The organism is Kitasatospora purpeofusca, from assembly GCF_000718025.1.
GTDB classification, from domain to species: domain Bacteria; phylum Actinomycetota; class Actinomycetes; order Streptomycetales; family Streptomycetaceae; genus Kitasatospora; species Kitasatospora purpeofusca.
Map to the genome: position 1 here is coordinate 57,672 of NZ_JODS01000032.1, position 57,298 is coordinate 114,969.

Annotated in this window: 50 protein-coding genes and 3 tRNA genes (1 of these 53 running past the window's edge); 45 read left to right on the top strand and 8 right to left on the bottom strand. The window is 72.7% G+C overall.

Annotated elements, in window-relative coordinates:
- Window positions 1–121: 121 nt before the first annotated feature.
- The 6 genes from ndk to rodA all read left to right on the top strand — a co-directional run bounded on the left by ndk (window position 122) and on the right by rodA (window position 7,157).
- Window positions 122–535 carry a nucleoside-diphosphate kinase gene (gene ndk / locus IF01_RS0133640; RefSeq protein ID WP_030397400.1) on the top strand — a complete coding sequence of 138 codons (414 nt, stop codon included), beginning with the start codon at window positions 122–124 and terminating at the stop codon, window positions 533–535.
- Between the two features lie 307 nt (window positions 536–842).
- A complete protein-coding gene (locus tag IF01_RS0133645; RefSeq protein WP_030309693.1) occupies window positions 843–1,868 on the top strand; it encodes a rod shape-determining protein in 1,026 nt (341 codons plus the stop codon).
- Window positions 1,869–1,961: 93 nt separating this feature from the next.
- The gene (gene mreC, locus IF01_RS0133650; protein ID WP_030397401.1) at window positions 1,962–2,921 is read left to right on the top strand and encodes a rod shape-determining protein MreC; all 960 of its coding nucleotides are present in this window, start codon (window positions 1,962–1,964) and stop codon (window positions 2,919–2,921) included.
- Window positions 2,922–2,924: 3 nt separating this feature from the next.
- Entirely contained in the window at window positions 2,925–3,563 is a 639-nt protein-coding gene (gene mreD / locus IF01_RS0133655) for a rod shape-determining protein MreD (protein ID WP_037782164.1), read from the top strand.
- Between the two features lie 52 nt (window positions 3,564–3,615).
- Window positions 3,616–5,961, top strand: coding sequence for a penicillin-binding protein 2 (mrdA, locus tag IF01_RS0133660; RefSeq protein WP_037782166.1), 2,346 nt, complete (start codon window positions 3,616–3,618; stop codon window positions 5,959–5,961).
- Window positions 5,958–7,157: a rod shape-determining protein RodA gene (gene rodA, locus IF01_RS0133665; protein WP_030397404.1), complete on the top strand. Its 1,200-nt coding sequence runs from the start codon at window positions 5,958–5,960 to the stop codon at window positions 7,155–7,157. Before mrdA ends, rodA begins: the two co-directional genes overlap by 4 nt.
- A gap of 70 nt (window positions 7,158–7,227) precedes the next feature.
- Here the strand turns inward: rodA and IF01_RS0133670 are convergent, their stop codons facing one another.
- A complete protein-coding gene (locus tag IF01_RS0133670) occupies window positions 7,228–8,514 on the bottom strand; it encodes a M14 family zinc carboxypeptidase (RefSeq protein ID WP_051756729.1) in 1,287 nt (428 codons plus the stop codon).
- 402 nt (window positions 8,515–8,916) lie between these two features.
- Between IF01_RS0133670 and IF01_RS0133675 the strand changes: the two genes are divergently transcribed.
- Both IF01_RS0133675 and IF01_RS51215 read left to right on the top strand, forming a co-directional pair.
- On the top strand, window positions 8,917–10,860 hold the full coding sequence (locus IF01_RS0133675; RefSeq protein ID WP_030397406.1) for a TIGR03960 family B12-binding radical SAM protein: 1,944 nt from the start codon (window positions 8,917–8,919) through the stop codon (window positions 10,858–10,860).
- A 92-nt stretch (window positions 10,861–10,952) separates the two neighbouring features.
- A complete protein-coding gene (locus IF01_RS51215) occupies window positions 10,953–11,075 on the top strand; it encodes a hypothetical protein (protein ID WP_279617286.1) in 123 nt (40 codons plus the stop codon).
- A gap of 96 nt (window positions 11,076–11,171) precedes the next feature.
- On the opposite strand, the gene IF01_RS0133685 is transcribed toward IF01_RS51215, so the two are convergent.
- The 3 genes from IF01_RS0133685 to IF01_RS0133700 all read right to left on the bottom strand — a co-directional run bounded on the left by IF01_RS0133685 (window position 11,172) and on the right by IF01_RS0133700 (window position 13,815).
- Complete coding sequence (locus tag IF01_RS0133685; protein WP_157855418.1) at window positions 11,172–11,711, bottom strand: hypothetical protein; 540 nt, start codon at window positions 11,709–11,711, stop codon at window positions 11,172–11,174.
- A 93-nt stretch (window positions 11,712–11,804) separates the two neighbouring features.
- A complete protein-coding gene (locus IF01_RS0133695; protein ID WP_030397409.1) occupies window positions 11,805–12,518 on the bottom strand; it encodes a creatininase family protein in 714 nt (237 codons plus the stop codon).
- Window positions 12,519–12,543: 25 nt separating this feature from the next.
- Window positions 12,544–13,815, bottom strand: a complete 1,272-nt coding sequence (locus tag IF01_RS0133700) for an NsdA family TPR-like regulatory protein (RefSeq protein WP_157855419.1) — start codon at window positions 13,813–13,815, stop codon at window positions 12,544–12,546.
- Window positions 13,816–13,989: 174 nt separating this feature from the next.
- Between IF01_RS0133700 and IF01_RS0133705 the strand changes: the two genes are divergently transcribed.
- The 5 genes from IF01_RS0133705 to IF01_RS44555 all read left to right on the top strand — a co-directional run bounded on the left by IF01_RS0133705 (window position 13,990) and on the right by IF01_RS44555 (window position 17,213).
- Window positions 13,990–14,454: an ATP-binding protein gene (locus tag IF01_RS0133705; RefSeq protein WP_157855420.1), complete on the top strand. Its 465-nt coding sequence runs from the start codon at window positions 13,990–13,992 to the stop codon at window positions 14,452–14,454.
- Window positions 14,455–14,596: 142 nt separating this feature from the next.
- Window positions 14,597–14,923, top strand: coding sequence for a hypothetical protein (locus tag IF01_RS0133710; protein ID WP_157855421.1), 327 nt, complete (start codon window positions 14,597–14,599; stop codon window positions 14,921–14,923).
- Between the two features lie 116 nt (window positions 14,924–15,039).
- Window positions 15,040–15,207, top strand: coding sequence for a hypothetical protein (locus IF01_RS48650; RefSeq protein WP_157855422.1), 168 nt, complete (start codon window positions 15,040–15,042; stop codon window positions 15,205–15,207).
- Window positions 15,208–15,369: 162 nt separating this feature from the next.
- A complete protein-coding gene (locus IF01_RS46270; RefSeq protein ID WP_208624386.1) occupies window positions 15,370–15,663 on the top strand; it encodes a hypothetical protein in 294 nt (97 codons plus the stop codon).
- A gap of 704 nt (window positions 15,664–16,367) precedes the next feature.
- Window positions 16,368–17,213, top strand: coding sequence for a TIR domain-containing protein (locus tag IF01_RS44555; RefSeq protein ID WP_051756733.1), 846 nt, complete (start codon window positions 16,368–16,370; stop codon window positions 17,211–17,213).
- Window positions 17,214–17,552: 339 nt separating this feature from the next.
- Here IF01_RS44555 and IF01_RS0133725 read toward each other — a convergent pair whose 3' ends face one another.
- The gene (locus tag IF01_RS0133725; RefSeq protein ID WP_030397415.1) at window positions 17,553–18,320 is read right to left on the bottom strand and encodes a GntR family transcriptional regulator; all 768 of its coding nucleotides are present in this window, start codon (window positions 18,318–18,320) and stop codon (window positions 17,553–17,555) included.
- Between the two features lie 250 nt (window positions 18,321–18,570).
- Here IF01_RS0133725 and IF01_RS0133730 point away from each other — a divergent pair, with 250 nt between their 5' ends.
- The 6 genes from IF01_RS0133730 (at window position 18,571) to IF01_RS48655 (ending at window position 22,365) form a co-directional block, all read left to right on the top strand.
- Window positions 18,571–18,924, top strand: coding sequence for an SCO3933 family regulatory protein (locus IF01_RS0133730; protein ID WP_030397416.1), 354 nt, complete (start codon window positions 18,571–18,573; stop codon window positions 18,922–18,924).
- Entirely contained in the window at window positions 18,924–19,130 is a 207-nt protein-coding gene (locus IF01_RS0133735; protein WP_030397417.1) for a hypothetical protein, read from the top strand. The genes IF01_RS0133730 and IF01_RS0133735 overlap by 1 nt, the downstream gene beginning before the upstream one ends.
- Window positions 19,127–20,434: an FtsK/SpoIIIE domain-containing protein gene (locus tag IF01_RS0133740; protein ID WP_341845517.1), complete on the top strand. Its 1,308-nt coding sequence runs from the start codon at window positions 19,127–19,129 to the stop codon at window positions 20,432–20,434. The genes IF01_RS0133735 and IF01_RS0133740 overlap by 4 nt, the downstream gene beginning before the upstream one ends.
- Complete coding sequence (locus IF01_RS0133745; RefSeq protein WP_157855423.1) at window positions 20,431–20,625, top strand: hypothetical protein; 195 nt, start codon at window positions 20,431–20,433, stop codon at window positions 20,623–20,625. Before IF01_RS0133740 ends, IF01_RS0133745 begins: the two co-directional genes overlap by 4 nt.
- Before the next feature lie 157 nt (window positions 20,626–20,782).
- Complete coding sequence (locus IF01_RS0133750) at window positions 20,783–22,225, top strand: replication initiator (RefSeq protein WP_030397420.1); 1,443 nt, start codon at window positions 20,783–20,785, stop codon at window positions 22,223–22,225.
- Entirely contained in the window at window positions 22,219–22,365 is a 147-nt protein-coding gene (locus IF01_RS48655; protein ID WP_157855424.1) for a hypothetical protein, read from the top strand. Before IF01_RS0133750 ends, IF01_RS48655 begins: the two co-directional genes overlap by 7 nt.
- Window positions 22,366–22,421: 56 nt before the next feature.
- On the opposite strand, the gene IF01_RS0133760 is transcribed toward IF01_RS48655, so the two are convergent.
- Complete coding sequence (locus IF01_RS0133760) at window positions 22,422–24,035, bottom strand: recombinase family protein (protein WP_051756735.1); 1,614 nt, start codon at window positions 24,033–24,035, stop codon at window positions 22,422–22,424.
- 344 nt (window positions 24,036–24,379) lie between these two features.
- Between IF01_RS0133760 and IF01_RS0133765 the strand changes: the two genes are divergently transcribed.
- The 10 genes from IF01_RS0133765 to IF01_RS0133810 all read left to right on the top strand — a co-directional run bounded on the left by IF01_RS0133765 (window position 24,380) and on the right by IF01_RS0133810 (window position 37,010).
- Entirely contained in the window at window positions 24,380–25,180 is an 801-nt protein-coding gene (locus IF01_RS0133765; protein WP_030397422.1) for a TIGR03936 family radical SAM-associated protein, read from the top strand.
- A gap of 396 nt (window positions 25,181–25,576) precedes the next feature.
- Window positions 25,577–29,272, top strand: a complete 3,696-nt coding sequence (locus IF01_RS0133770; RefSeq protein ID WP_030397423.1) for an Rne/Rng family ribonuclease — start codon at window positions 25,577–25,579, stop codon at window positions 29,270–29,272.
- 236 nt (window positions 29,273–29,508) lie between these two features.
- Entirely contained in the window at window positions 29,509–29,826 is a 318-nt protein-coding gene (gene rplU, locus IF01_RS0133775; RefSeq protein WP_030397424.1) for a 50S ribosomal protein L21, read from the top strand.
- A gap of 14 nt (window positions 29,827–29,840) precedes the next feature.
- Window positions 29,841–30,098, top strand: coding sequence for a 50S ribosomal protein L27 (gene rpmA / locus IF01_RS0133780; RefSeq protein WP_030397425.1), 258 nt, complete (start codon window positions 29,841–29,843; stop codon window positions 30,096–30,098).
- 102 nt (window positions 30,099–30,200) lie between these two features.
- On the top strand, window positions 30,201–31,679 hold the full coding sequence (obgE, locus tag IF01_RS0133785) for a GTPase ObgE (RefSeq protein ID WP_030397426.1): 1,479 nt from the start codon (window positions 30,201–30,203) through the stop codon (window positions 31,677–31,679).
- Window positions 31,680–31,905: 226 nt separating this feature from the next.
- A complete protein-coding gene (gene proB / locus IF01_RS0133790; protein ID WP_051741438.1) occupies window positions 31,906–33,042 on the top strand; it encodes a glutamate 5-kinase in 1,137 nt (378 codons plus the stop codon).
- A gap of 141 nt (window positions 33,043–33,183) precedes the next feature.
- Window positions 33,184–33,705 carry a DUF8830 family protein gene (locus IF01_RS0133795; RefSeq protein ID WP_030397428.1) on the top strand — a complete coding sequence of 174 codons (522 nt, stop codon included), beginning with the start codon at window positions 33,184–33,186 and terminating at the stop codon, window positions 33,703–33,705.
- A gap of 103 nt (window positions 33,706–33,808) precedes the next feature.
- Complete coding sequence (locus tag IF01_RS0133800; protein WP_030397429.1) at window positions 33,809–35,131, top strand: glutamate-5-semialdehyde dehydrogenase; 1,323 nt, start codon at window positions 33,809–33,811, stop codon at window positions 35,129–35,131.
- A gap of 101 nt (window positions 35,132–35,232) precedes the next feature.
- On the top strand, window positions 35,233–35,820 hold the full coding sequence (locus IF01_RS0133805) for an SCO2584 family spore wall biosynthesis protein (RefSeq protein ID WP_063764367.1): 588 nt from the start codon (window positions 35,233–35,235) through the stop codon (window positions 35,818–35,820).
- A 125-nt stretch (window positions 35,821–35,945) separates the two neighbouring features.
- Window positions 35,946–37,010, top strand: a complete 1,065-nt coding sequence (locus tag IF01_RS0133810) for an SCO2583 family membrane protein (protein ID WP_030397431.1) — start codon at window positions 35,946–35,948, stop codon at window positions 37,008–37,010.
- A gap of 152 nt (window positions 37,011–37,162) precedes the next feature.
- On the opposite strand, the gene IF01_RS0133815 is transcribed toward IF01_RS0133810, so the two are convergent.
- Window positions 37,163–38,266: a M48 family metallopeptidase gene (locus IF01_RS0133815; RefSeq protein ID WP_030397432.1), complete on the bottom strand. Its 1,104-nt coding sequence runs from the start codon at window positions 38,264–38,266 to the stop codon at window positions 37,163–37,165.
- Window positions 38,267–38,592: 326 nt separating this feature from the next.
- Between IF01_RS0133815 and IF01_RS49105 the strand changes: the two genes are divergently transcribed.
- From IF01_RS49105 to IF01_RS0133860, 8 genes are all read left to right on the top strand, one after another.
- Window positions 38,593–38,739 (top strand): hypothetical protein, encoded by a 147-nt coding sequence (locus IF01_RS49105; RefSeq protein WP_167349790.1) that lies wholly within the window; start codon window positions 38,593–38,595, stop codon window positions 38,737–38,739.
- A gap of 162 nt (window positions 38,740–38,901) precedes the next feature.
- The gene (locus IF01_RS49110) at window positions 38,902–39,060 is read left to right on the top strand and encodes a hypothetical protein (protein WP_167349791.1); all 159 of its coding nucleotides are present in this window, start codon (window positions 38,902–38,904) and stop codon (window positions 39,058–39,060) included.
- Between the two features lie 112 nt (window positions 39,061–39,172).
- Entirely contained in the window at window positions 39,173–39,805 is a 633-nt protein-coding gene (nadD, locus tag IF01_RS0133830; protein WP_030397433.1) for a nicotinate-nucleotide adenylyltransferase, read from the top strand.
- 18 nt (window positions 39,806–39,823) lie between these two features.
- On the top strand, window positions 39,824–41,806 hold the full coding sequence (locus IF01_RS42740) for an LCP family protein (protein ID WP_051756739.1): 1,983 nt from the start codon (window positions 39,824–39,826) through the stop codon (window positions 41,804–41,806).
- Window positions 41,807–41,980: 174 nt separating this feature from the next.
- Window positions 41,981–42,451: a ribosome silencing factor gene (gene rsfS / locus IF01_RS0133845; RefSeq protein WP_030397436.1), complete on the top strand. Its 471-nt coding sequence runs from the start codon at window positions 41,981–41,983 to the stop codon at window positions 42,449–42,451.
- Window positions 42,448–43,095 carry a histidine phosphatase family protein gene (locus IF01_RS0133850; RefSeq protein ID WP_030397437.1) on the top strand — a complete coding sequence of 216 codons (648 nt, stop codon included), beginning with the start codon at window positions 42,448–42,450 and terminating at the stop codon, window positions 43,093–43,095. Before rsfS ends, IF01_RS0133850 begins: the two co-directional genes overlap by 4 nt.
- A 223-nt stretch (window positions 43,096–43,318) precedes the next feature.
- Window positions 43,319–43,391 (top strand) — tRNA-Ala (locus IF01_RS0133855).
- Between the two features lie 42 nt (window positions 43,392–43,433).
- Window positions 43,434–43,506: transfer RNA gene (locus IF01_RS0133860), tRNA-Ala, on the top strand.
- Between the two features lie 130 nt (window positions 43,507–43,636).
- Here the strand turns inward: IF01_RS0133860 and IF01_RS42745 are convergent.
- Window positions 43,637–44,611 (bottom strand): helix-turn-helix transcriptional regulator, encoded by a 975-nt coding sequence (locus IF01_RS42745; RefSeq protein ID WP_063764368.1) that lies wholly within the window; start codon window positions 44,609–44,611, stop codon window positions 43,637–43,639.
- Between the two features lie 102 nt (window positions 44,612–44,713).
- On the opposite strand from IF01_RS42745, the gene IF01_RS0133870 reads away from it, so the two are divergent.
- From IF01_RS0133870 to IF01_RS0133905, 8 genes are all read left to right on the top strand, one after another.
- Window positions 44,714–46,219 carry an MFS transporter gene (locus tag IF01_RS0133870; RefSeq protein WP_051741446.1) on the top strand — a complete coding sequence of 502 codons (1,506 nt, stop codon included), beginning with the start codon at window positions 44,714–44,716 and terminating at the stop codon, window positions 46,217–46,219.
- Window positions 46,220–46,371: 152 nt separating this feature from the next.
- Window positions 46,372–46,444: transfer RNA gene (locus tag IF01_RS0133875), tRNA-Ala, on the top strand.
- 239 nt (window positions 46,445–46,683) lie between these two features.
- Window positions 46,684–48,162, top strand: a complete 1,479-nt coding sequence (locus tag IF01_RS0133880; protein ID WP_030397440.1) for an NsdA family TPR-like regulatory protein — start codon at window positions 46,684–46,686, stop codon at window positions 48,160–48,162.
- A gap of 280 nt (window positions 48,163–48,442) precedes the next feature.
- The gene (gene leuS / locus IF01_RS0133885) at window positions 48,443–51,337 is read left to right on the top strand and encodes a leucine--tRNA ligase (protein ID WP_030397441.1); all 2,895 of its coding nucleotides are present in this window, start codon (window positions 48,443–48,445) and stop codon (window positions 51,335–51,337) included.
- 299 nt (window positions 51,338–51,636) lie between these two features.
- Entirely contained in the window at window positions 51,637–52,437 is an 801-nt protein-coding gene (locus tag IF01_RS0133890; protein WP_030397442.1) for a hypothetical protein, read from the top strand.
- A 51-nt stretch (window positions 52,438–52,488) separates the two neighbouring features.
- Window positions 52,489–53,334 (top strand): DegV family protein, encoded by an 846-nt coding sequence (locus IF01_RS0133895; protein WP_030397443.1) that lies wholly within the window; start codon window positions 52,489–52,491, stop codon window positions 53,332–53,334.
- A gap of 209 nt (window positions 53,335–53,543) precedes the next feature.
- Window positions 53,544–54,572 carry a ComEA family DNA-binding protein gene (locus tag IF01_RS50455; protein ID WP_244215714.1) on the top strand — a complete coding sequence of 343 codons (1,029 nt, stop codon included), beginning with the start codon at window positions 53,544–53,546 and terminating at the stop codon, window positions 54,570–54,572.
- A 67-nt stretch (window positions 54,573–54,639) separates the two neighbouring features.
- A protein-coding gene (locus tag IF01_RS0133905) for a ComEC/Rec2 family competence protein (protein WP_063764369.1) crosses the window boundary here: on the top strand, window positions 54,640–57,298 show its 5' portion. The gene runs 20 nt beyond the window's last position; the window shows 2,659 of its 2,679 coding nt (coding positions 1–2,659); its start codon is at window positions 54,640–54,642; the stop codon falls past the right edge of the window.

Sequence of the window (57,298 nt, forward strand, 5' to 3'; positions counted from 1 at the left end):
CTCACGCAAGGTAACCTCTGCGGTAGTCGCACGGCGCACGCGGAATCGCGCGTGCGTGCCGATCCGTGTGCGCGCCGATTCCCGCGTGCGCGCCGAACCCGATTTCCCCAGGAGACGCCCCGTGTCCCAGCGCACTCTCGTCCTGCTCAAGCCCGACGCCGTCAAGCGCGGCCTGGCCGGCGAGATCATCAGCCGGATCGAGCGCAAGGCCGGCTGGCGGCTCGCCGCCGCCGAGCTGCGCACCTTCGAGCGGGCGACGCTGGAGCAGCACTACGCGGAGCACGTCGGCCGCCCGTTCTACGAGCCGCTGCTGGAGTTCATGACCTCCGGCCCGTCGATCGCCCTGATCGTCGAGGGCGAGGAGGTCGTCGCCGGCATCCGCATGCTGGCCGGCGCCACCAACCCGCTGGAGGCCGGGGCCGGCACCATCCGCGGCGACTACGCGACCATCACCCGCGAGAACCTGATCCACGCCTCCGACTCGGTGGAGTCCGCCGAGCGCGAGATCAAGATCTTCTTCCCCGCCCACGCCTGACCGCGCGCGCACCGGGACCTTCGGGACGCCCCGGTCGGGACCATTGGCCCGGCCGGGGCATTCTTATCGGGAAATAGGGAACCAGGCCCTCCGACACGGCGTCCCAATGCCCTGAGAAGCGATCACGCCCCGGACAATGGACGGCGTGCCCCGGGTCGACGTCCGTGCCGAACGGCGTGACTACGATGGACGCGACTCAAGGGCCCGGTTAGGCAGCTCAGCTGGTCGCCGCCCCTCTGCGGGCGCACACCGTCCACCCCACATGACTCCGAGCCCGGGAAGGCACCCACACCCCATGGCGAGCAACCTGTCGTTCATCGGCCGCGACCTGGCGATCGACCTCGGAACTGCCAACACGCTGGTGTACGTCAGGGGCAAGGGGATCGTTCTCAACGAGCCGTCCGTCGTCGCGGTCAACACCAACACCGGCGGCATCCTCGCGGTCGGCTCCGAGGCCAAGAAGATGATCGGGCGCACCCCCGGCAACATCGTGGCCATCCGCCCCCTCAAGGACGGCGTCATCGCCGACTTCGAGATCACCGAGCGGATGCTGCGCTACTTCATCCTCAAGGTGCACCGCCGCCGCTTCCTCGCCCGCCCCCGGGTCGTCGTCTGCGTCCCCTCCGGCATCACCGGCGTCGAGCGCCGCGCGGTCATCGAGGCCTCCCTCCAGGCCGGCTGCCGCCAGGTGCACATCATCGAGGAGCCGATGGCCGCCGCGATCGGCGCCGGACTCCCGGTCCACGAGCCCACCGGCAACATGGTCGTCGACATCGGCGGCGGCACCACCGAGGTCGCCGTCATCTCGCTCGGCGGCATCGTCACCGCGCAGTCCATCCGGGTCGCCGGCGACGAACTCGACAACGCGATCGTCCAGCACATCAAGAAGGAGTACTCGCTGCTCCTCGGCGAGCGCAGCGCCGAACAGATCAAGATGAGCATCGGCTCCGCCTTCGGCCTGGAGGGCGAGAAGGACGAGCACGCCGAGATCCGCGGCCGCGACCTCGTCAGCGGCCTGCCCAAGACCGTCGTCATCTCCGCCGCCGAGGTCCGCGAGGCCATCGACGAGCCGGTCAACTCGATCATCGACGCGGTCAAGACCACCCTCGACCAGTGCCCGCCCGAGCTGGCCGGCGACGTCATGGACCGGGGCATCGTGCTCACCGGCGGCGGCGCCCTGCTCCGCGGCCTGGACGAGCGGCTGCGCCGGGAGACCGGCATGCCGATCCACATCGCCGAGAACCCGCTCGACTCCGTCGCACTCGGCTCCGGCAAGTGCGTCGAGGAGTTCGAGGCGCTCCAGCAGGTACTCGACGCCGCGCCGCGCCGTTAGCAGAACCGACACACCAGCCGAACCGACGGGTCCCCGCCCGGGTCCACAGCCCGGGCCGGCGGACCAGGGGCACGAAGGGGCAGTACCAGCACCGTGAGGGACACACGAGAGAGCCGGCTGCTGCTCATCCTGCTGGTGGCCGTCGCGTTCGCACTGATCACCGTCGACATCAAGGGCGGCGAGAGCTCCCCGCTCGGCGGCGCCCGGCGCGCCGCCGCCACCGTCCTCGGCCCGGTCGAACGCGGTGCCGCCAGCGCGGTCGACCCGGTCGCCGACACCGTCCGCGCCTTCCGCGACGCCGCCTCCAACAGCGGCCGCACCGACCAGCTCGCCCGCGAGAACACCGAACTGCGGCAGAAGCTGGCCTCCTCCGACATGGCCGGCGGGCGCACCAAGCAGCTCGACGACCTGCTGCGCACCGCCGGCGCCGGCGGCTACACCGTCAAGGCCGCCCAGACCATCGCGATCGGCCCGGCCCAGGGCTTCTCCTGGACCATCACCATCGACGCCGGCAGCGACGACGGCCTCACCCGCGACATGACCGTCGTCAACGGCCAGGGCCTGGTCGGCCGGATCACCACCGTCGCCCCCACCACCTCCACCGTGCTGCTCGCCTCCGACCCCGGCTTCACCGCCGGCACCCGGCTGGAGGGCACCGGGGAGATCGGCTTCGCCGCCGGCGGCGGCACCAGCGCCATGAAGGTCTCCCTGCTCAACGGCAAGGCCCAGGTCAAGGAGGGCGACCGACTGGTCACCTTCGGCTCGCAGAGCGGCCGCCCGTTCGTCCCCGGCGTCCCGGTCGGCCGGGTCGTCCAGGTCGAGGCCACCCCCGGACAGCTCACCAAGACCGTCCTGGTCGAGCCCTTCGTCCAGTTCACCCGGCTGGACCTGGTCGGCGTCGTCGTCGTCCCGCCCCGCACCGACCCGCGCGACGCCGTGCTGCCGCCCGCCCCCGCACCGGCCGCCCAGGGCCAGGCCGCCCCGGCCGCGCCCGCCGCGCCCGCCGTGCCGGCCGCCGCCGCCCCGCCCGCCAAGCCCACTGGGGGGAACTGAGCCATGCGCCTCGCCCGCATCCCCGTCTCCGCGATCCTGATCCTGCTCGGGCTGCTGCTCCAGGTCAGCGTCTTCGGCCGACTGCAACTGCCCGGTGCGACCCCGGACATACTGCTGCTCGTGGTCGTCGGCCTCGCCCTCGTCTACGGACCCACCGGCGGCTGCCTGGTCGGCTTCGCGGCCGGCCTGCTCGCCGACCTCGCCCCGCCCTCGGACCACGCCATCGGCCGCTACGCGCTGGTGCTCTGCCTGATGGGCTACGCCGCCGGGCTGCTGCGCCCCGAGCACGGCCGCCAGCGCTCGGTCTCCAGCGCGCTGCTCGTGGTCGCCGGCGCCGCGGTCGCCTCCACCCTGCTGTACGCCATGGTCGGCGCCCTCGTCGGCGACACCGCCGCCCGCCACGTCGGACTCGGCCAGCTCGTCGTCACCGCCCTGCTCTACGACCTGCTGCTCGCACCCTTCGTGGTGCCCGCCGTGATGCTGGTCGCCCGCCGCTTCGGCAAGGACCCGCTGTCGGTCGCCGAGGACGACGAGGGCGGCCCCGGCCTCGGCAGCCTGACCCGCTACCGCACCACCCGCGAGGCCACGGCCGGACCGGGGTACCGCAAGAAGCGCCTGCTCGGCGCGGGAAAGCGCCCGTAACCCGGCCCCGACCAAGCCTGCCCGCCCTGTTCAGTTTTGGAGCGCACGAGACGTGAGCAACATCCCCGAGACCGGCCGAACCCGGCGGGTGACGATCCGTCTGGTGGTGCTGCAGATCCTGGTGGTCTCGCTGCTCGCCACCCTCGGCGGACGGCTCTGGTACCTGCAGATCCGCAACGCCAGCGTCTACACCGCCAAGGCGACCGGCAACCACATCCGCGAGGTCGTCGAACCGGCCGTCCGCGGCGAGATCCTGGACGCCTCCGGCCGCATCCTCGCCGGGAACGAGACCAAGCTGGTGGTCTCGGTCAGCCGCACCTCGCTGCTCCAGCAGAAGGACGCCGGCAAGGCGGTGCTGACCCGGCTCGCCGACGTGCTCGGGATGCCCGCCAAGGACGTCCAGGAGAAGGTCCGGCTCTGCGACGCCAAGACGCAGCAGCCCTGCTGGAACGGTTCTCCGTACCAGCCGATCCCGGTCACCAAGGAGGCGACCACCCAGCAGGCGATGCAGATAATGGAACGCCGCGAGGACTTCCCCGGGGTCACCGCCCAGCCGACCGCCGTGCGCCACTACACCGGCGCCGAGGGGGCCAACCTCGCCCAGGTGCTCGGCTACCTCTCCCCGGTCACCGACGACGAGGTCTCCAAGACCGCCGACAAGGCGGGGCTCGACCGCTACCTGCCGGCCGACCAGATCGGCCGGGCCGGACTGGAGTCCGTCTACGACCGCGACCTGCGCGGCACCGCCGGCATCACCAAGCTGGAGGTCGACAACCTCGGCCGGGTCATCGGCACCGCCGACCAGGCCGCCCCGCAGACCGGCAACAACCTGGTGACCAGCATCGACGCCAAGGTGCAGAAGGTCGTCGAGGACAACCTGGCGCAGGCCATGAGCGACGCCCGCAAGACCTTCGACAAGGTCACCAACCGCAACTACGAGGCCGACTCCGGCGCCGCCGTCGTGATGGACGTGCACACCGGGCGGATCGTCGCGATGGCCAGCGCCCCCACCTACGACCCCAACCTGTGGCAGGGCGGCATCAGCGGCAAGGACTACCAGGCGCTGACCAGCAAGGAGTCCAACTTCCCGCTGCTCAACCGGGCCATACAGGGTCAGTCCGCCCCCGGCTCGACCTTCAAGGTCATCTCCACCACCGCCGCCGTCCAGGCCGGCTACTCGCTCGACGGCCGCTACGACTGCCCGAAGGCCATGACCATCGGGGGCCGCGAGTTCAAGAACTTCGAGAGCGAGAGCTTCGGGGCGATCTCCCTGGAGCGCGCCCTGGAGGTCTCCTGCGACACCGTCTTCTACGGCCTGGCGTACGACCAGTGGATGAAGGACGGCGGCATCAAGCCGAAGAAGGACCCGGGCGACTGGTTCTTCAAGACCGCCCACCAGTTCGGCCTCGGCGCCAAGACCGGCATCGACCTGCCCAGCGAGGTCCCCGGCCGGGTCCCCGACCGGCAGTGGAAGCAGTCCTTCTACGACAACAACAAGGACGCCTGGTGCAAGCAGGCGGAGAAGGGCGGCAACTCCTTCTCCGACCAGATCGCCCGGGAGAACTGCGTCGACGGCTACCAGATGCGCGCCGGTGACGCCGTCAACTTCGCGATCGGCCAGGGTGACACCCTCGTCACCCCGGTCCAGATGGCCCGGATCTACTCGGCGCTCGCCAACGGCGGCACCTTCTACCGGCCCACCGTCGCCAAGGCCGTGATAAGCCCGGGCGGGGATCTCGTCCGCGAGATCGCCCCGCACGAGGACGGCCGGCTGCCCGGCGACCAGAAGCTGCTCGGCTACATCGACCAGGCCACCGCGGGCGTCATCACCAGCGGTACCGCCGCCTGGAAGTTCACCGGCGCGGGCTGGCCGCAGGGCAAGATCGAGCTGCACGCCAAGACCGGCACCGCCGAGGTCGAGGGCAAGCAGACCACCTCGTGGCTGACCACCTACAGCCGCGACTACGCGGTCGTGATGACGATAAGCCAGGGCGGCACCGGCTCCGGCGGCTCCGGCGACGCGATCCGGCGGATCTACCAGTCCCTGTACGGCGTGGACGACAAGGGCAACATCGACCAGGGCAAGGCGCTGCTGCCGAAGCCGCAGGCCGAGCTGCCGAAGTTCAACCCGGACGGCACCGCGATCATCAAGCCGGCGTCCTTCGACGCCTCGGCGGGCCCGTCCGGCGCGGTGGGCCCGGCGGACTCGGTCGGCTCGGTGGGCCCGGTCGCTGCGGCCTCCTCGGTCGTCCCGGTCGGCGACCCCGGGGTGGCCGGCGGCTCGCCGCGGGTCTTCCTGGACCCGGACCGGCCCGGCGGCGGCACCCCCGTGCCGGGCGTCTCCGCCGCCGTCGCCGTCGAACCCACCCGCTCCACCACCGGAAGGGGCCGGGCATGACCTCCTACGGTTCGTACCGCCAGCTCCGGCTCGCCCCGCAGCGCGGCGGGGTGCCCAAGGCGCTGGCCAAGGACTCCCCGCTGTGGCGGATCGACTGGATACTGCTGCTGGCCGCGGCCGTCCTGTCGCTGGGCAGCTCGCTGCTGGTCTGGTCGGCCACCCGGGGGCGCGACTCCCTCACCCACGGCGACCCGCAGTACTTCCTGTTCCGGCACCTGACCAACGTCATGGTCGGAGCGGTGCTGTGCGCGGTGGTGATAGCGATAGGGAGCCGGCGGTTCCGCACCGTGGTGCCCTTCCTGTACGCCGGCGTGATCCTGCTGCTGATGGCCACCCTGAGCCCGCTCGGCTCGACCATCAACGGCCAGCACTCCTGGATCCAGCTGGGCGGCGGCTTCTCCGTGCAGCCCGCCGAGTTCGCCAAGCTGGCGATCGTGCTGTCCATGGCGCTGGTGATGTCCGACCAGGTGGACGCCGGGGAGCGGGAGTTCCCGGCGAACAAGGCGGTGTTCCGGGCGCTGGTCTGGGCGACCCTGCCGATGGCGATCGTGATGCTGATGCCGGACGCCGGCTCGGTGATGGTGATGGCCGTCATCGTGCTGGGCATCCTGCTCGCCTCCGGCGCGGCCAACCGCTGGGTGTTCGGGCTGATCCTGGCGGGCGTCGGCGGCTGCGTCGCGATCTGGAAGCTCGGCGTGCTGAGCAAGTACCAGATCGACCGGTTCGCGGCCTTCGCCAACCCGGCGCTCGACCCCTCCGGCGTCGGCTACAACACCGCGCAGGCCCGGATCGCGATCGGCTCCGGCGGACTGACCGGCAAGGGGCTGTTCCACGGCACCCAGACCACCGGGCAGTTCGTGCCGGAGCAGCAGACCGACTTCGTCTTCACGGTCGCCGGCGAGGAGCTGGGCTTCCTCGGGGCGATGGCGATCATCGTGCTGCTGGGCGTGGTGCTCTGGCGGGGCTGCCGGATCGCCCGCCAGGCCACCGACCTGTACGGCACGATCGTGGCGGCCGGGGTGGTCGCCTGGTTCGCCTTCCAGGGCTTCGAGAACATAGGGATGTGCCTGGGCATCATGCCGGTGGCCGGCATCCCGCTGCCGTTCGTCTCCTACGGAGGATCGTCGATGTTCTCCACCTGGGTGGCGATCGGGCTGCTCCAGGCGGTGCAGAGCCAACGTCCGATAGCGGCCTGAGCGGGCCGAGGGTGTACGGCGAGGGCCGGACCGGGAATCCCCGGTCCGGCCCTCGCCGTGTGTGCGCCCCTCAGGGCAGCAGCAGATCGGCGGCCGCGAGCACCGCCCGGGTCTGGTGGGCGACCTGGGTCTCGACCGGGACCCAGCGGGCGCCGAGGCGCTGCAGGCCCTCCAGGCTCGCCGCCGCCACCCCCCGGGCCCGCACCCGGGCCGCGTCCGCCGCCGGGCCGCCGCTGTCCGCGAGCAGCCGAAGCAGCATCGCGGCGATCCGCAGCGGCAGCCGCTCGGCGACGATCCGGGCCGTGGTCACCCGGGACACCGACAGCGCCGCCGTCGACCAGTTCGCCAGCCAGTCGTCCACCACCGGCGGGCAGACCGCCAGATTGAACTCCACCGAGCGCAGCAGCGGCCCGTACGCCACCCCCGCGTGCGTCGGCACCTGTGGCAGCAGGGCGGTCAGCTCCGCCACCCGGGACCGCAGCCGGTCCGCGCAGGCCGCCATGGCGGCGGCCACGTCCGGGGCCGGACGGTGGTCGCCGACCGCGTCCACCGCCCACATCGGGACCTCCAGCACGGCCGTCGTCCCGCCGTGCCGGCCCGCGTACGCCCAGGTGGACAGCTCGGGGCGGTCCGGCAGCGGCTGCCGGCTCCGGCCCGGCGGCGGCATCAGATAGGTGCCGGGGGCCGGGCTGGCCCAGCCGAGCGCGTCGTAGGAGTCGACGTCCAGCGGGATGCCGCCGCGGGCCGCCGAACGGGCGAAGCGCCCGGCCAGGGCCGGCAGCGGCCGGGTGAGCTGCACGAAGGCGCCGCCGAAGTCCACGCCGTGCAGCGAGCACTGGAGCACCGGGCGCAGCTCGTCGATCAGCCCGGTCAGCACCCGGCTCTCCGGCATCGGGGCGAGCGGCCCGTCCGGGTGCGGCAGCAGTTCGGGCTGCTCGTGGAAGGCGGGCCGGAAGAAGTGCTCGTAGTGCCGGGCCGCGGTGAGCGGCCCGTTCAGCCAGCCCTCGTTCAGCGCGGCGCCGTCCGGGTCCAGGCAGAGCAGGACGTGCCAGCCGACCCCGGGGCGGGGCGGCTGCGCCAGTGCCTGCTCGGCCAGCCGGACGGCGGCGGCCAGGCCGACCGGCTCGTTCGGGTGCGGGCCGCCGACCACGAGGACGGTGTGCTCGCCGTCGTCCACCGAGAGCAGCACCAGCGGGCGTCCGGCACGGGAACGGCCCACCTCGCGCACCCGGCAGCGGCCGGGGTGGCGGCGGGCCAGCCCGCGGGCCGCGGCGATCGCCCGGGCCACGGTCGGGTAGCTCTCGGTGTCGTTGCACGGGCTGTCGATCCGGCGCGTCCGCCGGCCCGTGTCGGTCATGGCTCTCCTGTCCTCGGGGGCGGGCGGTCGGCGCGGTCGGGGGCCTGGGCCGGGAGTCCGGCGCGGGGTCGCGCCGGGCCGCCCGGCACGGCCGGTGCGCGCGCGGCCAACTCCCTTGTCCCGGGGGCGCACAGGACCTTCCGGTGGAGCCTTGCCAGTACCGCACGCGGCCTCGGAGCGTGTCAACAGTCGCCGGGGTCCCGCGGTGGGGCTGCGTTCACGTGCCGGGACCTGTCCGTACACCCCTCGGCACGGGCCGTCGCGAGGCCCGCGGCCGGTCCCGGGGCGAGGGCGGCCGGGCCGGGGAACACGGCGGTTCGGCTACCCTTGAGGGTCACCCCTCCCAGCCGTCGCCATGCCGAGCGAGCGGCGGTCCGAACGTCGTAAGGGTTCCTGGTACTCATGACTGTCGAATCGGTCTTCCCACGCCTGGAGGCTCTCCTCCCGCACGTCCAGAAGCCGATCCAGTACGTCGGCGGCGAGCTCAACTCGACCGTCAAGGACTGGGACGCCTGCGACGTCCGCTGGGCGCTCATGTACCCCGACGCCTACGAGGTGGGTCTGCCCAACCAGGGCGTCATGATCCTCTACGAGGTGCTCAACGAGCAGGAGGGCGTCCTCGCCGAGCGCACCTACAGCGTCTGGCCGGACCTCGAGGCGCTGATGCGCGAGCACGGTGTGCCCCAGTTCACCGTGGACGCCCACCGGCCGGTGAAGGCGTTCGACGTGTTCGGGCTCTCCTTCTCCACCGAGCTCGGCTACACCAACATGCTGACCGCGCTCGAACTGGCCGGCATCCCGCTGGAGGCCCGCGACCGCACCGAGGACCACCCGGTCGTGCTGGCCGGCGGCCACGCCGCGTTCAATCCCGAGCCGATCGCGGAGTTCATCGACTGCGCGGTCATCGGTGACGGCGAGCAGGCCGTGCTCGACATCACCAGGATCGTCCGGGAGTGGAAGGCCGAGGGCCGCCCGGGCGGCCGCGACGAGCTGCTGCTGCGGCTGGCCCGCACCGGCGGCGTGTACGTGCCGAGGTTCTACGACGTCGAGTACCTGCCGGACGGCCGGATCGCCCGGGTCGTGCCGAACGCCCCGGGCGTGCCGTGGCGGGTCTCCAAGCACACCGTGATGGACCTCGACGAGTGGCCCTACCCCAAGCAGCCGCTCGTCCCGCTCGCGGAGACCGTGCACGAGCGGATGTCCGTGGAGATCTTCCGCGGCTGCACCCGCGGCTGCCGCTTCTGCCAGGCCGGCATGATCACGCGCCCCGTGCGGGAGCGAAGCATCACCGGCATCGGCGAGATGGTCGACCGCGGACTCAAGGCCACCGGCTTCGAGGAGGTCGGCCTGCTGTCGCTGTCCTCCGCCGACCACACCGAGATCGGTGAGATCGCCAAGGGCCTGGCCGACCGCTACACGGACGACAAGATCGGCCTCTCCCTGCCGTCCACCCGCGTCGACGCCTTCAACATCGACCTCGCCAACGAGCTCAGCCGCAACGGCCGCCGCTCCGGCCTCACCTTCGCCCCCGAGGGCGGCAGCGAGCGCATGCGCAAGGTGATCAACAAGATGGTGTCGGAGGAGGACCTCATCCGCACCGTCGCCACCGCGTACGGCAACGGCTGGCGCCAGGTGAAGCTGTACTTCATGTGCGGCCTGCCCACCGAGACCGACGAGGACGTGCTCCAGATCGGCGAGATGGCGAAGAACGTCATCCAGAAGGGCCGCGAGGTCACCGGCCAGAACGACATCCGCTGCACCGTCTCCATCGGCGGGTTCGTGCCCAAGCCGCACACCCCGTTCCAGTGGGCCCCGCAGCTGTCCGCCGAGGCCACCGACGCCCGCCTGGCCAAGCTGCGCGACTCCATCCGCGGCGACCGCAAGTACGGCAAGAACATCGGCTACCGCTACCACGACGGCAAGCCCGGCATCGTCGAGGGCCTGCTCTCCCGCGGCGACCGCCGGGTCGGCGCGATCATCCGCGCGGTCTACGAGGACGGCGGCCGCTTCGACGGCTGGCGCGAGCACTTCTCCTACGACCGCTGGATGGCCGCCGCAGAGAAGGGCCTGGCCGGCACCGGCGTCGACGTCGACTGGTACACCACCCGCGAGCGCGGCTACGAGGAGGTCCTGCCCTGGGACCACCTGGACAGCGGCCTCGACAAGGACTGGCTGTGGGAGGACTGGCAGGACGCTCTGGAGGAGGTCGAGGTCGACGACTGCCGCTGGACGCCGTGCTTCGACTGCGGCGTGTGCCCCCAGATGGACACGGCCATACAAATCGGCCCCACGGGCAAGAAGATGCTCCCGCTGACGGTCGTCGGCGGCCCTGGCCAGCAGAAATAGGTGGCGGAGTGGGTGGCACGGTCGGCGAGCTGTGTGACTTACTTCACACTCTTTCGGAGGATGAGCGGGAGCTCGTCCTGGGCGCGCTCTTCGTGACGCGCGCCCCGGACGGGCCCGCCCCGTCCTCCGGGAAGGCCCGGCAGGGCGGCCAGAAGACCCCTCTGCCCGCCGCCCGGAGTGCCCCGGGCATCGAGACCTCGATCGAGTGGATCTGAGGCCTTGGAGCGACGCACAGAGCCCTCCCCGAATCTCTCGGGGAGGGCTCTCTCGTACACCCGGACGGGATACCGGTGGTTCACTGCTTCGCCGGATCACCTCTCGGTGTTCAGCGTCTCCCGAGCGGCTTGCTGGAAGGCCTGCCCCGGCTCACGCTTGCCGGTCACCGCAGCCATGTAGCGATCATCGAAGTCGGTCAGGTTGCCGTGGCCGGCTTCCCGGGCTGCTCCGTGCCAGGCGACCGCAGCTTGGTCCAGCTCGTACAGCGCACGACGCAGGACTTCGGCAGCTTCGGCGACCGAGCGGGGCCCGACCACGGTGACCCCGGCCACTGCAGTGCTGAACGGTGCCCAAGCAGCGTGTGCCTCGCTGGCGGCCGCCTCCCACTGGTCCGGCGTGCTGCCGGCTGTGCGGAGCTGGGCCGCGACCCGCCACCAGCGGGCCGAGACCTGCTTCGAAGCGCTGATGCACGCGGTGTAGGCCTCTCGGCGCACCTCTTCCAGGTGGCGCTGCTGATCGATCCGCTGCTGGCGCTCCTGCTGTCGGCTCTGGCCGACAACTGTGAGCCAGCCACCTGCAGCGCCACCGAACACGCCGATGGCTGCACCGACTACGGCGGCTATCCCTGAATCCATGCGGGAGGCGTGCCCCCGCGTTTGACTCGACAACCATGGCGGGTGGCGGACATATGGCCCTGGCACCCACTTCCAGGTGACGCCTGATAGTTCTCAGTTGCCACCAATGAGTGACAGGTGGGCGGCGGCCGACCCGGACAGGCTGTCGAGGAGCGCCTTGCCCTTCTCGGCCGTTCCGAGCGACGGGCGGCCGATGATGCCGTTCCGGGTGTACCCGGCCATGCCCAGGGTGAGGAGATACGGACGCTCCGGGGCGTGGTGGTCGTCGTCCGCGACGCCGTCCCGGACGAGTTCGGGGGCGCCGTGGAGCAGCAGGGAGACCTCCAGTTCGCCACCGTGCATGTCCTCGGCGCTGCTGCTCTCCAGGCCGGCGGCTTCGCGGGCCCGGTGCCAGTCCTCGCGGACCGGGAACAGGGCGAGGCGCGAGCCCTCAGTGTTGGCCTCCTGGACCACGTTGGAGAGCACGTAGTTCCCGCCGTGCCCGTTCACGATCAGCAGGCCGGGAACGCCGGACGCCCGGAGGGACTTCCAGATGTCGTTGATCACGGCGTAGAGCGTGGCGGCGCTGATGCTGACGGTGCCGGGCATGTGCGCGTGCTCGTGGGAGCAGGACAGCGTGATCGGCGGCAGGAGGAACAGGTCGTGGTCGGCGGCGATCCGCTGGGCGATCAGGCTGGCGACGACGGTGTCCGTGGTCAGGGGCAGGTGGTCGCCGTGCTGCTCGAAGCTGCCGACCGGCAGTACGGCGATCCTGGCGCCGCGTCGGCGTTCGTCTGCGGAGGTGGCGGCCGTGATCAGTGCGTCCATGGGCCCAGCCTCTCCCATCGGGCCGTCAGCGGTCGAGAGGGCTCCCACCGCTCATCAGGGTCAAGCGGCCAATGAACGTGGCGACTTCGGGTACGGCGCTCCAACGCCGGAGAGCCCTGCCTGCGGCGGACAGTTCTGACATCGCGCGGGCCGACTCGGTGTCGACAGCGATCGACAGTGCGCGGTCGGCTGCGGCGGCCGCCTGCTCGGGTTCACCGGAGACCGCGTAGGCGCGCGCCAGCCGGGAGAGGTAGACGCCCTGGTCGTTGCGGTAGATCGGCGGGAGGATTCGGAGCTCCGCCTCGAACATGCCCACGGCCGTGTGCGGGGCGCCGAGCTCGATCAGGCAGTTCGCCCGCTGCATCTCGATGTAGGTCGGCGTGCAGTAGGCGAGATCAAGGGCGTCGTCGGCGTGCGAGTCGTCCGGTGAGGAGGCGACCTCGTGGGCCTCGTCGAACTTCTCCTGGGCGAAGCGCGGGTTGCCCATGAGCGCGTGCCCCTGGGCCTCCTGCTGCGCTGCCAGGGCCCGGATCCGGTGGGTGGCCCCGACCGAGCGTTGGGCCGCGCGGGCAAGACTGACGGCCTTCTGACCATTGCGTTGGGCGGTGGCCTGGTTGCTCTTCCGGAAGAGCACGTAGGCGGCCATCACGTCGTCGTCGGCCTCCTGCGCCCACTCCATGGCGCGGTCCGACCAGTACAGGGCCCGGTCGAAGTGCCCGAGGTCCTGGTTCAGCCAGCCCAGGAACTCCGCGGTGCGGGCGCCGATGGTGAGGAGCTCGTCCCGGGCACGGCCCTCGGCGTCCTGCTGGAGACGGTCGAGCAGTTGGACGTGGCGCGTGACCGCGTCGAGCGCGTGGCGGGAGCCGAGCAGGTTCGCGGACTTGTAGTGACCGGGCATCGCACAGCGCAGATGGCTGACGAAGAGTTCGGGGTCGATCGGGGCGTTGAGGTCCCGCCCGCCGGCGGACGACTCCGGCGGGCGCCGCCGGGGCTGCGGGACAAGTCCCGCCTGCTCCCACGGCCGGTCGGACAGGCCGAGCATGCGCCCCGGGATGTGGAGTCCGTCGGCGATCCGCTCGATGAGATCGATCTTCTCGATCTTGCGCTTCCCGGACATGACCTCGCCCACCCGGCTCGGTGTCATGTCGCAGGCGCGAGCGATGAGTGACGGGTAGATCCCCGCCAGCTTGAGCAGCCGGAAGACGGAGGCGAAGTCGCGTCTTCGGCAGGCGGCGATCATCTCGGGGTGGGAGAGCAGACCTGCGGGCAGCCGGTCCGGTACGCGAGCCTCGGTCACCACTGCCCCCGCTGTCGATCATCAGCCACCGCAAGCAAGTTGATTGCCTGTGAGTTTACCCACATTGGGTAATCAGCTTGGGTACGAAGTCTGCACTCCCGATCGGCAGCCTGGGGTCAAGGGCCGGAACGTCCAGGTTCGGGCCGTCCGCTGGGACATCGGGAGGCGGTGTACGTGATCAGCTCGGGAAACCCCCAAGACGGCCCCGAACCCTACAGGCCGGCCGTCGGCATACCCGCGTTCGAGACGACGCTCACGCGGCACAGGCGATCCGCGCAGGTCGCCAGGAGCCACCTGCGTGAGTTCCTGCAGAGCGTTCCGGGCGGCAGGGCCCTCACGGTGGACGGTCAGCTGGTGCTCGGCGAGTTGGTGGCGAACGCGGTGGTGCACGCGCGGGTGTCGCCCGGACGTGAGATCGCCGTCCGGTTCGAGGTGGTGTGCGACCACCTGCGGATCGAGGTCCACGACGCGAGCAGCGAGAAGCCCGCGATCCGGCGCACCGCCGACCCGGAGGACATGTCGGGGCGCGGGCTGTACCTGGTTGAAGCCCTGTCCCTCGAATGGGGTTACGGGCCCCGGCCCGAAGGCATCGGAAAGATCGTCTGGGCTCTGGTGAGCCCGAAGGGCGGTGCGGAATGAGTCGGCGTTCCGGGGTTTCGTCGCGGTGCTTCTACTGCGGCGCGGGGCTGGGGAAGGCGTTGATCCGAAGCATCGTGGTGAACGGCCGGACGGTCAGTGTCCACCGGTGGCACCCGCGTCGTGCGGGGGAGGTGGCGGGGAGATGACCGCACCTGAAGAGCATGGTGGATCGGGACTGGAAGCGGTCTGTCTGTACCCGTTCCCGGTGATCGCGGAAGTCCGGGGCATCACCGCACCGGCGTGCTTCAGCAAGTTGACGGACGCGATGGCCGCGCTGCTGCGGACGCTTGCCGTGCTTCCACTGAGCCCGGACCAGCACGGCTACTTCGCCGAGCTGTTCGGACCGTCGGAGGCGCAGACGGTCGGGCAGCGGCTCGCGACGCAGGGAGAGGTGCGGGCCCTGGCCTTCCTCGACCTGACCCCGACCCTGGTCCGCCTGTACCCCGCCGGTCCTGGAGCACCACGGTGATCCGGTACTTGCGGGCCTGGCGGGACCGGGTCTCGACCTGGTGGCTGCTCGACGGCCAGTTCTCCTGGCCTGTTCGGGCAGTCTCGCCCGGGCGCCGAGCAGCGCACCGTGACGTCATGGCGTGGTGCGACGAGCCCGGCTTCGCCGACGCCCAGCGAGCCCTCCTGATGTGGCGGATCCGGCGCGAGAGGAACAGCGCTGACGATCCGCTGATCGGCCTGACCGAGGCAGAACTCTTCCGGCGGATCTTCGCCTGCGACGAGCCGGAACGGGATCGCACATGACCTGATCAAGAACAACCGAACACGTGCCGGACCACCCCGGAACCTTGGCGGGAGAGGGGTGGTCCGGTGGGCCGGAACCCGATGCCGATGGTATCGGGCTCCTCGGCATGTCAGTGCACTGATGGCCCGGTTCGGTTCTTGACCAGGGGAGTTGAAGAACAGTTGGACGGGGACGACGACTTCGGTGCGGAGTTGGCGGCAGGCCTCGATCCGGGTGCGTGGGTGTGGCTGCCGGGAGTGGACTACGCCGCCGGCTGGCGGGCGGCAAAGCAGGCGGCCGACGAGTTGAACGGTTTGCTCGCCGCATGCGGTGTAGCGCGGGCACAGCTGCGTGCTATCGCAGACACGGACGCCAGCGGCGGCCCAGTAGTCAGGCTTGAGGGGATTGCCGAGGGATGGCTGAGCCTCGAAGAGCTTCTATGTCTGGCTGCTGTTGCCCGTCGGGAATCGCACTGACTGGGACTGGTGGCTGCACAAGCTTCCACCAGATCCAGCGGGTTGGCTGCTTCGTCCCGAAGCAACCTGAGCACCCACCCGACCTTTGTGAGCGGCACCGCTGACCTGCGCCGACAGCCCCCAAGCGTCCGTTGTCGTCCGCCGAAGTGTGTGACGGTTGTATCGCAGCTAGGTACTCAGTTCCGTGCGCTCTCATTGGCGGCACGAGCCCGCTCATCGTGCGTTGTGGCGCCGAGGGAGCGTCTGTTCCGAGCGGATCGCTTTCGCTCGTCGTGCTGGGCGAGTAATGTGCCAGCTGCGCTGGTTCTCTGCCAGAGGGTGACTTCACGATCTGCCGCAAGCGGCTCACGACGGGAGTCCGCCCGGACGGCGGAGCGGTTCTACGCCAGTCACTGAGAGGGTTTGCCCAATGGCAGATCAGTCCAGTAAGCGTGCGTGGTACGCAGATCTCAGCAACCAGGTCCTCAAGTTCCTTGCGGGACGGGCCATAGCGGAGTGCGTGATCTGGACGGCGCGGCACTACGGTCTTTGGCCGTAGTGCGAGGGCCCCTTCGCGGGGCCCTCACTCTTTTGAACTGCTTCTCCGGGCCTCGGTGTTCCAGGCGCTCCCGCAACTCGCCGCCCGATCGGGCGCGCATGGGGCACTAGGGATCAGTTTTGCTGCTTGACTCACTGCCGGGTCTGAACCGGCGTAGCATGCGGTTATGGCGAAGGTGCGACTCGTCGGCAGCGTCGACGTGATGGACAGCAAGCTTGGCGACCAGATCTCAAAGGGAGAGGAGATCGGCCGTCTTCCTCGAACGACAGCTGAAGAAGTTCAAGAGTTCCAGTCTCAATTTCTCAACTGGAATGAATACACTGATGCTATTCTCCAGTCTGGATTTGAGGTTGATGGTGCTCTGACGCTAGCGCCGCCGGGCGAATTTGCAAGCCTTGACATTGAGATTTTCGATCTTAAGTTCGGTGCCGCTAAGACGGCGGAGTACGTCAACGCCGCCCTTACTGCGATTTTGCCCAAGAAGTTGAGGGTTCTGTCGTCGATCAGAGATCGCCTGGAGCTCTGGCAGCAAGAATCTCCGGCCTCTGAGCAGGTCGCGATGGGTGATGCGATTTTTCTGGTCCATGGCCGAGACCACCAGGCGCGGGAGACTGTCCGGGGGTTCCTGGGGCGCGTAACCTCGCGGGATGTAATTGTCCTAGATGAGGAAGTTGGCAGGGGCGCCGACATCCTGGGCAAGCTTCTAGATCATGCCCAGAAGGCTTCCTTTGCGGTGGTCATCCTCACCGGGGACGACGAGGGTGGGTTGGCTGGCGCCTCAGAGGTTAAGCCTAGGGCGCGCCAGAACGTAATTCTTGAGCTGGGACTATTTATTGGACTCCTCGGACGTAGTCGAGTTATCGCGCTCTACGAACCGGGAGTAGAAATCCCCAGCGACTTTTTGGGGGTTACTTATGTCGAGCTGGATTCCAATAAGGGGTGGAGGATTCCCCTTGCTGCGGAGCTTCGCGCGGCTGGCATCGAAGCTTCGATTGACCGCATCCTAGGCTGACCAGCGCGGGCGGCGGAGCGGTTTTGGCCGGTGTCCTGTCTGGTCTGGGGTCGGGCATGATCGGGGGGCCGTAAGCTGCTGCGGCTCGGTCAGGGCTTTTGGGCCTGACCGCAGTTTGGCCGAGTGGCCCCCCGGTCTTGCTCGACGCGGGTCCCGGGCCTGAGAGGTGGGTAAAACTGCGGAGCCGCCCGGCATCAGCCGTCGCGCGGCAGCTGGCGGGGCTGGGCGCTTCTCTGTGGGCGGGCCAGGCGCCCGGCCCGGAACGGCCGCAAGGCCGCATGCCCGGCCGGGGCGGCTGGGGCCGCCCCCTTGAGTAAGTAGAGAAGGTTTGCGACAGGGTCAGCGGGTGGCCTCGGCGGGCCGGGCCTCGATGGCGTAGGTGAGGGCGGCGGTTTCGGCGCCGAGGCGGGTCTCTTCGAGGATGAGGGGAAGACCGGTGGCCTGGTCGTAGGTGGTGCGGTGGGTGACCAGGAGGACGGCGGCCTCGGAGAGCTTCAGGGCCTCGCGCTCGTCGGGCTGGGGGATGCGGGCGGTGACACGTTCGCGCCAAGCGATGTCGTGGCCGGCGGCGGCGAGTGTTGCGTACGCCTCGGCCGGGGTCGCGGCGGGCTGCTGGGCGAGGGGGGTGGCCTCGATGTGTTCCATGGGGAGCAGCAGGCGGTGAAGGGCGCGGCCGCCGCCGGTGGGGTCGGTCAGCAGGCGGTCGCAGCCGAGCATGAGTTCGTCCTGATCCATCTCCAGCAGTGGCGCGGTGATCGCGTCGGTGCGGGTCCGGTAGACGGTGGGCTCCTCGGCGGGGCCGAACCAGGCGTCGGTGGGCGTCGAGTAGGTGTTGCCCTGGGTGGTGACGGTCCGGTCCAGGGTGCCGGTCGGGCCGTGGACGGTGGGGCGGACGAAGGTGCCGCGGCCTTGCTTCACGTCCAACTGGCCCTCGCTGCGGAGCGCGGCGACGGCGAGCCTGACGGTCGGTCGGGAGACGCCGTACTTCTCGGCGAGGTCGGTCTCCGTGGGCAGCTGCGTGCCGGGTGGCCACTCGCCGGCGGCGATGGACTGTCGCATCGCCGCCGCTACCTGCTTGTGCAGTGCCTCGTTGCGGATGATCGCCATGGTGTTGACCCCTTGTGCGGGCGCCGGGGGTAGGGGCCCGCCTCGTGTCGCGTCGTTTTCGAGAGTTCGGCTGTGGTCGTTTGCCCAGCTCGGGCCGCATGTCTAGGTCTGTCGTCAGTCGGTAGCCGTTAAACGTAAGCATGAATTGCTTGCGTCGGGGCGTCAAGGAAGGGCATCATCTCGACATCAAAGGTAAGTACGTTTGACGACTTACGTCATGCGGCCTTTGGTGTCGGAGGAGTGTGCGCTCATGCAGTCCATTCCCGTTGATGGAACCCGGCTCGGCACGATGACCTGCATCGTTGCCCCCGAGGCGCGGATCGCGAACCGCGAGACCGGGGAGGTGCGCAAGGACCGGGAGGGGCAGACCGTCTACACGGTCGGCGTCGCGGTCCGGCAGGACGGCCGGCGGGCCTCGATCGTCGAGATCAGCGTGTCCGGTGAACCGGTCGGCGTGACCGAAGGCGTGCGGGTGCAGGTCACCGGGCTGACCGCCTTCTCGTGGGCGATGGGGGACCGGCACGGCCTGTCCTTCCGCGCCGACGCGATCACCCCCGTCCCCGCGTCGGCCCCGGCGGCCTCCCGGAAGGGCGGAGACGCCTGATGAGCGGCGCGACGCGGGTGAAGCTGCGCGGCCTGCTGCGCGAACTGGGGGACCTGGCCGAAGAGGTCGACCCGTTCGGCAGGGACGACGACGGTGCCCTGCTCTTCGACCACATCGCCGTCCTCGCCACCAAGGCCGTCGGCCAGGCGCGCGACCTGGAGACCGAGGCCCACAACACGGCCTCGGAGAACGGGGGACGGCGGTGATCGTGCTCCAGCTCCTCTGGGTGACGCTGCTGGCGGTGGTCCTGATCCTGCTCAGCGCGGCTCCGGGTCTGCGGCGCCACCATCCCTACGTGTGGTGGTGCCTGCTCGGCTATCCGGTCGCGGTCGTGCGGATCCGGGTGACGTGGCGTCGCCTGACCACGAACCTCGGCCTCGCGGTGGCCAAGCGCGCGGGGCGGGCGCTGATCGGGGACATGGTCGTTCGCGGCGACCCGCTGCGGCCGGTCCCGCCCCGCCTGGGCATCCCGAAGTTGAAGCGGGGCGGTCTCGACGTCACGGTGCGGCTGCACCCGGGACAGGTGCCGGAGCACTTCGTCTCCGCCGTGGAAGCCCTCATGCACACCTGGCGGGTCCATGCGGTCCGGGTCGTGTCGGACGAGCGCGGGTTCGTGACGCTGTCCGTGCTCGCCTGGGACCCGCTCCGCGCCCCCGTCGTGCCGTACCAGCTGAAGCAGCGTGTGCTGCGGGCGGTGGTCGGCCTGTTGGAGGACGGCCGGGCCTGGGTGGTCGACTTCCGGCGGGCGCCGCACTGGCTGATCGTCGGCGCGACCCGTTCCGGCAAGTCCACCCTGATCGCCTCGCTGGTGAAGGAACTCGCCCCGCAGCGGGTTGCCCTCTTCGGCATCGACCTCAAGGGCGGCATGGAACTGTCGCTGTTCGAGGACCGGCTGTCGGCGCTGGCGTCCACCCGGGCGGAGGCTTCACGGCTGCTGGCCGAGCTGGTGGCCGAGACCGAGGCCCGGATGCGGTTGTGCCGGTCGGTCGGGGCGCGCTCGGTCTGGGACCTGCCGGCCAAGCTCCGCAAGATGCCCGTCGTCCTGATCGTGGACGAGGTCGCGGAGCTGTACCTGGTCGCGACCAGGGACGACAAGGCGGAGGTCGGGGAGATCTCCACCAATCTGCTCCGGCTCGCCCAGCTCGGCGCGGCCCTCGGGGTCCACTTGGTCGTCGCCGGACAGCGGGTCGGTTCGGACCTCGGCCCCGGTGTCACCGCCCTGCGTGCCCAGCTGGCCGGACGCGTCTGCCACCGCGTGAGCGATCCGGGGACGGCGGAGATGGCGCTCGGCGACCTCAGCAAGGACGCCCTCGAAGCCGCTCAGCGGATCACCCTCGCCGAACAGGGCGTCGCCATCACCGCCGACACCGACGGCCGATGGACCAGGGCCCGCTCCATCCACGTCACTCCCGACCAGGCCCGTCGGGCGGCCAGGAAGTACGCCCGGCTCGCGCCGACCTGGCCGGGCCTCCAGCAGGCGGACGAGCAGAGCGAAGGGGTCCACGCATGATGGACATGACCGCCGTGCTGATCGCCTTCCTGATCGTCGTCACCTACCTCCTGGTCCGCTCCGGCGAGCTGCGCCTCTGGCACGTCCTGCTCGTCGGCGTCCTCGGCATCCACCTCGACCGCGTCGGCTGGGCCGACCCCGTCGTCCGCGCCGTCACCTGGATCGTCCAGGGCCTCACCCACACCGCCTGAAAGGCGTGATCACCGTGCCAGCCCACCCAACCTTCACCGGCGGCCCTGTCCTCGACCGCCGGACCGGCTCCATCCACCACCACGCCACCCCCGGCCGGACCGTCGCAGCACTGGCCCGGCCGGGGCCCGGCGAACCCTGGCCCTGGAGACACCCGCCATGACCCGCAGCAACCCGTACAACGACCCCACCGCACGCCGCGCCTTCCTCGACCGGGAGGCGCGGCTTCGCCAACTGTCCGACGTCGAAAGGGACTTCGTCCGGCTCGGCGAGCTGCCCGATCTGAACCGCTGGCTGGATCAGGTCCGCGCCACCGGCGGCTGCGCGGAACCGGTCCACCTCAGGGGGCACAGCACAACCCTCGACGCCGGGACCGGGGAGGTGCTGCGCCACTACTCGACCGAGGCCGAACCCGGCGGCCGGCTCTCGGTCCGCTGCCGGAACCGTCGGGCCTCCCGATGCGCCACCTGCTCACGCGAGCACAGCGGCGACACCTTCCACCTGGTCCGCTCCGGCCTCACCGGGGGCAAGGGCGTCCCCGACACGGTTCGGACGCACCCGCGGCTGTTCGTCACCCTGACCGCCCCTTCCTTCGGTGCGGTCCACCGTGCGGGGGAGTGCCACCGGGCCCGTCGCCGGTGCTGCGAACACGGCGGTCGGCACGGCTGCGGCCGACTCCACCCGGACGCGGACCCGCTCGTCGGACAGCCGCTCTGCACCGACTGCTACGACTACCCCGGGCATGTCCTGTGGAACGCCATGGCCCCGGCGCTCTGGAAGGCGTTCCGCGACAACCTCTATCACCACCTCGCCACCCGGGCGGGCGTCGGCCGGACGAAGGTACGCGCCCTGGTGCGGGTCTCCGCCGCCAAGGTCGCCGAGTACCAGAAGCGCGGTTCCGTCCACTTCCACGCGGTCGTCCGACTCGACGGCCCGGACGGTCCCGCTGCTCCGCCTCCTTCCTGGGCGACGGGGCCTCTCCTCCTGGAGACCGTCCGCTCGGCCGCCGCAGCCGTCGCGCTCCCGCCTCCCGACACGGCGGCGCACAGTGGGGGACGGCTGCGCTTCGGCACCCAGCTCGACGCCCACCCCCTGATGAAAGGGGACGGCGGGCGCCTTACGGACGACGCCGTGGCCGCCTATGTCGCCAAGTACACGAGCAAGAGCGTGGAAGCCGCGGGAGCGGTCGACCGCCGGATGGAGTCCCTGGCGGAGATCCGGGCCCTGCCCGTCAGCCTGCACGTTCGGGCACTCATCGCCACCGCCTGGCGCCTCGGCGGCCTGCCCGAACTGCAACACCTCCGCCTCCGTGCCTGGGCCCACATGCTCGGCTACCGGGGCCACAGCCTCACCAAGACTAGGGCCTTCTCCACTACATACGGGCAGCTCCGGGCCGCACGCGCCGAGCACGCCCGCGGCCTGTACGCCGACCGGGAGAGTGAGACCGAGACCGTGGTCGAGAGCGTATGGCGGTTCGCGGGAACCGGGCACACCCCGGCCGAAGCACTTATCGCCGCCGGCATCGCCGAAGACCTCGCCACAACCCGGGAAGTCGCGCGCGAAGACGCGGAAGGTTCAGGCCGGTCCGGTGGGGCATGGTGACCGGCCCGGCACCTGTACCCCGAGGCTCCGTCGAGCGGGCCGGGACTCCGGGGCAGACGAAGGTGCCGGTCATCAGGAGCGAGATCGTCATCGTCGACGACGACGGCAATGAGGAGCCCTACGACCCCGCCAAGCACTGACGACACCAGCCCCCGGCCTCGACTACCGGGGGCTGCCGCATGACCGGCCGCTCATGTCAGAGCTTGCTCGCGAAGTGGTCCTCCTTGACGATCAGCCGGTCCCGGTAGTCCTTGGGGATCATGAGGCGAAGCTTGATGGCGGGAGCCCGCTGGCCCTTGACCTTGGTCCGGGTGACCTCGCACCGGACGCCCACCCTCAGGAGGTCTGCGGCCATGGCCTCGGTTCCGCCTTCCTCCCACTGCTGCCGGAACGTCTTCCCGTTGGCCACGTTCACCCACCGGTCCTCGGTGCTCTCGGGGTCGATCTCTCCGAGTTCGGTGATCAGCCTGTCCAGCGTCTCCTCCGCCTGCTCGCGCGTGAACCGGGTCTTGGAGTACCGGCCGCCGGGCTCCAGCTCCTTCATGTAGTAGGCGATGGAGTTCTCGAGCTGTGCGACATGGGCGCGCGCCTCTGCACCCCGTGCGTACTCGCGCACCTGTACGGGCTCCTCGCCGAGGACCGACAGCACGTCGTGGACGAGCTTGGCGTTGATCACGTCGGGGTTGGTAGCACCCAAGCCCCCGCCCTTGCATCCCTGGCACCGCAGGTACTCGTACAGCCAGTCCTTGACGCGGTTTCGCTGCTGGATCATGTTCGTCTTGCAGTCGACGCAGATGAAGACCCCGAGGAACGTCGTGGCGCCGCCGGGTCGGCGCTGGGGTTGGCTCTTCCTGCGCTTGTCGAGATCCGCCTGGAGCTCGTTGAACTCCTCCTCGACGAAGACGGCCTCCGCGACCCGGATGGGCTTCCCGGCCTTGTCCAGGACGAGCTTGGACCGGCGGGCGCCGCCCTTCTTCTCCTCCTCGACCCGGTAGCCCATCAGGGCGGGGTTACGGAGCTGGCGCAGCAGGGTCGTCGCCGTGAGGCCGTCGCTGACGAGGCCCGCTCGCTTCAACAGCTTGACCATGCGGGTGGCGGAGACGCCTCGACGGGCCATGCGTCGGCACCAGTGCAGAGCCTTGTGCGCGTCGGTGTCGATGACAAGGACGACGCCGCCGTTCTCGTCCTCGGCGGTGGTGTACCCGAAGGGCGGCTTCCCGACCAGCCAGGCGGACTGGGTCTTCGTGTAGTCCCAGAGGCTCGCGACGCGGGTGCTGGTGTTGGTGGCCTCGATCTCCGCGATGCCGCCGATCAAGGTCACCAGGATCTTGCCGACGACCGTGGTCAGATCGATGGAGTCGTGCTTGGAGACCAGGTTCTTCCCGTACTTCAGAGCCCATTCGATCATGGTGTTCAGGTCGGACAGCCGCCGGATGAAGCGGTCGAGCTTCCAGAACAGGAGCACGTCGAACTCCGGCGCCCTGTTGTTCAGCCACTCGCCCAGCTCCTTCCGCCTCCACGGCGGCACCTTGGTGGCGGAGACGTTGAGGTCGCTGGCGACGCCGACCACGCGGCACCCCCGGTTCAGCGCCTCGCGGCGGAGTTCGAGCTCCTGACGGACGGGGGAAGTGGTGTCTTCCGTCAGTACGGACAGCCGGACGGAGAGCAGCGCCCGGGGCGCCTCCGTCGGGAGCGCGGCCTCGGCTCGCTTCAGCTCCTCCAGCAGCACCAGATCCGCGGTGCTCCATTCGGCCTCGACCGTGTACGCCTTCTGCTGTGCGGCACGTGCCGTACGGGTGCGCTTCGCCATGTCGGTGACCCTCCCAGCGACAGTTTTGGGTGCAGCTCCATGTAGCCCCAGATGGACACGAGCATCCAGATCGGTCCGACCGGGAAGACGATGCTCCCGCTCACCGTGGTGAACAAGTAGCCGCAGAGGCACCGGAGCGCCCCCGTCGGATCCTTCCGGCGGGGGCGTTCGCGGGTCGGGGCGGGCGGGGGCGGAGCGAGGGGTGGGCGGGGGCGCGTACCCTTTGAGGTGTAAGAGTCCGGACAGTGGCGGGAAATCGCCGCCGCCGCGGACGGGGACCACTGACGAAGGACTGAGCGACCCTGGCACGCCGTACGCCCGACGGTCCGCCGCCCGCGCCGACGGTGCAGCGGATTCGTCTCCGCTACACCAAGCGCGGCCGGCTCCGCTTCACCAGCCACCGCGACTTCCAGCGCGCCTTCGAGCGCGCCCTGCGCCGCTCGGTGGTGCCGATGGCCTACTCGGCCGGCTTCACCCCGCACCCCAAGGTGTCCTACGCCAATGCCGCGCCGACCGGTGTGGCCAGTGAGGCGGAGTACCTGGAGATCGGCCTCGCGGCCCACCGGGACCCGGAGGAGCTGCGCGTCCAACTGGACGAGTCGCTGCCCGCGGGCCTGGACGTGATCGACGCGGTCGAGGTGCGGACGCCCAACTTCGTGGAGCGCCTGGAGGCCTCCGAGTGGCAGGTGCGGCTCGACGGTGTCGACCCGCAGGAGGCGGCCCGCGCGGTCGCCCTGTTCCTCGCCGCGGAGCGGGTCGAGGTCGAACGCCTCACCAAGAACGGTCTGCGGGTCTTCGACGCGCGCGGGGCGGTGGCGGCTCTTGAGCTCCTCCCGCCGCAGGTCGACGGCGGTGCGGACACGGAGGGCGAAGAGACCCGCGATGTTCGGACCGGGCGTCCCTGTGCGATACTGCGCCTGGTAGTACGACACGCCACACCCGCCGTACGACCCGACGACGTGTTGTCCGGTCTCCGTGCGACGGCCGACCTGGCGCCGCCGGTCCCCGCAGAGGTGACCAGGCTGGCGCAGGGGCCGCTCGACGAGGGGACCGGCACGGTGACCGACCCGTTGGCGCTCGACCGCGCCGCGGCCCAGGCCGGCCCTCTGGCGGCCGGCGAGCCGCGCGCAACCGCGTCCGCCTAGCGGGCGGAGGCCGGGTCCAGTTCCCCACTGGGCCCGCTGGTCCTCCAGGCCCCCGCTGCTCCCCAGGGGAGCGAGCGTCGTCGAAGCACAGGCCGGCCTCTTGCGGCCCGCCGACCCCGATGGTCGGTGGGCCCGAGGACCCCGTCCGGGAGCCACCCGGGGTTGGGGGACGGCGCAGCTTGGGAAAACCTCAGAAGACTGGTCAGACCAGAAGACTTTCGACACCCCGCCGAGGGCGGGGCGCCGAGCGAGACTACGAGCCCCTGTGCGGCCTCGCGTCCGCGCGGCGGCACCGTGAGAGGGTCCGGCCCGAGCATCGTCGTGATGCCGGCCGGCCACCGGTGTCGTGCCGTGCCCGGATGCGGAGCCCGGGGGCCTGACGGGAGATCCACCCGCATGCTCGATAACACCGATCCGCAGCAGCCTGCGACGGAACCGAACGACACCGCCGCGACCGGCGGCGACAGCGCGTCCGCCGCGCCGCCGCGCCGGCGCCGCCGCGCCGTGTCCCGCCCCGCGGGAGCGCCGCAGGGCGCCGCCACCGAGGCCGCCGAGACGGTCGTCCCGGCCGAGGCCGAGGCCACCCGTACGGTCGAGGCGCCGGTCGCCGAGACCGCCGCCGCCGAGCCGGCGGCGGAGAAGCCGGTCCGGGCCCGCCGCACCCGCAAGCGGGCCGAGGCGCCCGCCGGAGCGCCCGAGGCCTCCGCGATCGTGGTCACCGCGCCGGAGGCCGAGCAGGCCCCGGTCGCCGCCGCGAAGGCGAAGGCCCCCAAGGCCGAGAAGGCGGAGAAGGCCGCCGACAAGGCGGAGAAGGCCGAGAAGACGGAGACGGAGCCGGCGGAGAAGCCCGTGCGGGCCCGTCGGACCCGCAAGAAGGCCGAGCCCGAGGCCGCCCCCGTGGTCGAGGCGCCCGCCGCCGCCGCTGAGCCGGAGGCCGTCGAGGCCCCCGCCGCCGCGGAGGAGCCCGCCGCCCCGGCGCGCCGTCCCCGCCGCCGCCGGGTGGTCGAGGCCGCCCCCGTGGTGGTCGAGGAGCCGGTGGCCGAGGAGGCCGAGCCCGAGGTCGAGGAGCCGGTGGCCGAGGAGGCCCCGGTCGAGGAGCCGGTCGCCCCGGCGCCGGTCGTCGAGTCCGCCGAGCCGCCGCAGCGGGTCCGCCGCCGCGCGGTCCGCCCGTCCACCGCGATCTTCCAGGCCCCGGTGTTCCAGGAGCCCGCCCCCTTCGTCGCCCCGACCGCTCCGGCGGCCCAGGCGGCTCCGGCGACCCCGGCCGCCAAGTCCGCCCCCGCTCCCGCCGCCGCGCAGCCGGCCGCCGTCGAGGCGGAGTCCGCCCCGGCCGCGACGCAGCGCGAGGAGGAGGAGTTCGAGTACAGCGGTGTCGGCCGCCGTCGCCGCGTCCGCACCTCGGTGCGGGTGCAGACCCCGGCCCGGGGTCGTCGTGGCGCCGCCGTGGAGCGGGTCGAGGCCCCCGCCGCGAAGGCCCCCGCCGCCAAGGCCCCGGCCGCCGTCAAGGCCCCCGCCGTGGTCGAGGCGCCCGCCGCCGTGGAGACCCCGGCCGTCGCCGCCCCCGCCACCGGCCCCGAGGCCGAGGACGAGTGGGAGGACGGTCGCCCGTCGCGCCGCCGCCGCCGGGGTGGCCGTCGCCGCCGTCGCGGTGAGGCCGACGAGGAGGCCGAGGCCCCCGAGACCGAGCAGCCCGCCGTCGAGGAGCCGGCCGTCGCGGCCGCCGACGAGGACGACGAGGACGACGACGACCTGGCCGCCGGCCTGTCCTCCTCGCGCCGTCGCCGTCGCCGTCGCCGCCGCAGCGGTGAGGCCGGCGCCGTGGAGGTCGCCGAGACCACCGAGGACGGCGTCCGCACGGTGGTGAAGGTGCGCGAGCCGCGCCGCCGCTCCACCGAGCCGTCGTTCGACCCGGACGAGGTGCAGTCCATCAAGGGCTCCACCCGTCTGGAGGCCAAGAAGCAGCGCCGCCGCGAGGGCCGCGAGCTGGGCCGCCGCCGGGTGCCGATCATCACCGAGGCCGAGTTCCTGGCCCGCCGCGAGTCGGTCGAGCGCGTCATGGTGGTGCGCCAGAACGGCCAGCGCACCCAGATCGGCGTCCTCGAGGACGGTGTGCTCGTCGAGCACTACGTCAACAAGGAGCAGGCCACCTCGTACGTCGGCAACGTCTACCTGGGCAAGGTCCAGAACGTGCTGCCGTCGATGGAGGCCGCGTTCGTCGACATCGGCAAGGGCCGCAACGCGGTCCTGTACGCCGGTGAGGTCAACTTCGGCGCGCTGGGCGGCCACGGCGGCCCGCGCCGGATCGAGTCGGTGCTGAAGTCCGGCCAGTCCGTGCTGGTCCAGGTCTCCAAGGACCCGATCGGCCACAAGGGCGCCCGCCTGACCAGCCAGATCTCGCTGCCCGGCCGCTACCTGGTCTACGTGCCCGAGGGCTCGATGACCGGTATCTCCCGCAAGCTGCCGGAGAACGAGCGCGCCCGTCTGAAGCAGATCCTCAAGAAGATCGTCCCGGACGACGCGGGCGTCATCGTGCGCACCGCCGCCGAGGGCGCCTCCGAGGACGAGCTGACCCGCGACGTCCAGCGCCTCCAGCAGCAGTGGGAGGACATCCGGAAGAAGGCCGCCTCCGGCAACGCCCCGGCGCTGCTTTACGGCGAGCCGGACATGACCGTCCGGGTCGTCCGCGACATCTTCAACGAGGACTTCACCAAGGTCATCGTCTCCGGCAACGAGGCGTGGAGCACCATCCACGACTACGTCTCCAACGTGGCCCCGGACCTCGCCGGGCGGCTCCAGCGGTGGACCTCCGAGGTGGACGTGTTCGCCACCTACCGGATCGACGAGCAGCTGATGAAGGCGCTGGACCGCAAGGTCTGGCTGCCCAGCGGCGGCTCGCTGGTGATCGACCGCACCGAGGCGATGATCGTCGTCGACGTCAACACCGGGAAGTTCGTCGGCCAGGGCGGCAACCTGGAGGAGACGGTCACCCGGAACAACATCGAGGCGGCCGAGGAGATCGTGCGCCAGCTGCGGCTGCGCGACCTCGGCGGCATCATCGTGATCGACTTCATCGACATGGTCCTGGAGTCCAACCGCGACCTGGTGCTGCGCCGTCTGCTGGAGTGCCTGGGCCGGGACCGGACCAAGCACCAGGTGGCGGAGGTCACCTCGCTGGGCCTGGTCCAGATGACCCGCAAGCGGGTCGGCCAGGGCCTGCTGGAGTCCTTCTCCGAGCCCTGCGTGCACTGCAACGGCCGCGGTGTGATCGTCCACATGGAGCAGCCGAGCTCCCACTCCCACGCCCACACCGGTGGCGGCGCTGCCGCCGTCGAGGCGGGTGCGGGCGGCGGCAAGCGCCGTCGCCGGGGCAAGGGCGGCGCCGGGAACGAGGAGTCGCAGGTCGTCGAGGCGGTCGAGACCGCTTCGGTCGACGAGGTCGACGAGGCCGAGGACTTCGAGATCGTCGAGTCCGCGCCGGTCCGCGAGGAGATCGAGGGCCAGCTGGCGATCGAGGTGCCGGGCGAGGCCGAGGTCGTGGCCGAGCCGGTCGCCGCGGCGCCGGTCGTGGTCGAGGCCCCGGTGGAGGCTCCGGCCGCTGCCCCCGCCGGACGGCCCCGCCGTCGGGCGGTCCGCAAGGCGACGGCTCCGGCCGGTGCGCCGGGCGGGGCGGAGATCGTGGTGCTGCAGGCCAAGGCCGAGGCGGCCCTGGAGTCGGCCCTGGCGGCCGTCTCCCCGGCGGCCCAGGACCCGGCGGCGCAGACCCCGGTCGAGGAGCCGCAGGCCGCGCCGGCCGCGGTCGAGGAGGCCCCGGCCGAGGTTGTGGCCGAGCCGGCCGCCGCCGAGGTCCCGGAGGCCGCCGAGGCCCCCGCGGCCGAGGCCGCTCCGGACGCGACCGAGGAGCCCGCCGAGGAGGCGCCGGCCCCGAAGAAGCGGGCGGCCCGCAAGACCGCCGCCAAGAAGACCACCGCCGTCGCCGCCAAGAAGACGACGACGGCGGCGAAGAAGACCACCGCCCGCAAGACCGCCACCAAGCGGACGAGCGCGGCGGCCAAGAAGGCGGCGGCCGCCGAGGGTGATACGGCGGCCGAGTAGGGCCCGGTCCCGGGCGGAGAACCCTCCGCCCGGGACCCGTACGGGCCGGTTTGCCCCAGCGGCGACCGGCCCGTATTCTTGACCACTGGCGTGTCTACGCCTTGCTCCCGAGCACATCACCTCCCGGTTCTCGCAAGAGGACGACTCCCCGTGAGGGGGGACGGGGGAGGCCCCTGTGTCCGTACCCAGGTGGCTGGCATCGAGAGTTCCGACCGAGTTGGGAAAGTAGGTACCGCATGTACGCGATCGTTCGCGCAGGCGGCCGCCAGCACAAGGTCGCCGTCGGCGACGTGCTGGAGATCGACCGTATCGAGGCCAAGCCGGGTGACTCGGTGGAGCTCTCCACCATCCTCGTCGTCGACGGTGAAGCCGTCACCTCCGACCCGTGGGTGCTGGCCGGCGTGAAGGCTCACGCCGAGGTGGTCGACCAGACCAAGGGCGACAAGATCGTCATCCTGCGCTACAAGAACAAGACCGGCTACCGCCGCCGTCAGGGTCACCGCCAGCAGCACACCGCGGTGCGCATCACCAGCATCGACTCGGTCAGCAAGTAAGGGGATAGCGAAAAATGGCACACAAGAAGGGCGCAAGCTCTACTCGTAACGGCCGTGACTCGAACGCCCAGCGCCTCGGCGTGAAGCGCTTCGGCGGCCAGGTCGTCTCCGCCGGCGAGATCATCGTCCGCCAGCGCGGCACCCACTTCCACCCGGGTGCCGGTGTCGGCCGCGGTGGCGACGACACCCTGTTCGCGCTGACCGCCGGTGCTGTGCAGTTCGGCACCCGCCGCGGCCGCAAGGTCGTCAACATCGTGGCCGTCGAGGCCTGAGTCACACCAGACTCACAATGAAGGGTGGGCCGGAATGTTCCGGTCCACCCTTCATGCTTTACGTAGGTAGAACACTGACTTCTTCGCACTGGAGGCACAACCATGACCACCTTCGTGGACCGCGTCGAACTTCATGTCGCCGCGGGCAACGGGGGCCACGGCTGCGCCTCCGTGCACCGCGAGAAGTTCAAGCCGCTCGGCGGCCCGGACGGCGGTAACGGCGGGGACGGCGGCAGTGTCACCCTCACCGTGGACGCGCAGGTCACCACCCTGCTCGAATACCACCACTCGCCCAAGCGCAAGGCCACCAACGGCAAGCCCGGAGCCGGCGGCAACCGCACCGGCGCCCTCGGCCAGGACCTCGTCCTCCTCGTCCCGGACGGCACCGTCGTCCTGGACCGGGCGGGCAACGTGCTCGCCGACCTGGTCGGCCACGGCACCAGCTTCGTCGCCGCCCAGGGCGGCCGCGGCGGCCTCGGCAACGCCGCGCTCTCCTCCGCCCGCCGCAAGGCGCCCGGCTTCGCGCTGCTCGGCGAGCCCGGCGAGGCCCGTGACATCGTCATGGAGCTCAAGTCCGTCGCCGACGTCGCCCTGGTCGGCTACCCGAGCGCCGGCAAGTCCTCGCTGATCTCCGTGCTCTCCGCCGCGAAGCCGAAGATCGCCGACTACCCCTTCACCACCCTGATCCCCAACCTCGGCGTGGTCACCGCCGGCGACACCGTCTACACCATCGCCGACGTCCCCGGGCTCATCCCCGGCGCCAGCCAGGGCCGCGGCCTGGGCCTGGAGTTCCTGCGCCACGTCGAGCGCTGCTCCGTCCTCGTCCACGTGCTGGACTGCGCCACCCTGGAGCCCGGTCGCGACCCGCTGACCGACCTGGAGACCATCGAGGCCGAGCTCGCCGAGTACGGCGGCCTCGAGGACCGCCCGCGACTGGTCGCCCTCAACAAGATCGACGTGCCGGACGGCCAGGACATCGCCGACCTGACCCGCGCCTCCCTGGAGGAGCGCGGCTACCGGGTCTTCGAGGTGTCGGCCGCCTCCCGCAAGGGCCTGCGCGAGCTCAGCTTCGCCATGGCGCAGATCGTCGGCGAGGCCCGCGCGGCCAAGCCGCTGGAGGAGTCCACCCGGATCGTGCTGCGGCCCACGGCCGTCGACGACGAGGGCTTCACCATCACCGAGGAGGACGGCGCCTTCCGCATCCGCGGCGTCAAGCCGGAGCGCTGGGTCCGCCAGACCGACTTCTCCAACGACGAGGCCGTCGGCTACCTCGCCGACCGGCTGGCCCGCCTCGGCGTCGAGGACAAGCTGTGGAAGGTCGGCGCGCACGAGGGTGACACCGTCATCATCGGCGCGGAGGAGAACGCCGTCGTCTTCGACTGGGAGCCGACCATGGCCGCCGGCGCCGAGATGCTCGGCCGCCGCGGCGAGGACCACCGCATGGAGACCCAGCGTCCGGCCGTCGACCGCCGGCGCGAGAAGCAGAAGGGCCGGGACGCCGCCGAGGCCGAGTACCTCGCCTTCGAGGCGCTCTCCAGCGGCCGCCAGGCCTCCATCGAGGGCGACGACGAGGACAGCTGAGTCCCCGCCGCGAGCCAAGCGAGCCCCCGCCGCCCCGTCAACGGGCGGCGGGGGCTCGCGCGTTGACGGCGCGCCGGGCGGAGCGGCCCCGTCCCGTGCGCCGTCCGCGCTCCGTCCGGCGGCTGGAACACGGTGCGGGCCGGTCGGCCCGATCGCGTAGATTGCGGGGGAAACGGCCGGGCCGGGCCCGCCGCCAGCGCACCACACCGGAAGGGCGGGACCCGAGATGAGCGAGGACGAACTGCGGGCGGAGGTGCTGACCGCCCGGCGCATCGTCGTCAAGGTCGGCTCCTCCTCACTCACCACCGCCGCCGGCGGCATCGACGCCGACCGGGTGGACGCCCTCGTCGACGCGCTCGCCAAGGTCCGCACCCGCCCCGACGCCCCCGAGGTGGTGCTGGTCTCCTCCGGCGCCATCGCCGCCGGCCTCGCCCCGCTCGGCCTGGAGCGACGGCCCAAGGACCTCGCCCGCCAGCAGGCCGCCGCCAGCGTCGGCCAGGGCCTGCTGATCGCCCGCTACACCGCCTCCTTCGCCCGCTACGGGCTGCGCGTCGGCCAGGTCCTGCTCACCGCCGAGGACGCCAGCCGGCGCGCCCACTACCGCAACGCCTACCGCACCCTGGACCAGCTGCTGGCGATGGGCGCGATGCCGGTCGTCAACGAGAACGACACCGTCGCCACCGCCGAAATCAAGTTCGGCGACAACGACCGGCTGGCCGCGCTGGTCGCCCACCTCGTCCGCGCCGACCTGCTGGTGCTGCTCTCCGACGTCGACGGCCTCTACGACGGCGACCCCAGCCGCCCCGGCAGCAGCCGGATCGCCCGGGTCACCGGCCCGCACGACCTCGACGGCGTGGAGATCGGCAGCGCCGGCAAGGCGGGCGTCGGCACCGGCGGCATGGTCACCAAGGTCGAGGCCGCCCGGATCGCCACCGGCGCCGGCATCCCGGTCGTCCTCACCGCCGCCAGCCACGCCGCCGACGCGCTCGCCGGCCGCCCCACCGGCACCCTGTTCCTGCGCACCGGCAGCCGCTCCTCCGACCGGATGCTCTGGCTCGCCCACGCCAGCAGCCCGCGCGGCACCCTGCACCTGGACGCCGGGGCCGTCGCGGCCGTGGTCTCCGGCGGCGCCTCGCTGCTGCCCGCCGGGGTCACCAAGGTCGACGGCGAGTTCGCCGCGGGCGATCCGGTGGACCTTCTTGCCGAAAACGGCAACATCGTGGCGCGCGGACTGGTCAACTTTGATGCGAGGGAGTTGCCCCGCCTGCTCGGCCGGTCCACCCGGGACCTGGCCCAGGAGTTCGGCGCCGCCTACGAGCGGGAGGTCGTCCACCGCGACGACCTGGTCGTCCTGCGCGGCTGACCCGCCGTCGGACCGCCGGGGACAGGGGCTGCTCCGTGCGGGGAGCACGCCCGGCCACGGGCGAGGAGGGGCGCGGTCGGACCCGCGTCGGCCGGGGCCGGCGGGCACGACGACACGACATCGCCGAACAGGAGGCCGCCGGTGGAACGCAGGCGCGAGGCAGCGCTGACCGGAGGAACCGCGGGCCGACGGCTGACCAGCATCGACGGCGGCGGGGACGAGGGCCCCGCCGGACCGTCCGGTCCGCCGGAGGGTCCCGGCACGGTGCGCCGGCTCCCGACGGAGCGGCACACCGCGACCGAACCGCCCGCCGCGCCCGACCAGGCCCGGCTCTGGCACGTGGTGCTCAGCGTGGCCGGACCGGTCACCCCGCTGACCGAGCTGCGGGCCGGGCTGGAGCGGCTGGCGCACGACCACTCGTTCTTCCTGACCGCCCGCTACGCCGCCGACCACGCCGAGATCCGCTACTGGGAGCAGGCCCGGGACCTGCACGACGCGGCGGCGATCGCACTGCGGCTGTGGGGCGAGCACAAGGCCACCGCCAAGCTGCCGCCGTGGGAGATCGTCGGCCTGGAGGTGGTCGACCGGGCGACCTATCACAAGCGGGTCGCCGAGGGCTTCGCCGGCCCGCCCCCGCAGCTGGGCGGCGTCCACCCCTACTGAGGGACCGCGGGTCCCGGCCGGGGCGCCGCGGGGCCGGGGCACGGCGTCTCACCGGGCGAAATGGGGCGGGGGAGCGGCGACGGCCTCCACTACCCTGGGGCGCATGAGCAGCGTCCCCGCCTCCGCCGACAGCCCCGTCCTCGCCGTAGCGCGCCGAGCCCGGGAGGCCGCCGCCGCGCTCGCCCCAGTGCCGCGCGCCGCGAAGGACGCCGCGCTGCGGGCGATCGCCGACGCCCTGGTCGCCCGCGCCGCCGAGATCACCGCCGCCAACGCCGAGGACGTCGACCGGGCCCGCGCGGCCGGCACCCCCGAGTCGGTGATCGACCGGCTCACCCTCACCGAGGAGCGGATCGCCGCCATCGCCTCCGACGTCCGCGACGTGGCCGGCCTGCCCGACCCGGTCGGCGAGGTCGTCCGCGGCTACACCCTGCCCAACGGCCTGGACGTCCGTCAGGTCCGGGTGCCGCTCGGCGTGGTCGGCATCATCTACGAGGCCCGACCCAACGTCACCGCCGACGCCGCCGCGCTCTGCCTGAAGTCCGGCAACGCCGTGCTGCTGCGCGGCTCGGCCTCCGCCTACCGCTCCAACAGCGCCCTGGTCGCCGTGCTGCGCGACGCCGTCGCCGGGGCCGGGCTGCCGGCCGACGCGATCCAGCTCGTCCCCGGCGAGAGCCGGGACTCCGTGCAGGAGCTGATGCGCGCCCGCGGCCTGGTCGACGTGCTCATCCCGCGCGGCGGCGCCTCGCTGATCCGCACCGTCGTCGAGGGCTCCACCGTCCCCGTCATCGAGACCGGCACCGGCAACTGCCACGTCTACGTGGACGCCGAGGCCGACCTCGCGATGGCCGTCGGCATCCTGCTCAACTCCAAGGCCCAGCGGGTCAGCGTCTGCAACTCGGCCGAGACCCTGCTCGTCCACCAGGACATCGCCGACGCCTTCCTGCCGCTCGCGCTCGCCGCGCTCGCCGGGGCCGGGGTCACCGTGCACGGCGACGAGGCGGTGCTCAAGGCCGCGGAGGGCACCGGCGCCACCGTGCTGCCCGCCACCGACGAGGACTGGGAGGCCGAGTACCTGTCGTACGACATCGCGGCCGCCGTCGTCCCCTCGCTGGACGCCGCCGTCGCGCACATCCGCCGCTGGACCTCCGGCCACACCGAGGCCATCGTCACCCGTTCGCAGACCGCCGCCCGCCGCTTCACCAAGCTCGTCGACTCGACCACGGTCGCTGTCAACGCCTCGACCCGGTTCACCGACGGCGGTGAGTTCGGCTTCGGCGCCGAGATCGGCATCTCCACCCAGAAGCTGCACGCCCGGGGCCCGATGGGCCTGCCCGAGCTGACCAGCACCAAGTACATCGTCACTGGTGACGGCCATGTCCGGGGCGAGGCGACGCAGACCGTGGGCGGCGCCGCCGACGCCGGCTGAACCCGCCCCGCCCGGGGCCCGGCGAGCCCGCCGTCACACGGGCGACGGACCAACTGGTCCGAGCCCCAGACAAATCGCCCGCCCGGTAATACGCTGAATCCGTGGCTGACGATGTGGGGGGCTTGCCGTACCCCGACGGTGCCGACCACGGTGGTGCGGACGACGAGTTCGCCACCGTGGTCTTCGACGAGGCGTTCGTCCGGTCCGCCGCCGTGCACGAGCCGACGGCCAAGGAGCGGCAGCTCGCCGCCGCCGAGGCCCGTCTCGAGCCGGACGCGGCCGGACCCGGCTGGGGCTTCGAACCCCCCGCCGTGGACGGACTGCCACTGGAGCTGCGCCCGTACCCGAGCCGGCTCGACGACGACCACCTCTATCCCGATCCGTGGTCCGGCCCCGGCCGGGCCACCGGACGGCGTTCGCGGCGCTGGCGCCCGGGCGGATTCGACCCGATCGGCGCCGGCCGCGGCCGGTACGTCGCCCAGCAGCGCTGGCACCGGCCGGTGGCCTGGGTGCTCGCCGTGATCATGGGCGTGAGCCTGGTCGCGGTGGCCGTCGCGGCGGTCTACCAGGGCGTGGGCGGGGCCGGCGGTACACCGCAACGGCCCGAGTCCGGCAGCAGCAGCGCCGGGGTCGACCCGGCGCCGCCGCCGGCCGAACCGTCGCTGGTGGTCACCGGTCCGGCGGGCTGAGCCACTGCCCGGCGGGCGGGCCGGTCCGGCGCGCCCCGGGGCGGCTGCCACCGGTCACGGAGAGCTTCCGGTGATCTGCCGCAGGCCCCTCGTGGCGGAGCCGCGATGCGCCTTACCCTGGTGTCATGGGTGACCCGCGCGAGCCTCCGGAGGGTGCGCCCGACGGTGGTTCGGGGAACGAGGACGAGTACCGGTCCGTCGTGTTCGACGAATCGTTCGTCCGGGCTGCCCGGATCCAGGAGCTGTCCGCGCGCGAGCGGCTCTCCGGCTCCTTCGCCCGCGCCACCCGGCCCAAGGTCCGGCTGGGACCGCTGGGCAGCGTGCCCCGGCAGGCGCTGGCCCTGCTGCTGGTGATCCTGCTGGCGTTCGGCGCCGCCGTGTACTTCGGTGTCACCTCGCCGACCCGGCCCACCGCCCGGCCCCAGGGCAGCCAGCTCACCGTGAGCCTGGTGGCGCTGAGCCCGGCCTCGTCGGTCCGGCCGGCGGCCGACCCGGCGAACCCCTTCACGACCCTGCCACCGGGCTACAGCGACGGCGCGGTCGGGCTGGGCACGCCCGCCGGGGCGGCCAGCGGCCACTTCTCCCGGGTCGAGGTGACCAAGGCCCTCGACACCGTGCAGCGCTACCTGGTGGCCTCCTCGCTGTCGCCCGCCGTGCTGGTGCAGGGGGCGACCGCGGAGGTGCGGGCCTTCGTCACGCCCGGTGAGCAGGCCCAGTTCGACGCGAGCGTGCTCCAGCCGACCGACGACCGGCACCACGCGCTGACCGGCTGGCTGGTCCGCTTCGACCCGGCGCAGGTCGCGCTGGCCGCCGACACCGTGAAGGTGGCCGGGGCGATGCGGATCGACGAGGCGGACAGCGGCACCCTGCGGATCACCACCGACCACACCTTCGTCTACGCGCTGAAGGCCGCCGGGGCACCCGCCGGGGCGCCGGTCACCCTGGAGACCGTGCGGCGGCAGCTGACCTTCGAGTTCGACCGGATCGACCTGGCGGCGGCGCAGCTGCGGCTGGTCGACTCGGTGCTGCAGGCCGGGCCGACGCCGTGCGACGGCTCGCTGGCCGGGGTGGTGCAGCCGGTGCTGGCCGGGGCGGATCCCGCCGCGCCGCCCAGCGGGCCGTCGGCGGTGGACCCGGGCAACCACGCCCGGCCGGCCTGGCAGGTGTGCGGGGTGCTGGCGGGGAGCTGACCGTCTCGGCCCCCGGCCGGACGGGTGGTCGTCGAGGGGGCGGAACCCCTCGTCGATGGGGCGGAACCCCCGGTCGAGGGGCGGAACCCCCGGCGGCCCCCGGTCGGGGTGACCGGGGGCCGCCGGGGCTCGCCGCGGGGGCGGGGCCGGGCTCAGTTCGTCCCGGAGCCGCCGTCGCTGCCGCCGCTGCCGTTTCCGTTGTTGCTGCTGCCGTTGCCGGAGCCGTTGCCGCCGGCGCGGGCCCCGGTGAAGGTGTCGCGGAGCTTGCCGCCGACCGTCGCCGCGCCGCCCGCGACATCGCGGATCAGGCCCATCAGCGGGTCCTTGCTCTCCTTCACCGAGGTCGTGTAGTGGTCGGCCGCCGCCCGCCACTGGTCGCCGACCGAGGTGTTCGGGTCGTCGGTGCGGCGCGGGTAGGCGCCGGCCAGGATGGAGCGGTAGTCCTCGCTCTCGGCCCACTTCTTCAGCTGGGCGACCCGGACCACCGCGAACGGGTGGCTCTGCGGCAGCACCTGCAGCAGCTTGAGCACGCCGTCGCGCAGGTCGCCGGCCTTCTCGTACTCCTCGGCCTGCTCCAGGAAGGCGTCCACGTTCATCTCGGCCAGGTTGTGGCCGCCGGCCAGCTTCATCAGCGCCCGCATCGAGGCCTGGAGGTCCTGCCCGGCGAGCAGGCCGGCCCGGTCGCTGGAGAGCTCGGCCTTGCGGAACCACTCCTTGAGCGCGGTGACGATCGCCATGATCGCCAGGTTGCCGAGCGGCACCCAGGCGATCCGGGCGGCGATGTTGGTGAGGATCATCAGCATCGTCCGGTAGACCGCGTGGCCGGACATCGCGTGACCGACCTCGTGGCCGATCACCGAGCGGAGCTCCTCCTCGTCCAGCAGCTCGACCAGGCCGCTGGTGACCACGATCACCGGCGTGTCGATGCCGATGCAGAACGCGTTGACCGTCGGGTCCTGGCTGACGTAGAGGTCCGGCACCTTGTCGAGGTCGAGCACGTAGGCGGCGTCGCGCACCATGCCGTACAGCTCGGGGAACTGCCGCTCGGAGGTCTTCACGGCGGTGGCCAGGAACATCAGCCGGATCGAGCGCTCGGAGACCAGGCCGGCGAGCTTCTTCAGCACGTCGTCGAAGCCGGTGAGCTTGCGCAGCGCGACGAGCGCGGAACGGTCCGCCGGGTGCTCCCAGGCCCGGGTGGAGATCTCCGGGAAGCGCTGACGGCGCCGGCTCGGGGTCTTCGCGATCGGGTCGGTCATGGTGTGAGTACCTCCTGTCGACGGCGGCCCCGGCACCCCCGGCCGGCCCCCGCTGGTCCTTCGCCTGTAACGACTGTCTGTGCAACGTCCGTGGTTGCGTACTCGTCCCCGCGGCCACCCTACGGGTCGCCGTGAGCCCGTCCGGGGGCGGCTCGGGGAGCCCGTCCGGAGTCCGTCCGTGAGCCCGTCCGGGGCCCGTCGGTGCGGCGCGGACGGTGTCCTCGGGGGCGGTGGGCGGCCCCGGTGTGAGGGCGGTTTACCCTGAATGCCCGGGGAAAGCCGGGCCACCTCCGGCCGCGGCACCGAGCAGTCCGAGGAGCCCGCCGATGTCCACCGCCGCCCTTGTCAGCCTGGCCGCCCCGATCTCCGGTGAGAACGGCCCCGGGCTCTTCCTGCGGATCATCCTGATCGCCTCCTTCGTCGGCGTCGGCCTGCTCGCCTGGATCCTGCTGCGGGCCGGCCGCAACAACTGACCGGTCCCGCGGCGGGGCGTCCCCGACCGGGGCTCACGGCGGTTCAGACGTGGTGGGCCGCCGAGCGGTTGCCTTGTAACCCCCCGTACGATGACGGGTGGGCCCTCACCGGCCCGAACGACACCCCTGTCCGTCATCCGAGCCGAGAAGGTCCCGCCGACCATGAGCACTGCCGCCGCACTCCCTGTCCTGAACCTTCTCGCCAACGAGAGCGAGGGGGGCAACCACGACAGCCTCAACCCGTACCTGACGGGTGGCGCCGCGTTCTTCGTCCTTCTGCTGCTGCTCTTCGTGACCACCCGCTTCAACCGGGACCGCTGACCCGGACGACGGTGGCCCGGCCGAGGGTGGCCCGGGGTGCGCAACCGCCCCCGGGACGCCCGGCACCCGGCCGTTCCCGCACCGTAACGGGCGTCGCGTAAGGTGTGGCGCCATGGGAGAGCAGACCGGGAGTCCCGGTGTACCGGCGCCGGCGAAGCGTCGTCTCGGCGTCATGGGCGGCACCTTCGACCCGATCCACCACGGGCACCTGGTCGCGGCCAGTGAGGTCGCCAGCGCGTTCCACCTGGACGAGGTGATCTTCGTCCCGACCGGGCAGCCCTGGCAGAAGAGCGACCGCGAGGTCACCCCGGCCGAGGACCGCTACCTGATGACGGTCATCGCCACCGCGGAGAACCCGCAGTTCTCGGTCAGTCGGATCGACATCGACCGCGAGGGGCCGACCTACACCGTCGACACCCTGCGCGACCTGCGGGCGCTGCACCCGGACGCCGACCTCTTCTTCATCACCGGAGCCGACGCGCTCGCGCAGATCCTCTCCTGGCGCGACTCCGAGGAGCTCTTCTCGCTCGCCCACTTCATCGGCTGCACCCGGCCGGGCCACGTTCTGACCGACGCCGGGCTTCCGGTGGGCGGGGTCTCCCTGGTGGAGGTCCCGGCGCTGGCCATCTCCTCCACGGACTGCCGCGACCGGGTCGCCAAGGGGGAGCCGGTCTGGTACCTCGTCCCGGACGGCGTGGTCCGCTACATCGACAAGCGGGCGCTCTACGCGCCGCACCGGACCTGATCCCGGAGGGGCCGACGGATGAGCGAGCGCAGGGGACCGCAGGGGCAGCAGCCCGGGCAGCCGGACGACTGGTCGACCGGGCAGTACCCGCCGTACCAGCAGCAGGGCGGCTACGAGCAGCAGCAGTACGACCAGTACGAGCAGCAGCCGGGGATCTACGAGCCGTCGGGGCAGTACGAGTCGTCCGGGCAGCACGACCCGTCGGGTCGGTACGAGCAGCCCGGGCAGCACCAGCAGTACGACCAGTACGGGCAGCCGGTGCCCTCCGCGCCCTACGGGCAGGGCCAGTACGGCTACCAGGACCAGTACCAGCAGCAGGGCTACCAGCAGGGTTACGGCCAGGGCTACGAGCAGGGCTACGAACAGCCGCTGGAGCAGCCCGGCCAGTACGGGCAGCAGCCTGCCCACGGGTACCAGCAGCAGGGCGGCTACGGCTACCAGGACCAGTACCAGCAGCAGGGCTACCAGCCGTACGAGCAGCCGCAGGCACCCGCGCAGCAGCAGTCGCAGCCGCAGGCGCAGTCCCAGGGGCGGGCCGAGTCGCAGTCCCCGGCGCAGGCGTACACGACCGCCCCGATGCCGGCCGTCGTCGAGCCGGAGCCGGCCGCGCCCGCCGCCCCGGCGACCCCGCGCGGCCGGGTGCCGCGTCCCGCCGCCGCCGAGCCGACCGCCCCCGCCCGCCCCGAACCGCCGTCCGAGCAGGTCGGCGGCTCCCGCGCGACCCGGTCCAGGACCGCCGGCGGCTCCGAGGACAACTACGCCACCGGTGAGTTCACCTTCGTCGACGAGGAGGAGGCGGAGTCCGAGGACGTCATCGACTGGCTCAAGTTCGCCGAGTCCCGCAGCGAGGTGCGCGCCGAGCGCCGCCGCAAGCTCCGCAACCGGCTGATCGGCCTGGTCGCGGTGGCCGCGGTCGCCGGTGCCGGCGCCGGGGGCTACCTCTGGTTCACCCGCGACAAGGGCGACTCCGCGACCGCCGCCGCCGGACCGCGCCAGGTCAACGTCGTCCACCTGCGCGACCTCCAGGGCAAGGTCTCCAGCGCGCTGCTGGTCAACGACAGCGCCGGCAAGAAGGGCACCGTGCTGCTCCTGCCGGACACCCTGCGGCTGCCCGGCCCCGGCGACCCGCCGGTCACCACCGTCGGCCAGGCCATGGACTCCCTCGGCGCCTCCGGCACCCGGGACGGCCTCACCACCGTGCTCGGCGCCCCCGTCGCCGGCACCTGGCGGCTCGACACCCCCTACCTGGAACTGCTGGTCACCCAGCTCGGCGGCGTCCGGGTGGACACCGACGCCGAGGTCCACGAGGGCGGCCGGCCCGACGGCAAGGTGCTCGCCGCCGCCGGCAAGAACACCCTGCTCGGCGGGAAGGCCGCGGTCGGCTACGCCACCCTCCAGAACGCCGGCGAGAGCCGCGACGTCCAGCTCGCCCGCTTCGGCCAGGTGATGGACGCGGTGGTGCGCACGATGCCGGTCGTGTTCAAGGACGCCAAGGACGACGTGCACCGGATGAACGCGGTGCTCGACCCCTCGCTGCCCGAGGACGCGCTCGCCGGAGTGCTCGCCCAGCTCGCCCAGCAGTCGAAGGACGGGCACTTCGGCACCGCCACGCTGACCGTCAAGCCGGACGGCTCGCTGGACGAGGCCACCGCCGGCAAGCAGGTCAAGGAGGTGCTCGGCGGCACCGTGAAGTCCGCGACCAGCACCGACGCGCCCGCCCGGGTCTCCGTCCAGGACGCCTCCGGCAACGACCTGGCGGCGCCCGCCGCCCAGGTCCAGGTGGTCAACGCGGGCCTCACCTTCGTCCCCGGCGGGGCCAAGACCGCGCCGCAGGCCGCCAGTGAGATCCGCTACACCGACGACGCGCGGCAGGCCGCCGCGAAGTCCCTGGCGACCAGCCTCAACCTGCCGGAGACGGCGGTGAAGAAGGTCGCCGACGCGCAGAACGCCGACCTGGTCGTGGTGCTCGGCAAGGACTACGCGCCGCCGAAGGCCCCGTAGCCCCGCCGCCGGACGGGGCGCCCGCACGCCTGTGCGATCCGCGCCCCGTCGGCCCCCGGCCCGGCCGGTCCCGGAAAACGGTTCCGGGGCCGCCGGGGCGGCGTGAGATCCTGGAAGGCGATCCCCGCGCCCCGTGCGCCGGGCGACCCCAAGCAGCCGAGCCGGAAGTACATCGTGACCGCCACTGAGCACAGCCAGGAACTCATCAACGTCGCCGCCCAGGCGGCGGCCGACAAGCTGGCCCACAACATCGTCGCGTTCGACGTCAGCGAGGTGCTGTCGATCACCGACGCCTTCCTGATCGCCTCCGCGAGCAACGACCGCCAGGTCCGTTCCATCGCCGAGGAGATCGAGGACCAGCTGCGCGAGAAGCTGGACATCAAGCCGGTGCGCCGCGAGGGCGAGCGCGAGGGCCGCTGGGTCCTGCTCGACTACCTCGACATCGTCGTGCACGTCCAGCACTCCGAGGAGCGCTCCTTCTACTCGCTGGACCGCCTCTGGAAGGACTGCCCCGAGCTGCCGCTGCCGGAGGACGCCATCGCCTCCCGCAACCGCCCGGACGCCCACACCGACGCGGCCGGCAACGCCCTGGCCCCGGCCGAGCAGGCCCCGGCGGACGACTTCGGCGCCGAGGACTACAGCTGAGCCGGGAGGCGCGAGGTCCGCGCATCGTCCTCTGGCGACACGGCCAGACCTCCTGGAACCTCGAATCGCGCTTCCAGGGCACCACGGACATCGAGCTGACCGAGGAGGGCGTGCTGCAGGCGCGGCGCGCCGCCCGGATGCTCTCCGGCCTGCGTCCGGACCTGCTGGTCTCCTCCGACCTCTCGCGGGCCCGCCGCACCGCCGACGAGCTGGCCGAGGTGACCGGCCTGGACGTGCAGCACCACGAGGGCCTGCGCGAGACCTATGCCGGTTCCTGGCAGGGGCTGACCAACGCGGAGATCCGCGCGCGCTTCCCGGGGGAGTTCGCGGCCTGGTCGCAGGGCGAACCCGTCCGGCGCGGCGGCGGCGAGCTCGCCACCGAGGTCGCGGACCGCGCGGTGCCGGTGGTGCTCGACGCGGTCGGCAAGCTGCCCGAGAACGGCACCCTGGTGGTGGTCAGCCACGGCGGCACCATCCGCACCGTGCTGGGGCGGATGCTCGGCCTGGAGCCGGAGCTGTGGGAGTGCTTCGGCGGGCTCTCGAACTGCTGCTGGTCCGTGCTGGGCCTCGGCACGCGGGGCTGGCGGCTGCTGGAGCACAACGCCGGCACCCTGCCGCAGCCGGTCATCGGCGACGACACCTGAGCGGTCCGGACACCGTCCGGACGGTGTCCGGGTGGTGCCCGGGCACGGTCGGGACGGTGTCCGGGCGATGTCCGCGGCGGTGTGCCCGGTGAGGGCGCGGAACGGGTGCGGAGCGGGGCCGGGAAGGGCGGATTTCGCAGTTCCGGGTCCGACCGGTTAGAGTTTTCCTCGTTCGCACGGAGGGAACGCGGCCCGGAAGGGAAGCGGGAGATCCGGACGACGAGGGGCTGTAGCTCAGTTGGTAGAGCGCTTGCATGGCATGCAAGAGGTCCGGGGTTCAATTCCCCGTAGCTCCACTCCGCACCCGGAGTGTTCCCTCAGGAGACTTTGTGTGTCGCGGGGCTGTAGCTCAGTTGGTAGAGCGCTTGCATGGCATGCAAGAGGTCCGGGGTTCAATTCCCCGTAGCTCCACAGACGAACGGAAGGCCGTCACCCTCGGGTGGCGGCCTTCGGTCGTTCCCGGGGCGGTCGCGGCCGGTGGGTTCGGTTCAGGTGGCGGGCTCTGTTGAGCTGGTGGGCTCTGTTCAGGTAGGGGCCCGGCTCAGCCGACCGGCCCGGTGAACCGGTGGCCGCACGGGGCGGTCCAGCCGCCCGGAGGCAGCGTCGACAGCCGCTCGGCCCGGGCACGGTCCTCGGGCCCGTCCGGCGTGTAGACCGCCACGTACGCCTCCGGCACCCCCGGGATCGTCAGGTACGTCGCGTTCAGCCGCATCACCCCCACCTGCGGATGCCGGAACACCTTCAGCGCCGTCCGCCGCGTCGACACCTCCTGCCGGGCCCACAGCTCCCGGAACTCGGCGCTCGCCCGCAGCAGCGACCGCACGTACTCCTCCCAGAGCGGCTCCCCGACGTGCTTGCCGTACGCGCCGCGCAGCACCGCGACCATCTGCGGCAGCTGCTCGGCCCGGTTCAGGAAGGGATTGCAGCACTCCGGGCTGGTGACCGTGCACCAGAGGCTGTTGAACCAGCCGTCGCCCGTGCGGGGCCGACTCGTGGCGAACAGCGCCTCGTAGGCGGTGTTCCAGGCCAGGACGTCGAACCGGCTGTTGGAGACGGCGGCCGGCAGGGGTGCCAGCGCGTCCAGGATCACCTGGGTCGACGGGTCCAGCACCGGCGGGTCCGGGTGCGCCGACGGGCGGACCGCCACCCCGGCCAGCCGGAACAGGTGCTCGCGCCCGGTCGCGTCCAGCAGCAGCACCCTGGCCACCGCCGTCAGCACCTGCGCGCTGGCGTTGATCGGACGTCCCTGTTCCAACCACGTGTACCAAGTAACCCCGACGCCGGCGAGCTGGGCGACCTCCTCGCGGCGCAGCCCCGGGGTGCGGCGGCGCAGGCCGGGCGGCAGGCCGACGTCCTCGGGGGAGACCCGGGCGCGGCAGGCGCGCAGGTACTCGGCCAGCTCGGTGCGGCGCCGGTCGCGTCCGGTGCGGCCTTCGTGCCGGGCGGCGCGGGTGGCGGGGGCTTTGGGGACGACGGGGGCGGGCTCGACGGTGCCGGGGGTGTCCACGACGGTCATACCCGCCATGGTGCCGCAGCCCGGTGGGGCGCAACAGGTGCTGCCAGTACCAGGATCCGCAGGCTCTAACCACTGGTACCAGGATCCGGCGAGGCTCGGTCCATGACCGATCTCCAGACCCGACGCGGCCCGGTCCGGACCGCCCCGCCGACCGGCGCGGCCGGTGCAGGGACCGGCACGGCCGCTGCCGCCAGGCCCGGACCGCTGCTCGCGCTCGTCCTCGGCGGCCAGTTCATGGCCGTGCTCGACACCGCCATCGTCAACGTCGCCGTGCCGACCATCCGCACCGACCTGCACGCCTCCGGCGCGGCCCTCCAGTTCGTGGTGGCCGGCTACACCATCGCCTACGCCGTGCTGCTCATCACCGGCGCCCGGCTCGGTGCCCGGTACGGCTACAGCCGGCTCTTCCAGTCCGGCCTGGCCGCCTTCACCGCCGCCTCGCTGGCCTGCGGGCTCGCCCCCGCCACCGGCTGGCTGATCGGCTTCCGGCTGCTCCAGGGCGCCGGGGCGGCCCTGATGGTCCCCCAGGTGATGAGCATCATCCAGCGGACCTTCACCGGCCGGGCCCGGCTCCGGGCCCTGGGCCTCTACTCTGCCGTGCTCGCCGGTGGAATCGCCGCCGGCCAGGTGCTCGGCGGCCTGCTGGTCAGCGCGGACCTGTTCGGCTCCGGCTGGCGCCCGGTCTTCCTGGTGAACCTGCCGATCGGCCTGGTGCTGCTCGCCGCCGGGGCCCGGCTGCTGCCCGACCTGCCCGGTGACCGGGAGCGCGGCTTCGACCTGCCCGGCCTGCTGGTGCTCGGTGCCGCCCTCGGGCTGCTGGTGGTCCCGCTGGTGCTCGGCCACGAGCTCGGCTGGCCGCTCTGGGGCTGGGCCATGCTCGGCGCGAGCGCGCTGATGTTCGCCCTGTTCGCGGTCGTCGAGCGGCGGATCGCGCGGCGCGGCGGACAGCCGCTGATCAACGGACGCGTCCTCGGAGCGGCCGGTCTGCTGCCGGCCGTCGGCGCGGTGTTCCTGATCATGCTGGCCTTCGCGGGCTTCATGTTCTCCTTCGCCCTGCACCAGCAGACCGGGCTCGGGCAGAGCGCCCTGCGGGCCGGGCTCTGCTCCGCCCCGATCGCGGTCGGCTTCGGCGTCGCCAGCCTGTACTGGCAGCGGCTGCCCCGGCGCCTGCACGGCGTCCTGCCGCCGCTCGGCACCGGACTGCTCGCCGTCGGCTACCTGGTGCTCGGCCGGATGCTGGGCGACGGGTCCGGGGTCGGCGCGGCGCCGCTGCTGCTGACCGCCGTCCTCGGGCTGCTCGCGGGCTTCGCCTACGCGCCGCTGTTCGGCCGGGCGCTCGCCCGGGTGGCGCCCGCCGACGCGGCGGACGCCAGCGGGCTGGTGGTCACCGCCGTCCAGCTCGGCCAGGTGGTCGGGATCGCGCTGCTCGGCTCGGTGTTCCTCGGCGCGGTCCACCTGCCGGTGTCCGCCCGGGGGTCGGGGCACGCGCTGCTGGTGACCACGGTCGCGATCGGCGGGGTCGTCGCGCTCGCCGCCGGCTTCGCCGCCCGGGCGGGGCGGGCGGACAGGCGGGAGGGGCGTCGGGAGGAGCATCGGGAGGAGGGTTAGGGCGGGCGTCCGTGCGGGGATCGGGCCGCGGTCGCGCCGGCGTCCGCGCGGGCCCTGCGGGAACGGATTCGTGGAGCACCCCCCGGACCGTGTAAAGTAAGTGATGTCGCCGAGGGAAACGGAACGAAACCCCCGGTGACATCGCAGGTCGAGGGGCTGTAGCTCAGTTGGTAGAGCGCTTGCATGGCATGCAAGAGGTCCGGGGTTCAATTCCCCGTAGCTCCACAGGAATCGAAGGCCGTCTCCCGGAAACGGGGGGCGGCCTTCGGCGTTCCCGGGGCACAGTCGAGGTCTCGGGGCTTCGGGGCTTCGGGGCCTCGGGGCCGGTTCGACGTCGGCGAACCGGTGCGCGGCCGGTGCGGCGGCCCGGGCGCGGCCGTGCGGCGGCCGGTGCACGACCGTGCGGCGACCGGTTTCGGTGACCCCCCGACGACGGCCCCCGGCGGACCGCTACCGTCGGAGCCATGGCCGATCTGGAGCGCAGGCGCAACGAGGAACTGGCCCGGATACTCCACCAGCTCGGCTGGAGCCCGGAGCGGCTCGCCCGCGAGCTCAACCTCACCCTCCCGGCCCGGCTCGCGATCAGCTCCACCGCCCCCTACAAGTGGCGGGACCGGGGCATGGTCCCGCGCAGCCCCCACGACCAGGCCGTCTGCGAGGTGTTCAGCCGCACCCTCGGCATCGCCGTCACCTACGAGCAGCTCTGGGGCCGGATGGGCGGCCACCGCGGCGCCAAGATCCTCTCCCCGCGCCTGCTGACCGACCCGTGGACGGCCGACACCGCCCAGACCGCGCTGCGCGAGACCGCCGCCGACGCCGGGCCCGTCCGCCTCACCGACCTCTTCCGGGGCGCCGACCTCGCCGAGGCCGCCCGTCGGCTCACCACCCCGCCCCCGGCCCTCGGTGGCGACGGCGCGCTGCGCGTCGACCCCGCGCTGGTCGGCGAGCTCGCGGCCTCCCACCGCAGCAAGCAGCGGCTGGAACGGTCCTGCGGCGGCGGACTCGTCCTCGGCCCCGCCCGCGCCGAACTGGCCATGGTCACCAAGCTGTTGGAGCTCGGAGCCTACGACGAGCCGCTCGGCCGGGCGCTGTACGGCGCGGCCGGCCGGCTCGCCCGCCTCGCCGCCTGGGCCGCGTACGACCTCGGCCACGACGCCACCGCCCAGCGGGCGTTCGCGGCGGCGCTGCGCGCCGCCCACCTCAGCGGTGAGCGGCGGGCCGGGGTGGCCGTGCTCGGCGGCCTCGTCGTGCTGGCCACCGGGAGCGCGGGCGGGCGGGGGCTGGACGCGGTCACGGTGCTGGCGGAGGCGGTCGCGGCGGCCGGCGACGCGCTCGGCCCGGCCGACCGGGCGCTGCAGCTCGGCCGGATCGCCCGCGCGCACGGACGGCGCGGGGACGCCGCCGGGCTGGCGGAGGCGGCGGAGCGGGCGTTCGCGGAGCTGGACGGGGAGGTTCACGGGGCCGTCGGCGGGGAGGCGCGGGCTGACCTTGCCGGGATGGTGGGGGAGGGGCACCTGTTCCTCGGCGAGCACCGGCGGGCCCAGGAACTGCTGATCGAGGCGGTGGCGGCGCTCGGCCCGGGGCGGGCCAGGGCGCGGGCGCTGCTGATGGTGCGGCTGGCCGAGTCGCAGCGGCTGGCCGGTGCCGCCGCCGAGGCGGTGCGGACGGCGGACCGGGCGCGGGCGCTCGCCGCCGGGATGCAGTCGGAGCGGGTGGCGCGGGCGCTGCGCGGGATCGACGCGGCGTTCCGCTCGGCAGAATCGGCAGAATCGGCGGAGTCGGCGGAGTGGGCGGAGTCGGCGGTGCCCGGGTCGTCGGTGTGGCTGTCGGTGCCGGGGGAGTCGGGGTCGGGGTCGGGGGAGCCGGGGGCGGCGGTGGTCGTGGCGACGGTCGCCGGGCCGGGCGGTGCCGCGGTGGAGGTGCCGGCGGGGACCGGCGCCTGACGGGCGCGCCCGTGGTCTCCCCCGGAGGCGCCCGACCCCTTGCGGTACCCTGAGCCCATGCGAACCGCGCGCCTGCTCCTTAGTCGGCCGCGCTGACCAGGACCGGCCACGCCCCAGGGCGGAGCCGGAGTCGGCGTGGCACCCCCTCCTGCGAGGGGCTTTTTTGTTTTCCGCCCGGCTCACCGCCCGGCACCGTCCGGGCCCCGGTCCGGACACCCCGCCAACGTCGCCGGCCCTGAACGCCGGTTCGCCAACTGACATCGATGGAGCTTTAAGGACCATGAGCGAGACGACCCCTGCGTCCGGCGCGGCCGACACCGCGACCGCGCCGTTCCGGTACAGCGCCGCCCTGGCGGCGGAGATCGAGTCCCGCTGGCAGGACATCTGGGAGAAGGAGGGCACGTTCCACGCCCCCAACCCGGCCGGCGACCTGGCCGATCCCGCCGCCGCCGACGTCGCCGCGAAGCCGCACAGCTTCATCATGGACATGTTCCCGTACCCGTCGGGTGCGGGCCTGCACGTCGGCCACCCGCTGGGCTACATCGCCACCGACGTGTTCGCCCGCTACCAGCGGATGAACGGCTACAACGTGCTGCACACCCTGGGCTACGACTCGTTCGGCCTGCCCGCCGAGCAGTACGCCGTGCAGACCGGCACCCACCCGCGGGTGTCCACCGAGGCGAACATCGCCAACATGCGCCACCAGCTGCGCCGGCTGGGCCTGGGCCACGACCCGCGCCGCTCGATCGCCACGATCGACCCGGAGTACTACCGCTGGACGCAGTGGATCTTCCTGCAGATCTTCAACTCCTGGTACGACGAGCAGGCCCACCGGGCCCGCCCGATCTCCGAGCTGGTCGCCGCCTTCGCGGACGGCACCCGCGAGGTCCCCGGCGGCCGCGACTGGGCCGCGCTGAGCGGCGCCGAGCGCGAAGAGGTGCTGGGCGACTACCGGCTGGCCTACGCCAAGGAGGTGCCGGTCAACTGGTGCCCCGGCCTGGGCACCGTGCTGTCCAACGAGGAGGTCACCGCCGACGGTCGCTCCGAGCGCGGCAACTTCCCCGTCTTCAAGTCCAACCTGCGCCAGTGGATGATGCGGATCACCGCCTACTCCGACCGGCTGATCTCCGACCTGGACCTGCTGGACTGGCCCGAGGCGATCAAGCTGCAGCAGCGCAACTGGATCGGCCGCTCCGAGGGCGCCCGGGTCGACTTCGCCGTCGGCGAGCGGAAGATCACCGTCTTCACCACCCGCCCCGACACCCTGTTCGGCGCCACCTACATGGTGCTGGCGCCCGAGCACGACCTGGTCGACACCGTCGTGCCCGCCGCCTGGCCCGAGGGCACCCCCGAGGCCTGGACCGGTGGCGCCGCCACCCCCGCCGAGGCCGTCACCGCCTACCGCGCCGCCGCGGCCGCCAAGTCCGACGTCGAGCGCCAGGTCGAGGCCAAGGTCAAGACCGGCGTCTTCACCGGCGCCCACGCCGTCAACCCCGTCAGCGGCGAGCCCGTCCCGGTCTTCATCGCCGACTACGTGCTGATGGGCTACGGCACCGGCGCCATCATGGCCGTCCCCGCCCACGACCACCGCGACTTCGCCTTCGCGCGCGCCTTCGAACTGCCGATGCGCTGCGTCGTCGAGCCCACCGACGGGCGCGGCGAGGACCCGGCCGGCTGGGACGACGCCTTCGACACCTACGACTCCGTCATCGTCAACTCGGCCCACACCGAGGGCACCGAGGACGGCATCTCGCTGAACGGCCTGGGCGTCGTCGAGGCCAAGGCCGCCGTCACCACCTGGCTGACCGCCCGCGGCATCGGCGAGGGCACCGTCAACTACCGCCTGCGCGACTGGCTGTTCAGCCGCCAGCGGTACTGGGGCGAGCCCTTCCCGATCGTCTACGACGAGGACGGCGTCATGCACGCGCTGCCCGAGTCGATGCTGCCCGTCGAGGTCCCGCAGGTCGACGACTACTCGCCGCACACCTACGACCCGTTCGACTCCACCTCCACGCCGAAGACCCCGCTGTCCCGCAACGAGGACTGGGTCAACGTCGAACTGGACCTGGGCGACGGCGTGAAGACGTACTGCCGCGAGACCAACACCATGCCCAACTGGGCCGGCTCCTGCTGGTACGAGCTGCGCTACATCGACCCGTCCAACCGCGAGCAGGTCGTCGACCCCGCCAACGAGCAGTACTGGCTGGGCCCCACCGAGCAGAAGCCGGGCGGCGGCGCCGACCTGTACGTCGGCGGTGCCGAGCACGCCGTCCTGCACCTGCTGTACGCCCGCTTCTGGCACAAGGTGCTGCACGACCTGGGGCACGTCTCCTCCGTCGAGCCGTTCCACAAGCTGTTCAACCAGGGCATGATCACCGCCGACGTCTACCGCGACGAGCGCGGCTTCCCGGTGCCCGCCGCCGAGATCGAGGAGCGCGACGGCCAGTACTTCTGGCAGGGCGAGCCGGTCAAGCGCGAGGCCGGCAAGATGGGCAAGTCCCTGAAGAACGCCGTCGCCCCCGACGAGATCGCCGACGAGTACGGTGCCGACACGCTGCGCCTGTACGAGATGTCGATGGGCCCGCTGGACGTCTCCCGCCCGTGGGACACCCGCGCCGTCGTCGGCTCCTACCGCTTCCTGCAGCGGCTGTGGCGCAACATCGTCTCCGAGACCAGCGGCGAACTGGTCGTGACGGACGAGGAGCCGGACGAGGCGACGCTGCGCGCCCTGCACAAGGCCGTCGACGGCGTCCGCGCCGACATGGCCGGGCTGCGCTTCAACACCGCGGTGGCCAAGGCGATCGAGCTGAACAACTACCTGGTCAAGCGCGGCTCCACGCCGCGTTCGGTGGCCGAGCAGGTGGTGCTGATGGTCGCGCCGCTGGCCCCGCACATCGCCGAGGAGCTGTGGCGCCGACTGGGTCACGGCGACTCGCTGGCGCACACCGACTACCCGGTGGCCGACCCGGCGTACGTCGTCGACGAGTCGGTGACCTGCGTCGTCCAGATCAAGGGCAAGGTCAAGGCCCGGCTGGAGGTCGCGCCGTCGATCTCGGACGCCGAGCTGGAGGCGCTGGCGCTGGCCGACCCGGCGGTCGTCGCGGCGATCGGCGGGGCCGAGGTGCGCAAGGTGATCGCGCGGGCGCCGAAGCTGGTCAACATCGTCACCGGCTGAGGTTGAGGCTGAGGCTGATCTGTTCGGTGGGGCGGGCGTTCCTTCGGGGGCGCCCGCCCTGCGGCGTTCCGGGGGGCTCCGGGGGGTTCGGGCTTTATCCGGGGGGCTCCGGGGTCTCCGAGGTGCGGTGGACGTCGGGGTTCCCCCCGATGCGTCCCTGAACCTTTCCCTGAACTCGGGCCCGGCACCCCTGAACGGTGGCCCGCCCGGCCGCTCCCGGGGCTACGGTGGAACCCTCGGTGGGCCGGCCCGCGTTGGGCCCGGTGGGGGCCGGTTCGGCTGGCGGAAGGCGGCGTGTGATGGAGATTCTCGGGGTACTGCTCGGAGTCGCCCTGCTCCTCGGGCTCGGGGTGGTGGTGCTCGTCGTCATCGGCCTGATCAAGGCGGCCCGGGCGGTCGGCGAGAAGGTGGAACGCCAGGAGGCCAAGGCCCGACGGGCGGTGGAGAACGTCACGCTCAAGGCGAAGTCCTACACCCAGACCGGTCCGCAGGGGCAGATCTCCGCCGTCCGCCTGGGACTGCGGACCTCGCTGGACGGCACCCGGCGGGTCCTGGAGGGCTCCGTCGGCCAGGACGGCCAGCTCGGCGAGGCGCTCGCGCTGCTGGGCCGGCTGGACGCCCACGCGACGGAGCTGGACGGCGAGCTGCGGATGCTGGAGCGCGAACCGGACGCCGGGCGGGTCGCGGCGAAGCTGCCCGAGCTGCGGGAGCGGGCGGAGCGGATCACGCACTCGGCGGAGACCATGCGATGGGCGGCGCAGGACCGGATGCACCGGTTCGCGGCCGACGAGCTGGGGCGGCTGAGCCGGGAGTGCGAGGACGAGGCGGGGGCGCTGCGGCACTGGGACAGCGTGCCGGGGGCTGCGGGTGCGGGTGCTTCGGCCTCGGCTTCCGGGGACTCGGGTGGGTCCGGCGCCGGTGTCGGTGCGGCGGGTGCTGGTACGGCGGGTGCGGCGCGGGAGACCGGTGGCACCCGGCGCGGGCTCACGGACGGACGGGGCGGACGGCCCAGCGCCGAGGAGCTCCTCGGCCTCGCCGACCCGGTGGCCAAGCTGGCGCAGCGGCTGCGCAAGCCCACCACCGGCCCCTCGGCCGGCTGAGCGGCCTCCGGATGCTGCCGACCGGCCCGAGCTGGGAGTAACCTCCGCCTCATGCCCGCCGACCTCGCCCTTGTCACCGACTCCACCGCCTACCTGCCCCAGCAGGCCGTCGACCGGCACCGGATCACCATCGTCCCGCTGAGCGTCGCGGTCGGCGACGAGGTGCGCGCTGAGGGCGTCGAGATCTCCCCGAAGGACGTGGCCGAGGCACTGCGCGGCAAGCACCGGGTGACCACCTCGCGACCCAACCCGGAGGCCTTCGGCGCCGCCTACCGGGCGGCGGCCGAGAGCGGCGCGCGCGGCATCGTCTCGGTCCACATCTCCGGTGAGCTGTCCGGGACGGTGGCGGCAGCCCGGCTGGCGGCCGCCGAGTCCCCCGTCCCGGTGCGGGTGGTGGACAGCCGACTGGTCGGCATGGCGCTCGGGTACGGGGTGCTGGCGGCGGCCGAGGCGATCGAGGCCGGACAGCAGCTCGACGAGGCGGCGGCCGCCGTGGTGCGCCGGACCACCGGGACCAGCGGCTTCTTCTACGTCGACACCCTGGAGTACCTGCGCCGGGGCGGGCGGATCGGCGCCGCGCGGGCGCTGCTGGGCTCGGCGCTGGCGGTGAAGCCGCTGCTGCACCTCGCCGGGGGGCGGATCGAGCCGCTGGAGAAGGTGCGCACGGCGTCCCGGGCGATCGCCCGGCTGGAGGAGATCGCGGTCGAGCGGGCGGGGGAGGGGGAGGTCGACATCGCCGTCCACCACCTGGCGGCGGAGGACCGGGCCGAGCCCCTGGCGGAGCGGCTGCGGGGGCGGATCCCGGGGCTGCGCGAACTGTATGTTGCCGAGGTGGGCGCGGTGATCGGCGCGCATGTCGGGCCGGGGCTGCTGGCGGTGGTGGTCTCACCCCGGTGAGGCCTGCCCGGGTCGTTTTCCGGGACCTTTTGTCGGCGGGGAGCTGCGGACCGGACTCCGGGCACAGGGTGGCTGCGGTGGCCCGAACGTCAATGCCGGCAGGCCCTGCTCACTCCTGAGGGTGTGCTCGGTTGTCCACAACCCCCGGGTTTTCCACAGGAATTCCGTAAATTCTGCGCGCTGTTCGGCCGGTTCCTACCGTGCTCCGCATGACGAACCTGCGCATCGGCGCACGCAAGCGCCACGAGATCCGTCGAGCCCACGAGACCGCCCGTCTGCGGATGGCGGCCCTGCTGCCGGGGGCGGCCGACCTGCCGGACACCGAGCCCTCGGTGTACACGGCGTCCCCGCCGGGCCGGGGCGACGGCGGCCCGCGCGGCGGTGCCGTCGAGGGTCCGTCGGAGGGCGCGACGGGCGTACCGGCCGACGGTGGTGTTGCCAAGGGCGTATCGCTGGGGCCCGGGCACGAGGGCGGTGAACCGGTGCTCCCGGACCCGGTGGTGGGCGCGGTGGGCGAGGTGCCGCCGGGTTCACCATTGACGTCGGGTTCGCCGTTGACGTCGGGTTCGCCGTTGACGCCGGGGCATCCGTTGATGCTCGAACGCCGGGCGGCGGTCGGCCTGCTCGTCCTCCTGCTGCTCGCCGTCGGCTACGGAGTCCAGCACTTCTGGCTCGCGCGGCCGCAACCGGTCGAGGTGCCGACGGTCGCCGTCGGTTCAGTGGCGCCGACCGGGACCCCGGGCGCGGGCCTGCCAGGTGACGGACCCGGGCCTCCGGGAGGCGGCTCCGGCGGCGGGGCTCCTGCCGTCGTGGTGGTCGACATCGGTGGCCGGGTCGCCACCCCGGGAGTCCACGCCCTGCCGAACGGCTCCAGAGTGGCGGACGCGTTGCGGGTGGCGGGCGGACCGCTGCCGGGGACGGACACCAGGAACCTCAACCTGGCCCGCGTCCTGGCGGACGGCGAACAGATCCTCGTCGGCGAGCCCAACCCCCAGCCGGCTGCGGGAGCGGGCCCGGGACCGCCCCCGGCAGGTCCGTCGAAGCAGCCGGTCAGCCTGAATCGCGCGACCCTCGAACAGCTCGACACGCTCCCCGGCGTCGGCCCGACCCTCGCCCAGCGCATCATCGCCTTCCGTGCCTCCCACGGCGGTGCCTTCCGTTCACTCGACCAGCTCCGCCAGGTGAGCGGCGTGGGCGAGCGCATCTACGCGGAACTGCGGCCGCTGCTCACCCTCTGACGGGCCGTTCGCCACTTCGCTCCTTCCGACGAAAGGAGGTGCTGTCATCGCCACCGTCCACGCCCCCGTGCCCGGCACGGCGCCGGCCACCGGCCCCTCCACCGGACCACGACCGGGTGACCTTCGACTGCTGCTGCCCGCCGGGGCCGCCTGGGCGGTGACGGCCGGCGTCCTCGGGCCGGGGTCCGGCCACGGCGCTGCCCTCGCGGTGGCGGCGGGCGCGGCGGCACTGCTCGGGCTGCTCCTCCTCGGCCTCGGGATCCGGGCGCTCACCGGTCCGGCCGGGGGTCGCTCGGCCGCCGTGACCGCGGCGGTCGTCCTGCTCACAGCGGCCGCCGCCGCAGCCTCCACCCTCCTGCACACCGCCGATCTGCGTCGGGGGCCGCTGCCCGAACTGGCCCGGACGGCCGGCCCGGCCCCGGAGGTGGGTGTCGACCTCACCGTCACCGGGGACCCGCGGGTCCGGGTGTCCCGCGGCGGAGGGTCCGGCGCCGGGCAGAGCCTGCTCACCGTGGAGGCGGTCGTGGACCGCGTCACCGTCCCCGCTGGCCTGCTGCCGGGCGAGCCGGGGCCGCACACCGTCCGGACCCGCACACCCGTCACCGTCCTGGTGCGCGGCGAGGACGTGGCCGCCTGGGAGCCCCTGCTGCCGTCGGCCCGGCTGGTGGCCGAGGTGACCGTCCGGCCACCGGGGGAGGGCGACCACGAGTCTGCGGCACTGCTGATCGCGCACGGCGAGCCCCGGGCGTCGGCGCCACCGAGCCTCCCGCAGCGGATCGCCGGGCGGCTCCGGGCGGGCCTGCGCTCGGCCACCGACGGCCTGCCGCCGGACGAGCGCGGACTGCTCCCGGGCCTTGTCGTGGGAGACACCTCCCGGCTGCCGGACGACCTCCGGGAGGCCTTCCGGGACACCGACCTGGCCCACCTGGTGGCGGTCAGCGGGGCCAACCTCGCGATCGTGCTGGGGGTGCTGCTCGGGGCCCCGGGGCGTGCCGGGACTGCCGAGCGGAGCGGACTCGCCGCTCTGCTCGGGATCCCGCTGCGAACCACGGCGCTGGTGGGGGCGGCCGTCACACTGGCCTTCGTCACGATCTGCCGCCCCGAGCCCAGCGTGCTCAGAGCGGCGGGCACCGGGCTGATCGGACTGCTGGCGCTGGCCACCGGCCGTCCGCGCCGGGCGGTTCCGGCGCTCGCCGGCACGGCGCTGCTGCTGATCCTCCTCGACCCGTATCTGGCGCGTTCCTTCGGATTCCTGCTGTCGGTGCTCGCCACGGCCGGGCTGCTGGTGCTCGGCCCGCGTTGGGCGGACGCCCTCCGGGCTCGGGGCTGGCCGCGGCACCTCGCGGGCGCGGTCGGTGCGACGGCCGCGGCCCAGGCGCTCTGCGCGCCGGTGACGGTGCTCCTCTCCGGACACGTCAGTCTCGTCGGGATCCCGTGCAATCTGCTGGCCGAGCTGGCGGTGGCGCCAGCGACCCTGCTCGGCTTCGCGGTCCTGATCGCCGACCCGGTCTCTCCGGCGCTGGCCCGGATCCTCGCCGAGCCCGCCGCGGTGCCGACGGGCTGGCTGGCCGCCGTGGCCAGGCACGGCGCCGAGCTCCCGGGCGGCCGACTGTCCTGGCCGGGCGGATGGTTCGGCCCGGTGAGCCTCGCCGTCGGCACGGCCGCACTGTGCTGGACGGTTCCGTTGCTGCTGCCCGGGCGCTCCGCCGGGCCCCGCCGATGGCGCTCCCCGGGCGGCTGGATCCGCCCGGCGGTGACGGGAGCACTGCTGCTGGTCCTGCTGGCGGTGCTGCTGCGGCCGCCGCCGCTGGCCCGGATCGCGACCGGCTGGCCGCCGCCCGACTGGCGGCTGGTCATGTGCGACGTGGGGCAGGGCGACATGGTGGTGCTGCCGGTGCCGCCCGAGGGCGGAGGGCCGCCGGACAGCGCGGTGGTGGTGGACGCGGGGCCGGATCCGCAGGAGGCCGACCGCTGTCTGCGTGATCTCGGGATCGACCGGGTGCCGCTCGTCCTGGCGACACATTTCCACGCGGATCACGTCGAGGGGCTGCCGGGGGTGTTGCGCGGCCGGAGGGTCGGGGCGGTGGAGGGCACGGCGGTGGACGATCCGCCGGGCGAGGCCGCCCGGGTGGCGGAGTGGGCGGCGCGGGCCGGGGTTCCGCTGGTGCGGGCCGCTCCTGGTGAGCGGCGGTCGGCGGGGCCGGGGGTCTCGTGGGAGGTGCTGTGGCCGGACGGAGAGGAGTCCTCGGTGGTGTCAGGTCCGAACAACGCGAGTGTCGTGCTGAGGGTGGCGGTGGCGGGAGGTCTGCGTTTCGCCCTGTTGGGCGACCTGGAGCCGCCGGCCCAGGAAGTGTTGCTGAGTCGGCTGAGGGCGGCCGGGACGGAGAACGAGGTGGACGTGCTGAAGGTGGCGCATCATGGCTCGGCCTATCAGGACTGGTCGCTGACTGCGGAGTTGAGCCCCCGGCTGGCTCTGATCTCCTGTGGTGAGGGCAACCCGTACGGCCATCCGTCGCCGCGGACGGTGGACCGGCTGAGGGCTCTGGGAGCCACGGTGCTGCGTACGGACCGGGTGGGTGACATCGCGGTGACCGGTACCGGTCCGGGTGACCTCGGCGCGTCCGTCCACCCGCACGGGGAGCGCCCCGGCCACGGCCGGTCCGGGCCCCGCTCTGCCCGGACGGCAGCGTCCGGCACCGCGTTGGCGGCGCGCGGGGGCCACGGCC

Coding starts and splice junctions, on each gene's coding strand:
- mreD (WP_037782164.1), top strand. CDS start 2,925: ATGCGCCTCGCCCGCATCCCCGTCTCCGCGATCCTGATCCTGCTCGGG.
- rodA (WP_030397404.1), top strand. CDS start 5,958: ATGACCTCCTACGGTTCGTACCGCCAGCTCCGGCTCGCCCCGCAGCGC.
- IF01_RS0133670 (WP_051756729.1), bottom strand. CDS start 8,514: ATGACCGACACGGGCCGGCGGACGCGCCGGATCGACAGCCCGTGCAAC.
- IF01_RS0133675 (WP_030397406.1), top strand. CDS start 8,917: ATGACTGTCGAATCGGTCTTCCCACGCCTGGAGGCTCTCCTCCCGCAC.
- IF01_RS0133685 (WP_157855418.1), bottom strand. CDS start 11,711: ATGGATTCAGGGATAGCCGCCGTAGTCGGTGCAGCCATCGGCGTGTTC.
- IF01_RS0133695 (WP_030397409.1), bottom strand. CDS start 12,518: ATGGACGCACTGATCACGGCCGCCACCTCCGCAGACGAACGCCGACGC.
- IF01_RS0133710 (WP_157855421.1), top strand. CDS start 14,597: ATGACCGCACCTGAAGAGCATGGTGGATCGGGACTGGAAGCGGTCTGT.
- IF01_RS48650 (WP_157855422.1), top strand. CDS start 15,040: ATGGCGTGGTGCGACGAGCCCGGCTTCGCCGACGCCCAGCGAGCCCTC.
- IF01_RS44555 (WP_051756733.1), top strand. CDS start 16,368: ATGGCGAAGGTGCGACTCGTCGGCAGCGTCGACGTGATGGACAGCAAG.
- IF01_RS0133725 (WP_030397415.1), bottom strand. CDS start 18,320: ATGGCGATCATCCGCAACGAGGCACTGCACAAGCAGGTAGCGGCGGCG.
- IF01_RS0133730 (WP_030397416.1), top strand. CDS start 18,571: ATGCAGTCCATTCCCGTTGATGGAACCCGGCTCGGCACGATGACCTGC.
- IF01_RS0133735 (WP_030397417.1), top strand. CDS start 18,924: ATGAGCGGCGCGACGCGGGTGAAGCTGCGCGGCCTGCTGCGCGAACTG.
- IF01_RS0133745 (WP_157855423.1), top strand. CDS start 20,431: ATGATGGACATGACCGCCGTGCTGATCGCCTTCCTGATCGTCGTCACC.
- IF01_RS0133750 (WP_030397420.1), top strand. CDS start 20,783: ATGACCCGCAGCAACCCGTACAACGACCCCACCGCACGCCGCGCCTTC.
- IF01_RS48655 (WP_157855424.1), top strand. CDS start 22,219: ATGGTGACCGGCCCGGCACCTGTACCCCGAGGCTCCGTCGAGCGGGCC.
- IF01_RS0133760 (WP_051756735.1), bottom strand. CDS start 24,035: ATGGCGAAGCGCACCCGTACGGCACGTGCCGCACAGCAGAAGGCGTAC.
- IF01_RS0133770 (WP_030397423.1), top strand. CDS start 25,577: ATGCTCGATAACACCGATCCGCAGCAGCCTGCGACGGAACCGAACGAC.
- rplU (WP_030397424.1), top strand. CDS start 29,509: ATGTACGCGATCGTTCGCGCAGGCGGCCGCCAGCACAAGGTCGCCGTC.
- rpmA (WP_030397425.1), top strand. CDS start 29,841: ATGGCACACAAGAAGGGCGCAAGCTCTACTCGTAACGGCCGTGACTCG.
- obgE (WP_030397426.1), top strand. CDS start 30,201: ATGACCACCTTCGTGGACCGCGTCGAACTTCATGTCGCCGCGGGCAAC.
- proB (WP_051741438.1), top strand. CDS start 31,906: ATGAGCGAGGACGAACTGCGGGCGGAGGTGCTGACCGCCCGGCGCATC.
- IF01_RS0133800 (WP_030397429.1), top strand. CDS start 33,809: ATGAGCAGCGTCCCCGCCTCCGCCGACAGCCCCGTCCTCGCCGTAGCG.
- IF01_RS0133810 (WP_030397431.1), top strand. CDS start 35,946: ATGGGTGACCCGCGCGAGCCTCCGGAGGGTGCGCCCGACGGTGGTTCG.
- IF01_RS0133815 (WP_030397432.1), bottom strand. CDS start 38,266: ATGACCGACCCGATCGCGAAGACCCCGAGCCGGCGCCGTCAGCGCTTC.
- IF01_RS49105 (WP_167349790.1), top strand. CDS start 38,593: ATGTCCACCGCCGCCCTTGTCAGCCTGGCCGCCCCGATCTCCGGTGAG.
- IF01_RS49110 (WP_167349791.1), top strand. CDS start 38,902: ATGAGCACTGCCGCCGCACTCCCTGTCCTGAACCTTCTCGCCAACGAG.
- nadD (WP_030397433.1), top strand. CDS start 39,173: ATGGGAGAGCAGACCGGGAGTCCCGGTGTACCGGCGCCGGCGAAGCGT.
- IF01_RS42740 (WP_051756739.1), top strand. CDS start 39,824: ATGAGCGAGCGCAGGGGACCGCAGGGGCAGCAGCCCGGGCAGCCGGAC.
- IF01_RS42745 (WP_063764368.1), bottom strand. CDS start 44,611: ATGACCGTCGTGGACACCCCCGGCACCGTCGAGCCCGCCCCCGTCGTC.
- IF01_RS0133870 (WP_051741446.1), top strand. CDS start 44,714: ATGACCGATCTCCAGACCCGACGCGGCCCGGTCCGGACCGCCCCGCCG.
- IF01_RS0133880 (WP_030397440.1), top strand. CDS start 46,684: ATGGCCGATCTGGAGCGCAGGCGCAACGAGGAACTGGCCCGGATACTC.
- leuS (WP_030397441.1), top strand. CDS start 48,443: ATGAGCGAGACGACCCCTGCGTCCGGCGCGGCCGACACCGCGACCGCG.
- IF01_RS0133890 (WP_030397442.1), top strand. CDS start 51,637: ATGGAGATTCTCGGGGTACTGCTCGGAGTCGCCCTGCTCCTCGGGCTC.
- IF01_RS0133895 (WP_030397443.1), top strand. CDS start 52,489: ATGCCCGCCGACCTCGCCCTTGTCACCGACTCCACCGCCTACCTGCCC.
- IF01_RS50455 (WP_244215714.1), top strand. CDS start 53,544: ATGACGAACCTGCGCATCGGCGCACGCAAGCGCCACGAGATCCGTCGA.